49 protein-coding genes and 1 pseudogene (1 of these 50 cut by a window edge) are annotated in these 56,836 nt (G+C 63.8%); 34 read left to right on the forward strand and 16 right to left on the reverse strand.

What is annotated here, in order from left to right; all coding sequences use genetic code 11:
- The first annotated feature begins 82 nt into the window (after positions 1-82).
- Positions 83-355 (forward strand): hypothetical protein, encoded by a 273-nt coding sequence (locus AA0Z93_RS16215; RefSeq protein ID WP_413047912.1) that lies wholly within the window; start codon positions 83-85, stop codon positions 353-355.
- Between the two features lie 132 nt (positions 356-487).
- Here AA0Z93_RS16215 and AA0Z93_RS16220 read toward each other — a convergent pair whose 3' ends face one another.
- From AA0Z93_RS16220 to AA0Z93_RS16230, 3 genes and pseudogenes are all read right to left on the reverse strand, one after another.
- On the reverse strand, positions 488-1,273 hold the full coding sequence (locus AA0Z93_RS16220; RefSeq protein ID WP_413047911.1) for a sulfite exporter TauE/SafE family protein: 786 nt from the start codon (positions 1,271-1,273) through the stop codon (positions 488-490).
- 300 nt (positions 1,274-1,573) lie between these two features.
- Positions 1,574-2,314: a methyl-accepting chemotaxis protein gene (locus AA0Z93_RS16225; protein WP_413048418.1), complete on the reverse strand. Its 741-nt coding sequence runs from the start codon at positions 2,312-2,314 to the stop codon at positions 1,574-1,576.
- A gap of 117 nt (positions 2,315-2,431) precedes the next feature.
- Positions 2,432-3,475: pseudogene (locus AA0Z93_RS16230) on the reverse strand (cache domain-containing protein); the annotation flags it as partial.
- Positions 3,476-3,800: 325 nt separating this feature from the next.
- On the opposite strand from AA0Z93_RS16230, the gene AA0Z93_RS16235 reads away from it, so the two are divergent.
- The 4 genes from AA0Z93_RS16235 to AA0Z93_RS16250 all read left to right on the forward strand — a co-directional run bounded on the left by AA0Z93_RS16235 (position 3,801) and on the right by AA0Z93_RS16250 (position 6,911).
- On the forward strand, positions 3,801-5,264 hold the full coding sequence (locus AA0Z93_RS16235) for a PLP-dependent aminotransferase family protein (RefSeq protein ID WP_313741244.1): 1,464 nt from the start codon (positions 3,801-3,803) through the stop codon (positions 5,262-5,264).
- Positions 5,265-5,347: 83 nt separating this feature from the next.
- Positions 5,348-5,878 carry a hypothetical protein gene (locus AA0Z93_RS16240; protein WP_413048417.1) on the forward strand — a complete coding sequence of 177 codons (531 nt, stop codon included), beginning with the start codon at positions 5,348-5,350 and terminating at the stop codon, positions 5,876-5,878.
- A gap of 139 nt (positions 5,879-6,017) precedes the next feature.
- Positions 6,018-6,272 carry a YkgJ family cysteine cluster protein gene (locus AA0Z93_RS16245; protein WP_413047910.1) on the forward strand — a complete coding sequence of 85 codons (255 nt, stop codon included), beginning with the start codon at positions 6,018-6,020 and terminating at the stop codon, positions 6,270-6,272.
- A 33-nt stretch (positions 6,273-6,305) separates the two neighbouring features.
- Positions 6,306-6,911 carry an START domain-containing protein gene (locus AA0Z93_RS16250; RefSeq protein WP_413048416.1) on the forward strand — a complete coding sequence of 202 codons (606 nt, stop codon included), beginning with the start codon at positions 6,306-6,308 and terminating at the stop codon, positions 6,909-6,911.
- Positions 6,912-7,001: 90 nt separating this feature from the next.
- Here the strand turns inward: AA0Z93_RS16250 and gltA are convergent, their stop codons facing one another.
- On the reverse strand, positions 7,002-8,291 hold the full coding sequence (gene gltA, locus AA0Z93_RS16255) for a citrate synthase (RefSeq protein ID WP_413047909.1): 1,290 nt from the start codon (positions 8,289-8,291) through the stop codon (positions 7,002-7,004).
- Positions 8,292-8,643: 352 nt separating this feature from the next.
- Here gltA and sdhC point away from each other — a divergent pair, with 352 nt between their 5' ends.
- From sdhC to AA0Z93_RS16310, 11 genes are all read left to right on the forward strand, one after another.
- Complete coding sequence (sdhC, locus tag AA0Z93_RS16260) at positions 8,644-9,030, forward strand: succinate dehydrogenase, cytochrome b556 subunit (RefSeq protein WP_296263809.1); 387 nt, start codon at positions 8,644-8,646, stop codon at positions 9,028-9,030.
- Complete coding sequence (sdhD, locus tag AA0Z93_RS16265) at positions 9,024-9,392, forward strand: succinate dehydrogenase, hydrophobic membrane anchor protein (RefSeq protein WP_043863140.1); 369 nt, start codon at positions 9,024-9,026, stop codon at positions 9,390-9,392. Before sdhC ends, sdhD begins: the two co-directional genes overlap by 7 nt.
- Before the next feature lie 3 nt (positions 9,393-9,395).
- Positions 9,396-11,168 carry a succinate dehydrogenase flavoprotein subunit gene (gene sdhA, locus AA0Z93_RS16270; RefSeq protein ID WP_413047908.1) on the forward strand — a complete coding sequence of 591 codons (1,773 nt, stop codon included), beginning with the start codon at positions 9,396-9,398 and terminating at the stop codon, positions 11,166-11,168.
- A 12-nt stretch (positions 11,169-11,180) separates the two neighbouring features.
- A complete protein-coding gene (locus AA0Z93_RS16275) occupies positions 11,181-11,885 on the forward strand; it encodes a succinate dehydrogenase iron-sulfur subunit (RefSeq protein WP_296263814.1) in 705 nt (234 codons plus the stop codon).
- 247 nt (positions 11,886-12,132) lie between these two features.
- The gene (locus tag AA0Z93_RS16280) at positions 12,133-14,964 is read left to right on the forward strand and encodes a 2-oxoglutarate dehydrogenase E1 component (RefSeq protein ID WP_296263816.1); all 2,832 of its coding nucleotides are present in this window, start codon (positions 12,133-12,135) and stop codon (positions 14,962-14,964) included.
- A gap of 40 nt (positions 14,965-15,004) precedes the next feature.
- A complete protein-coding gene (odhB, locus tag AA0Z93_RS16285) occupies positions 15,005-16,258 on the forward strand; it encodes a 2-oxoglutarate dehydrogenase complex dihydrolipoyllysine-residue succinyltransferase (RefSeq protein ID WP_413047907.1) in 1,254 nt (417 codons plus the stop codon).
- A 96-nt stretch (positions 16,259-16,354) separates the two neighbouring features.
- Positions 16,355-17,791 (forward strand): dihydrolipoyl dehydrogenase, encoded by a 1,437-nt coding sequence (lpdA, locus tag AA0Z93_RS16290; protein ID WP_296263820.1) that lies wholly within the window; start codon positions 16,355-16,357, stop codon positions 17,789-17,791.
- 172 nt (positions 17,792-17,963) lie between these two features.
- Positions 17,964-19,130, forward strand: coding sequence for an ADP-forming succinate--CoA ligase subunit beta (gene sucC, locus AA0Z93_RS16295; protein ID WP_296263821.1), 1,167 nt, complete (start codon positions 17,964-17,966; stop codon positions 19,128-19,130).
- Positions 19,130-20,014, forward strand: coding sequence for a succinate--CoA ligase subunit alpha (sucD, locus tag AA0Z93_RS16300; RefSeq protein WP_296263823.1), 885 nt, complete (start codon positions 19,130-19,132; stop codon positions 20,012-20,014). Before sucC ends, sucD begins: the two co-directional genes overlap by 1 nt.
- Positions 20,015-20,374: 360 nt before the next feature.
- Complete coding sequence (gene brnQ, locus AA0Z93_RS16305) at positions 20,375-21,688, forward strand: branched-chain amino acid transport system II carrier protein (protein ID WP_413047906.1); 1,314 nt, start codon at positions 20,375-20,377, stop codon at positions 21,686-21,688.
- A gap of 163 nt (positions 21,689-21,851) precedes the next feature.
- Positions 21,852-22,601, forward strand: a complete 750-nt coding sequence (locus tag AA0Z93_RS16310; protein WP_413047905.1) for a DUF599 domain-containing protein — start codon at positions 21,852-21,854, stop codon at positions 22,599-22,601.
- 67 nt (positions 22,602-22,668) lie between these two features.
- Here the strand turns inward: AA0Z93_RS16310 and AA0Z93_RS16315 are convergent, their stop codons facing one another.
- The gene (locus tag AA0Z93_RS16315; protein WP_313740077.1) at positions 22,669-22,959 is read right to left on the reverse strand and encodes a hypothetical protein; all 291 of its coding nucleotides are present in this window, start codon (positions 22,957-22,959) and stop codon (positions 22,669-22,671) included.
- Positions 22,960-23,311: 352 nt separating this feature from the next.
- Between AA0Z93_RS16315 and htpG the strand changes: the two genes are divergently transcribed.
- From htpG to AA0Z93_RS16330, 3 genes are all read left to right on the forward strand, one after another.
- Positions 23,312-25,219 carry a molecular chaperone HtpG gene (gene htpG, locus AA0Z93_RS16320; RefSeq protein ID WP_413047904.1) on the forward strand — a complete coding sequence of 636 codons (1,908 nt, stop codon included), beginning with the start codon at positions 23,312-23,314 and terminating at the stop codon, positions 25,217-25,219.
- A gap of 98 nt (positions 25,220-25,317) precedes the next feature.
- Entirely contained in the window at positions 25,318-26,043 is a 726-nt protein-coding gene (locus AA0Z93_RS16325; protein WP_413047903.1) for a dienelactone hydrolase family protein, read from the forward strand.
- A 129-nt stretch (positions 26,044-26,172) separates the two neighbouring features.
- Positions 26,173-27,177 (forward strand): amidohydrolase family protein, encoded by a 1,005-nt coding sequence (locus AA0Z93_RS16330; protein WP_413047902.1) that lies wholly within the window; start codon positions 26,173-26,175, stop codon positions 27,175-27,177.
- A gap of 244 nt (positions 27,178-27,421) precedes the next feature.
- On the opposite strand, the gene fabB is transcribed toward AA0Z93_RS16330, so the two are convergent.
- The 4 genes from fabB to AA0Z93_RS16350 form a co-directional block, all read right to left on the reverse strand.
- Positions 27,422-28,642: a beta-ketoacyl-ACP synthase I gene (fabB, locus tag AA0Z93_RS16335; protein ID WP_413047901.1), complete on the reverse strand. Its 1,221-nt coding sequence runs from the start codon at positions 28,640-28,642 to the stop codon at positions 27,422-27,424.
- Positions 28,643-28,653: 11 nt separating this feature from the next.
- The gene (fabA, locus tag AA0Z93_RS16340) at positions 28,654-29,169 is read right to left on the reverse strand and encodes a 3-hydroxyacyl-[acyl-carrier-protein] dehydratase FabA (protein WP_413047900.1); all 516 of its coding nucleotides are present in this window, start codon (positions 29,167-29,169) and stop codon (positions 28,654-28,656) included.
- A 223-nt stretch (positions 29,170-29,392) separates the two neighbouring features.
- Complete coding sequence (locus AA0Z93_RS16345) at positions 29,393-31,315, reverse strand: response regulator (protein WP_413047899.1); 1,923 nt, start codon at positions 31,313-31,315, stop codon at positions 29,393-29,395.
- On the reverse strand, positions 31,312-32,199 hold the full coding sequence (locus AA0Z93_RS16350) for an ABC transporter substrate binding protein (RefSeq protein ID WP_413047898.1): 888 nt from the start codon (positions 32,197-32,199) through the stop codon (positions 31,312-31,314). Before AA0Z93_RS16350 ends, AA0Z93_RS16345 begins: the two co-directional genes overlap by 4 nt.
- A 357-nt stretch (positions 32,200-32,556) precedes the next feature.
- On the opposite strand from AA0Z93_RS16350, the gene AA0Z93_RS16355 reads away from it, so the two are divergent.
- The 14 genes from AA0Z93_RS16355 (at position 32,557) to AA0Z93_RS16420 (ending at position 46,618) form a co-directional block, all read left to right on the forward strand.
- Positions 32,557-33,582, forward strand: coding sequence for an NAD(P)H-dependent glycerol-3-phosphate dehydrogenase (locus AA0Z93_RS16355; RefSeq protein ID WP_413047897.1), 1,026 nt, complete (start codon positions 32,557-32,559; stop codon positions 33,580-33,582).
- Positions 33,583-33,597: 15 nt separating this feature from the next.
- Positions 33,598-33,972 (forward strand): DUF4389 domain-containing protein, encoded by a 375-nt coding sequence (locus AA0Z93_RS16360; protein WP_413047896.1) that lies wholly within the window; start codon positions 33,598-33,600, stop codon positions 33,970-33,972.
- Positions 33,969-34,424, forward strand: a complete 456-nt coding sequence (gene sixA, locus AA0Z93_RS16365) for a phosphohistidine phosphatase SixA (protein WP_413047895.1) — start codon at positions 33,969-33,971, stop codon at positions 34,422-34,424. The genes AA0Z93_RS16360 and sixA overlap by 4 nt, the downstream gene beginning before the upstream one ends.
- A 98-nt stretch (positions 34,425-34,522) precedes the next feature.
- Positions 34,523-34,870 carry a hypothetical protein gene (locus AA0Z93_RS16370; RefSeq protein ID WP_413047893.1) on the forward strand — a complete coding sequence of 116 codons (348 nt, stop codon included), beginning with the start codon at positions 34,523-34,525 and terminating at the stop codon, positions 34,868-34,870.
- Positions 34,871-34,967: 97 nt separating this feature from the next.
- Positions 34,968-35,756: an alpha/beta fold hydrolase gene (locus tag AA0Z93_RS16375; RefSeq protein WP_413047892.1), complete on the forward strand. Its 789-nt coding sequence runs from the start codon at positions 34,968-34,970 to the stop codon at positions 35,754-35,756.
- Positions 35,753-36,607, forward strand: a complete 855-nt coding sequence (locus AA0Z93_RS16380) for an alpha/beta fold hydrolase (RefSeq protein WP_413047891.1) — start codon at positions 35,753-35,755, stop codon at positions 36,605-36,607. Before AA0Z93_RS16375 ends, AA0Z93_RS16380 begins: the two co-directional genes overlap by 4 nt.
- Before the next feature lie 108 nt (positions 36,608-36,715).
- The gene (locus AA0Z93_RS16385) at positions 36,716-37,510 is read left to right on the forward strand and encodes a DUF4892 domain-containing protein (protein WP_413047890.1); all 795 of its coding nucleotides are present in this window, start codon (positions 36,716-36,718) and stop codon (positions 37,508-37,510) included.
- An 11-nt stretch (positions 37,511-37,521) separates the two neighbouring features.
- Positions 37,522-38,586: an AI-2E family transporter gene (locus AA0Z93_RS16390; RefSeq protein ID WP_413047889.1), complete on the forward strand. Its 1,065-nt coding sequence runs from the start codon at positions 37,522-37,524 to the stop codon at positions 38,584-38,586.
- Positions 38,587-38,822: 236 nt separating this feature from the next.
- Complete coding sequence (kdpF, locus tag AA0Z93_RS16395) at positions 38,823-38,912, forward strand: K(+)-transporting ATPase subunit F (protein WP_296263856.1); 90 nt, start codon at positions 38,823-38,825, stop codon at positions 38,910-38,912.
- Between the two features lie 8 nt (positions 38,913-38,920).
- Complete coding sequence (gene kdpA, locus AA0Z93_RS16400; protein ID WP_413047888.1) at positions 38,921-40,615, forward strand: potassium-transporting ATPase subunit KdpA; 1,695 nt, start codon at positions 38,921-38,923, stop codon at positions 40,613-40,615.
- Between the two features lie 8 nt (positions 40,616-40,623).
- Entirely contained in the window at positions 40,624-42,681 is a 2,058-nt protein-coding gene (gene kdpB / locus AA0Z93_RS16405) for a potassium-transporting ATPase subunit KdpB (RefSeq protein WP_413047887.1), read from the forward strand.
- Between the two features lie 11 nt (positions 42,682-42,692).
- Positions 42,693-43,259: a potassium-transporting ATPase subunit KdpC gene (gene kdpC, locus AA0Z93_RS16410; protein ID WP_413047886.1), complete on the forward strand. Its 567-nt coding sequence runs from the start codon at positions 42,693-42,695 to the stop codon at positions 43,257-43,259.
- A gap of 3 nt (positions 43,260-43,262) precedes the next feature.
- Entirely contained in the window at positions 43,263-45,920 is a 2,658-nt protein-coding gene (locus AA0Z93_RS16415) for a DUF4118 domain-containing protein (protein WP_413047885.1), read from the forward strand.
- A complete protein-coding gene (locus AA0Z93_RS16420; protein WP_413047884.1) occupies positions 45,917-46,618 on the forward strand; it encodes a response regulator in 702 nt (233 codons plus the stop codon). Before AA0Z93_RS16415 ends, AA0Z93_RS16420 begins: the two co-directional genes overlap by 4 nt.
- On the opposite strand, the gene AA0Z93_RS16425 is transcribed toward AA0Z93_RS16420, so the two are convergent.
- The 7 genes from AA0Z93_RS16425 to gloB form a co-directional block, all read right to left on the reverse strand.
- Positions 46,615-48,225, reverse strand: a complete 1,611-nt coding sequence (locus AA0Z93_RS16425) for an ABC transporter ATP-binding protein (protein ID WP_413047883.1) — start codon at positions 48,223-48,225, stop codon at positions 46,615-46,617. The genes AA0Z93_RS16420 and AA0Z93_RS16425 overlap by 4 nt on opposite strands.
- Before the next feature lies 1 nt (position 48,226).
- On the reverse strand, positions 48,227-49,246 hold the full coding sequence (locus AA0Z93_RS16430; protein WP_413047882.1) for an ABC transporter permease: 1,020 nt from the start codon (positions 49,244-49,246) through the stop codon (positions 48,227-48,229).
- A gap of 1 nt (position 49,247) precedes the next feature.
- On the reverse strand, positions 49,248-50,321 hold the full coding sequence (locus tag AA0Z93_RS16435) for a microcin C ABC transporter permease YejB (protein ID WP_413047881.1): 1,074 nt from the start codon (positions 50,319-50,321) through the stop codon (positions 49,248-49,250).
- A gap of 1 nt (position 50,322) precedes the next feature.
- On the reverse strand, positions 50,323-52,164 hold the full coding sequence (locus tag AA0Z93_RS16440; RefSeq protein WP_413047880.1) for an extracellular solute-binding protein: 1,842 nt from the start codon (positions 52,162-52,164) through the stop codon (positions 50,323-50,325).
- Positions 52,161-53,990 carry an extracellular solute-binding protein gene (locus AA0Z93_RS16445; RefSeq protein ID WP_413047879.1) on the reverse strand — a complete coding sequence of 610 codons (1,830 nt, stop codon included), beginning with the start codon at positions 53,988-53,990 and terminating at the stop codon, positions 52,161-52,163. The genes AA0Z93_RS16440 and AA0Z93_RS16445 overlap by 4 nt, the downstream gene beginning before the upstream one ends.
- 167 nt (positions 53,991-54,157) lie before the next feature.
- The gene (locus tag AA0Z93_RS16450) at positions 54,158-55,600 is read right to left on the reverse strand and encodes a transglycosylase SLT domain-containing protein (RefSeq protein ID WP_413047878.1); all 1,443 of its coding nucleotides are present in this window, start codon (positions 55,598-55,600) and stop codon (positions 54,158-54,160) included.
- Between the two features lie 99 nt (positions 55,601-55,699).
- The gene (gene gloB / locus AA0Z93_RS16455; RefSeq protein ID WP_413047877.1) at positions 55,700-56,479 is read right to left on the reverse strand and encodes a hydroxyacylglutathione hydrolase; all 780 of its coding nucleotides are present in this window, start codon (positions 56,477-56,479) and stop codon (positions 55,700-55,702) included.
- Positions 56,480-56,581: 102 nt separating this feature from the next.
- On the opposite strand from gloB, the gene AA0Z93_RS16460 reads away from it, so the two are divergent.
- Positions 56,582-56,836, forward strand: the 5' end (the start) of a protein-coding gene (locus AA0Z93_RS16460) for a class I SAM-dependent methyltransferase (RefSeq protein ID WP_413047876.1). It continues 504 nt past the right edge of the window; only the first 255 of its 759 coding nucleotides appear in the window; it begins with the start codon at positions 56,582-56,584; the stop codon falls past the right edge of the window.

Genomic DNA, 56,836 nt, shown 5'->3' on the forward strand with positions numbered 1-56,836 from the left:
CCTGCCCCCCGGACGCTAGCGGCCAGCCCATGCTGCCCATCGCCCGGTCGAACGCGACTGCCCGTCGCGGGATGGCGGCGGCGTGCCGCTGGAGCTGGAGCGCGAAGTCCTGGCGCGGATGCATGCGGGCGAAAGAGAGAGCTATTACGACCTCACCACCCACCGCTACGAGCACAAGTTCGGCGGCTTCCCGTCGTTCTGCCAGGCCGGTGTCGAACCGGAGAAGGGCTTCGAGTTCGTGTTCCAGGTGTCGTCCGACGCCAAGATCAACCTGAACGTGGTCGAGGGTGGCAGCCTGCTGTTCTGCAGGCACCGGGAGTCGGGTGAGTGGGCGTTTTACTACGACTTCTATTGAGGTGCCTCATTCACGGATCGACCTGCGCTGAAGGGAAGCTGACAGCGACCCGGGTCGCCTATCAGCCACGCACGGGGCTCGAGGGGGTGTGCGACTGAAGTGAGTGGGCCGCAATATCGGTCACCCGCTGCCTTAGAACGCCAACTTGCACCCGATCAAAAGCAGCATGCCAGCCAGGCAAGGGCGCAAGACCGCATCGGAAATCCGCCCGGTCAGGTGGCTGCCCAGGTAGATGCCTGGCAAAGAGCCCAGCAGCAGGTAACCCAGCAACGACCAATCCATGTTGCCCATGCTCGCATGGCCCAGGCCCGCCACCAGCGTCAGCGGCACGGCGTGGGCGATCTCGGTGCCTACCAGGCGGCGGGTGACCAGGAAGGGATAGAGCAGGAACAACGCCACCGTACCGAGGGCGCCGGCACCGATGGACGTCAGCGTGACCATGATGCCCAACACCACCCCGGTGACCACCGTGAGGACGTTCAGCGTACGTTCGCTCAAATGGTAGCGGTCGCCGGCATGGCGGCTGGCGAAGGCTTGCAGGCGCGACTTGAGCAGGATGGCCAGCGCGGTGAGGATCAGCACCGCCGCCAGGCCTTGCTTGATCACCGCATTGAGCGCCGAGGTGTCGGCATGCAGGGTGCTGAGGAACCACAGGGTCAGCGCCGCCGCCGGCACGCTGCCGAGGCTGAGCCAGCCTGTGATCTTCCAGTCGATGTTCTTGTTGCGGCCATGTACCCAGACGCCACTGGCTTTGGTGATGGCGGCATAGAGGAGGTCAGTGCCTACGGCGGTTGCCGGGTTGATGCCGAACCAGAGCAGGATCGGCGTCATCAAGGAGCCGCCGCCGACGCCGGTCATGCCGACGATGAAACCTACGATCAAGCCTGCGATGGTGAAACCGAAAGAACCTACATCCATACGTTACTCGACTGCCCAACTATGCCCGTTATCGGATGGCAGCCAGCATATAGATTGTTTTTATAGCGAAATAGACTTCTTGGTTATGAGGTTATAACCGCAGCCCACATCCTTATTCCTGCAACTCAGGTGCATGCGCCCGCTGTACCGTGCGTTTGTAGGGGCACGCCGACGGGTCTGTTGCGTATCGGGGGATTTCCCAGATGGCGCTTGCGGCAACACCCCTGCGCGTCACCTCGGCAAAGAAGACGGCTCGGGGACGCACCCGGCACACCGGGCACGACCCTACGAGGGTGCAGATCAGATGCGGAAACTGCCCACCAGATGCTTGAGCCGCCCAGCCTGCTGGCTCAGGGCATCACAATGACGCAGCGTTTCGTTGAGGTTTTCCACGCCCTGCTGGTTGAGCGCGTTGATCTGCGTGATATCGAGGTTGAGGCTCTCGACCACGGCGGTCTGTTCCTCGGTGGCAGTGGCCACGGACTGGTTCATGCCATCGATTTCGCCGATGCGCGAGGTCACGCTGGCCAGGCGCTCGCCGGCCTCGTTGGCCACCTGCACGGTCTGTTCGCTGGACACCTGGCTGGCATGCATGGTGTGCACCGCTTCGCGCGAGCCCACTTGCAGGCTGGTGATCATGCGGTGGATTTCCTCGGCCGACTCCTGGGTGCGGTGGGCCAGGTTGCGCACTTCGTCGGCGACCACGGCGAAGCCACGGCCGGCCTCACCGGCACGGGCCGCTTCGATGGCGGCGTTGAGCGCCAGCAGGTTGGTCTGTTGCGAGATGCCCTTGATCACGTCGAGGATCTTGCCGATGTCGTCGGTACTCGCGTTGAGCACTTCGATCTGCTGGCACGATTCGCTGATCTTCTGCGACAGGCTGGTCATGGCGCTGATGGCCTCGTCGACCACCTGGCGCCCGCCGTTGGCCTGCTCGCTGGCGCCACTGGCGTGTTGCGAAGCGTCGGCGGCGTTGCGGGCGATCTCCTGGGTGGCGGCGCCCAGCTCGTTGATCGCAGCAGCGACGCTATTGGTGCGCATGCTCTGCTCCTCAGAGCCCGAGATCGAAGCGTTCGAGGAGTTGACCACCTGCTCGGACAGGTCGTGCACTTGGCGCGTCGCCGAGGCCACTTCGCTGATCGAGGTATGGATACGCTCCACGAAACGGTTGAACGATTCGGCCACTTCGCCGAACTCGTCCTGCTGCTGCACCACCAGACGCCGGGTGAGGTCGCCCTCGCCGTCGGCGATGTCGCGCATGGCGCGGCCCATGACGGTCAGGGGGCGCATCAGCACCGGGATCAGCAGGCCCAGCAAGGCGATGATGGCGACGACCGCCACCAGCATGGCGACGATGGCCGAAGTGCGGAATTTGCCGAGGGCTGCGTAGGCTTTTTCCTTGTCGATCGACAGGCCGATGTACCACTGCGCAGAGGGCAGACCGCTGACCGGGGCGAAGGTGATCAGCCGTTCGCTGCCGTTGAGGGAGACGTCCTGCAACCTGTCGTTGAGGGTCAAGGTGCCGGTGTAGATGTCTTTGAGGTTCTTCATCACCAGGCTCTTGTCGGGACTGACGATGACCTGGCCTTCGCGGTCCACCAGGAAGGCATGGCCGATGCCGCCGAAGTCCACCGAGTTGATGATCTCCACCAGGGTGTCGAGGGTCAGATCGCCACCGACCACGCCCAGCAGTTCGTTGCTGGTCTTGCTTTTCACCGGCGTGGCGATGGTCACCACCATGCCGCCCACGGCGCCTTCATATGGCGGCGTCAGCACGGTCTGGCCGGCCTGGGCGGCGGCGCCGTACCAAGGGCGCTTGCGCGGGTCGTAGTCGGCCGGCATGGTCACATCGGGGCGCTGGGTGAATACGCCATTGGCCTGCCCCAGGTAAGTGAAGAGGAAATTGCGGGTATAGGAAGGCTGGTCGACGAGACCGCCCAGGGTGTCACCGGTGCCTTGCTGAGCGATGTCCTGGGCCAGGTTCTCCAGCACCAGGATGCGGCCGCTCATCCAGTTCTGCACGCTGCTGGCAGTCAGGGCGCCAGACTGGCGCATCGAAGTTTCCAGATTCTGCGTGATGGTATTGCGCTGCAAATAATCGTTGTAGAGCGTGAACAATGCGAACGCGAGGACCACGATCGCGCACGCGCTCAGGAGAATCTTGTGGCGAAACTTCAGGTTCATGTTTCGAGACCTTGCCATTAAAAGGGAGGTGCCGCGCTACGGCGCGCGGGCAGTGCCTGTCTGCTCAACTATCGGCCTGCCAGGACATTGTCTGAGCGGCCAGCGCACAAGACTTTATCCTCGGGCGACGAACGGTCAAGCGCTGTTTGGGGGCGGTCGGCGGGGTCGTCCATCGGACGCTTCTGCAAAGGCTGCGAAACACGCTACAAAAGCTGGCCGTCTCCGGCTGTGCAGGTGAATAATCGAGCATCTGTCCCCATACACTTTGCAACTGTTACGGTATCCTGAAGCCGGCGCTGCGCCAGACAAGAACAATGACACTCGTGATCCGAGAATCCGCCCCATGACCAACCTGTTGCTCTACCAGCGAATCGCCCAGCAATTGGCCGAAGACATTCGCCGCGGTGTCTATCAACCGGGCGAGCGCGTGCCCTCGGTGCGCAAGATGAGCGCCCAGCTCAATGTCAGCCATGCGACGGTATTGCAGGCGTATGCCAACCTCGAGGACCAGGGGCTGATCCGGGCTCGCCCGCAGTCGGGCTACTACGTGCACCAGACTCCGGCGTTGACCGCGCCCACACCGGACATCGCCCGGGTCGAACGACCGGGGTTGGTGACGCGGGCGAGCATCATCCAGCAAGTGCTGGCCGAAGCGCGGCGCGATGGGGTGTATGCGTTCGGCGCCGCCGTGCCGCATGTCGACTATCTGCCGGTGCGTGCCTTGCACCAGCAGTTGGCCAAGGTCACGCGCTTCCACAGCCCGCGGGCCTTCAGCTACATGTTCAGCCCCGGCTTCGAACCGCTGCGCCGGCAGATCGCCATTCGCATGCGCGATGCCGGGGTACTGGTCGACCCTCGAGAGGTGGTGGTCACCCATGGTTGCGTGGATGCGCTGCAGATGGCTTTGCGCGTGCTGACCCGCCCCGGCGATCTGATCGCCGCCGAGTCGCCGACCTACTACGGGTTGTTGCAGTTGGCCGACCTGCTGGGTTTGAAAGTCATCGAGATTCCCAGCGACCCATCCACGGGTATCAGCCTCGAAGCCTTGCAACTGGCGGCCAACCAATGGTCGATCAAGGCCCTGGTGCTGACCGCGCGCCTGAGCAATCCGCTGGGCGGCACCATACCCGAAGAGCGGCAGAAGCAATTGTTGCGTCTGGCCTCGGACTTCGACATCCAGATCGTCGAGGACGACATCTACGGCGAACTGATGTTCGAGCAGGGGCGTACCAAGGCTTTGAAGGCGTTCGATCGCCTGGACCGGGTCATCTATTGCTCGAGCTTTTCCAAGACCTTGTCGCCGGGCGTGCGGGTAGGGTGGATGATCCCGGGGCGCTATCAGGACGAGGTGCAGCGCTTGCAGACCTTCACCACTCATTCGGCGTGCAGCGTGACGCAGATGGCCGTGGCGTCCTACCTGGAAAACGGCGGTTACGACCGCCATCTGCGCTACATCCGTCAGGAATACCGCAAGAATCTCAGCGCCTATCAACTGGCCGTGCAACAGCATTTTCCGGAGGGGACGCAGATGACGCGGCCCACCGGGGGCTTCATTCTGTGGGTCAGCCTGCCGGGGCGCGTCAACACGCAAGAGCTGCATGTGCGGGCGCTGGAGCAGGGCATCAGCATCGCGCCTGGCCTGATTTTCAGCAACACCGAGCAATTCAACCACTGCATCCGCCTCAATTGCGGCATTCCATGGAACAACGAGTCCGAGCGTGCAGTCATTACCCTGGGCCTGCTGGCCCAACAGCTGTGCAAGGAGGCCGCCGGCACGCTGTATCGTTCACTGCCCGAAACGTCTTGAGAACAGCTGGGCTGCTTCATGCAGTGCCGTTGGGTTTCGAGGCTTTGTGGATGCGATGCAGGCTTGTCAGGCCGTTGGGTAAGGTGGAGCATGTCCACATCGCTATCACGGTATGGTTGCCGATGGAAATTCTACGTCGTATCGCATGGGTGCTCCTCTTGGCACCGCTTGGGCTGACCGTGCACAGCGTGCAGGCGGCGCAGTCGTCGGCGCAGCCTGCAAGCGGTGCGGTGTCTTCGAGCGCAGCGCCGGCCAAAGCTGCGGCCAAGCCTTCGGTCAAGGCCAAAGCCAAGGCCAGGAAGCCAGTCAGAAAGCATCGCACGGCTGCGAAAGCGGCTGCCAAGGACACCGGTACCCGCGTGCCCGACCGAATCGATTTGAGTTTGCCCAAAGATATGGTCAAGCAACTCAAGCCAGAGGTGGACACCTCGCCGACGGCAAAAACCGTGCAAACGCCCCTGCTGCCCGCCATGTTCCCGGACACGCCCAATGGCAACGACAGCAGCTTCCAGCTCAATGGGCGCCTGATCAGCAACGAAATGCAATTACAATTGCGCAATGACAGCCGCCGCGACCTCGAAGGCGCCGCCATCGAGTTTCAATTCCGTCAATAGGCCTATGGCGCTCAGCATGAACCTGCTGAACTGACTGCTCGGTCACGGCAGGTTATTGCTGATCGGTAATTTCAAACGTCCGTTTGAGCCGCTACTATCCAGGCCACGCTCGCCATTTTTTCCAGGAGTTCGATCGTCCATGAATTGCCGTGAGGGCTGCGGCGCCTGCTGCATCGCCCCGTCCATCAGTTCCGCCATTCCCGGCATGCCCAACGGCAAACCGGCCGGCGTGCGCTGCCTGCACCTTTCCGTGGTCAACCTGTGCGGCCTGTTCGGGCTGCCCGAGCGACCTGCGGTATGCGGTGGTTTCAAGGCCGAGGCTGAGGTGTGCGGCACTGACCGGGAAGACGCGATCAGGATCATCGGCTGGTTGGAGAAAGTCACGGCGGCGTAAGCGAGTGGATCATCGACAATAAGGAACAACATGATGAGATCGATCAAGCGTATTGCTCTGCTGTGTGGCATCGGCGCATTGCTGGCACCCCTGGCCCAGGCGCAAACCTGGCAGGTCGCCAAGGACGAGGAGGGGATCAAGGTGTCTCTGAGCGAAGTGGCCGGCTCCAAGTACAAAGCCTACAAAGGGGAAACGCTCATCAAGGCGCCGTTGGCCAAGGTGCTCGCCGTACAGGAAGACGTCGCCGGCGCCTGCGCCTGGGTGCATGAATGCAAGATGCAGAAACTGCTCAAGCACGAAGGCGACCAGACCTGGACCTACACCCAGTTCAACACGCCCTGGCCGGTGACCCCGCGCGACTCGGTGTTGCGCATCACCACCTCCAAAGGCGCCGATGGCAGCGTGACGCGACAGATCGAGGAGGCGCCCACGTTGCTGCCGGAAGAAAAAGGCTTCGTGCGTGTGGCTCAAGTGGAGGGGTTCTGGAAGATGGTGCCTGAAGGCGGGGGCACCCGCGTCACCTATCAGGTGCATACCGAGCCGGGCGGCAGCGTGCCTTCTTGGCTGGCCAACAAGTTCGTGGTCGATGCGCCGTTCAATACCCTCAAGCACCTGCGTGAGCGCGTCGAGCGGCCCTGAGCGGCCGGGCAATGAAAAAGCCGGAACCCTCATCGGGTTCCGGCTTTTTCGTTTGGCCCGCATCGACGGGCCAGCGATGCCGAAGACAGCTTAGGTGCGGTCGTTCAGCTCGGTGAGGTCGCGTTTTTGCTCGCCGGTGTACAGCTGGCGCGGACGGCCGATCTTGTACGGGCTGGAGAGCATTTCCTTCCAGTGCGAGATCCAGCCGACGGTCCGCGCCAAGGCGAAGATGACGGTGAACATGCTGGTTGGAATGCCGATGGCCTTGAGGATGATCCCCGAGTAGAAGTCGACGTTCGGGTACAGCGAGCGCTCGATGAAGTACGGATCGGTAAGGGCGATCTCTTCCAGGCGCATGGCCAGTTCCAACTGCGGATCATCCTTGATGCCCAGCTCGCGCAGCACTTCGTCGCAGGTCTGCTTCATCACGGTGGCACGCGGGTCGCGGTTCTTGTACACGCGGTGGCCGAAGCCCATCAGCTTGAACGGATCGTTCTTGTCCTTGGCCTTGGCGATGAAGGTGTCGATGTTCGACACATCGCCGATTTCATCGAGCATGGTCAGAACGGCTTCGTTGGCGCCGCCGTGTGCCGGGCCCCACAGCGCGGCGATGCCGGCGGCGATGCAGGCGAACGGGTTGGCTCCGGACGAACCGGCCAGGCGTACGGTGGACGTGGACGCGTTCTGCTCGTGGTCGGCGTGCAGGATGAAGATGCGGTCCATGGCCTTGGCCAGCACCGGGCTGATCGGTTTGATCTCGCACGGGGTGTTGAACATCATGTGCAGGAAGTTTTCGGCGTAGGTCAGGTCATTGCGCGGGTACATCATGGGCTGGCCCATGGAGTACTTGTAGACCATCGCGGCGAGGGTCGGCATCTTCGCGACCAGACGCACGGCGGAAATTTCCCGGTGCTGCGGGTTATTGATGTCGAGCGAGTCATGGTAGAAGGCCGACAGCGCGCCGACCACGCCGCACATCACGGCCATGGGGTGGGCGTCGCGGCGGAAACCGTTGAAGAAGGTTTTCAACTGCTCGTGAACCATGGTGTGGTTCTTGACGTTGCTGACGAACTTGGCTTTCTGCTCGGCATTGGGCAATTCGCCGTTGAGCAGCAGATAGCAGGTTTCCAGGTAATCGGACTTCTCGGCCAGTTGCTCGATGGGATAACCCCGGTGCAACAACACGCCTTTGTCACCGTCGATGTAGGTGATCTTCGACTCGCAGGCGGCGGTTGCCATGAAGCCTGGGTCGAAGGTGAAGTGGCCGGATGCCCCCAACCCGCGGACGTCGATGACATCTGGACCCACGGTGCCGGTTAAAATCGGCAGGTCGACGGGGGCAGTGCCCTCGATGATCAACTGCGCTTTTTTGTCAGCCATGTGGCCTCCTATTAATGCTTGAAATCATCTGACAGACCCCCCACGCAGGGCCCGCACCACTATAGAGGGATAAATTCATATGTCAATTTGCCTAAAGGCTGCTTGAAACCTCGCTCAAGCCTTGTTTTTTCAGGGATTTCCCGCCCGTTTACGCCTTTTGCGGGCAGATGGCAATGCGCTCTTTGGGCGAGTCCCTCACGTTGTCATGAGCAGCCTAACTGTCTATACTCGGCAGCCGACTCCCAAGGGCTTTCCCTGGCCCGCTTCGATGGGTGTCGTGCTCTCTGAATGGTGGGTACCTGACCAGTACACTTACCAACAACTTTGCCCTGCTTGCTAGGGGCTCTTCAGTGTGAAAAAAGCCGTGAAAAGCCAACGACCTGTAAACCTAGACCTAAGGACCATCAAACTCCCCATTACCGGCGTAACGTCATTTCTTCACCGCGTCTCCGGCATCATTCTGTTCCTCGGCCTGGGCATCATGCTTTATGCATTGTCCAACTCGCTCGAGTCGGCAGATGGCTTCGACGAAGTGAAGGCATACATGACCAGCCCGCTGGCCAAGTTCGTGGCGTGGGGCTTGCTGTCTGCCCTGCTGTATCACCTGGTTGCCGGTGTGCGCCACTTGATCATGGACATGGGCGTCGGTGAAACGCTGGAAGGCGGAAAGCTGGGCTCGAAAATCATCATCGCCATTTCCGTGGTGCTGATCGTGCTGGCAGGAGTTTGGATATGGTAACCAACGTCACGAACCTTTCGCGTTCGGGCCTCTATGACTGGATGGCGCAGCGTGTTTCTGCGGTCGTTCTCGCGGCTTATTTCATTTTCCTGATCGGATACCTCGTCGCGCACCCGGGCATCGACTATGCCCAGTGGCACGCGCTGTTCTCCCACAATGCGATGCGTATCTTCAGTCTGCTTGCCCTCGTGGCCCTCGGCGCTCACGCCTGGGTCGGCATGTGGACCATTGCCACCGACTACCTGACGCCGATGGCGCTGGGCAAATCGGCCACGGCGGTACGTTTCCTGTTCCAGGCGGTCTGCGGCGTCGCGATGTTCGCGTACTTCGTCTGGGGTGTACAGATTCTCTGGGGTATCTGATTCATGGCTAGTGTTCCTACTATTTCCTTCGACGCCATCATCATCGGTGGCGGCGGCGCCGGCATGCGCGCAGCGCTGCAGCTGGCCCAGGGCGGTCACAAGACTGCCGTGATCACCAAGGTCTTCCCGACCCGGTCGCACACCGTGTCCGCCCAGGGCGGCATCACCTGTGCCATCGCCTCGGCCGACCCGAACGACGACTGGCGCTGGCACATGTACGACACCGTCAAGGGCTCCGACTACATCGGCGACCAGGACGCGATCGAATACATGTGTCAGGAAGGCCCGGCCGCCGTGTTCGAGCTGGACCACATGGGTCTGCCGTTCTCGCGTACCGAAACCGGCCGCATCTATCAGCGTCCGTTCGGTGGCCAGTCCAAGGACTTCGGCAAGGGCGGCCAAGCGGCCCGTACCTGCGCCGCGTCCGACCGTACCGGTCACGCGCTGCTGCACACCTTGTACCAGGGCAACCTGAAAGCCGGCACCACGTTCCTCAACGAGTACTACGCAGTCGATCTGGTGAAGAACCAGGACGGCGCGTTCGTGGGTGTGATCGCCATCTGCATCGAAACTGGCGAAACCCTGTACATCAAGGCCAAGGCCACCGTACTGGCCACCGGCGGCGCTGGCCGTATCTACGCCTCGACCACCAACGCCCTGATCAACACCGGCGACGGTGTCGGCATGGCGCTGCGTGCAGGCGTGCCGGTGCAGGACATCGAAATGTGGCAGTTCCACCCGACCGGCATCGCCGGCGCCGGTGTGCTGGTCACCGAGGGTTGCCGCGGCGAGGGTGGTTACCTGATCAACGCCCACGGCGAACGCTTCATGGAGCGCTACGCGCCGAACGCCAAAGACCTGGCCGGCCGCGACGTGGTCGCCCGTTCCATGGTCAAGGAAATCATCGCCGGCAACGGCGTGGGCCCGAACAAGGACCACGTACTGCTCAAGCTCGACCACCTCGGCGAGGAAGTGCTGCACAGCCGCCTGCCAGGCATCTGCGAGCTGTCCAAGACCTTCGCCCACGTCGACCCTGTGGTCGCTCCGGTGCCGGTCGTTCCGACCTGCCACTACATGATGGGCGGCGTGGCCACCAACATTCATGGCCAGGCCATCACCATGGACGCCGACGGCGTCGACCACATCATTCCGGGTCTGTTCGCCGTGGGTGAAGTGGCGTGCGTATCGGTCCACGGCGCCAACCGCCTGGGCGGCAACTCGCTGCTCGACCTGGTGGTGTTCGGTCGTGCCGCCGGTCTGCACCTGGAGAAGGCGCTGAGCGAAGGTATCGAATACCGCGATGCCAGCGACACCGACGTCGATGTCGCGCTGAACCGTCTGGCCAAGCTCAACGAGCGCACCACCGGCGAAGACGTGGCTACCCTCAAGCGCGAACTGCAAAGCTGCATGCAGAACTACTTCGGCGTGTTCCGCACCGGCGAATACATGCAGAAGGGTATCGCCCAGCTGCAGGATCTGCGTGAACGAATCGCCAACGTCAAGATCAATGACAAGTCGCAAGCGTTCAACACCGCGCGCATCGAAGCGCTGGAGCTGCAAAACCTGCTGGAAGTTGCCGAAGCGACCGCCATTGCGGCCGAAGCGCGTAAAGAGTCCCGCGGTGCCCATGCCCGTGAAGACTTCGAGGACCGCGACGACGAGAACTGGCTGTGCCACACCCTGTACTACCCGGGTGAGAAGCGCGTAGCCAAGCGCGGCGTCAATTTCGCGCCGAAGACCGTACCGGCCTTCGAGCCTAAAGTCCGGACTTACTAAGAGGTGGCCGACATGTTGAAAGTTGAAGTGTATCGCTACAACCCGGATACCGATTCGGCGCCGAAGACTCAGGTGTTCGACGTCGACACCGGTGGCAAGGACTTGATGGTGCTGGACGTGCTGGCGCTGATCAAAGAACAGGACGAAGGTTTCTCCTACCGCCGTTCCTGCCGCGAAGGGGTCTGTGGCTCCGACGGCATGAACATCAACGGCAAGAACGGCCTGGCCTGCATCACGCCGCTGTCGGCCGTGGTCAAGGGCAACAAGCTGGTGGTTCGCCCACTGCCTGGCCTGCCGGTGATCCGCGACCTGGTCGTGGACATGAGCATCTTCTACAAGCAATACGAGAAGGTGAAGCCGTTCCTGCAGAACGATACGCCGGCGCCTGCCATCGAGCGTCTGCAATCGCCGGAAGAGCGCGAGAAGCTCGACGGGCTGTACGAGTGCATCCTGTGCGCCTGCTGCTCCACTTCGTGCCCGTCGTTCTGGTGGAACCCCGACAAGTTCCTCGGCCCCGCCGCCTTGCTGCAGGCCTACCGTTTCCTGGCCGACAGTCGCGACACCAAGACCCAGGAGCGTCTGGCCTCGCTGGACGATCCGTTCAGCGTGTTCCGCTGCCGCGGCATCATGAACTGCGTGAACGTCTGCCCGAAAGGTCTGAACCCGACCAAGGCGATCGGCCACGTGCGCAACATGCTGCTGCACAGCGGTACCTGATCCAGCAATAGATGCAACCGCAAGACACCGACGTGCGGGTCGCAAGGCCCGCATCGAAGTGAAACTCGGGCAAGAGCTGACAAGGCTCGCGCTCTTACCTATGAAGATATGAGACCAGCAGGGGCTTCCGGGCTGGTACCCGGAAAATCTGCAGGATCTTCGGTAGCGTGGTTCGGCCGCGGTATTGGGCTTTGCCACGAACATCGAGGCGCTTGCCGATCAGTCCCCTAACCGAGGGTGACCAAGCATGCAAGAAAGCGTGATGCAGCGCATGTGGGATAGCGCCCACCTTTCAGGTGGTAACGCTGCATATGTGGAAGAGCTCTACGAACTCTACCTGCACGACCCTAACGCTGTGCCAGAAGAGTGGCGCACCTACTTCCAGAAGTTGCCCGCCGACGGCAGCACCGCTACCGACGTATCGCACTCGACGATCCGCGACCATTTCGTGCTACTGGCAAAGAACCAGCGCCGCGCCCAACCGGTCTCCGCCGGGAGCGTGAGCAGTGAACACGAGAAGAAGCAGGTTGAAGTACTGCGACTGATCCAGGCCTATCGCATGCGCGGTCATCAGGCTGCCAAGCTCGACCCCTTGGGGTTGTGGCAGCGTCCCGTGCCCGTAGACCTGTCGATCAATCACTACGGCTTGACCAGTGCCGATCTCGATACGACCTTCCGTGCCGGCGACCTGTTCATCGGCAAAGAGGAGGCGAGCCTACGCGAAATCCAGGAGGCCTTGGAGAAGACATATTGTCGCACCATCGGCGCCGAGTTCACCCACATCGTCGATTCCGAGCAGCGCAGCTGGTTCCAGCAGCGTCTGGAAAGCGTGCGTGGCCGTCCTGATTTCTCCGCTGACGTGCAGGCCCACCTGCTCGAGCGCGTCACTGCCGGCGAGGGCCTGGAGAAATACCTGGGCACCAAATACCCCGGCACCAAGCGTTTCGGCCTTGAAGGTGGCGAGAGCCTGATCCCGATGCTGGACGAGATGATCCAGCGCTCCGGCTCCTACGGCACCAAGGAAGTGGTCATCGGCATGGCCCACCGTGGCCGCCTCAACGTGCTGGTCAACACCTTCGGCAAGAGCCCGCGCGAGCTGTTCGACGAGTTCGAAGGCAAGAAGATGAACGAGCTGGGCTCGGGTGACGTGAAATACCACCAGGGCTTCTCGTCGAACGTGATGACCAGCGGCGGCGAAGTCCACCTGGCCATGGCGTTCAACCCGTCCCACCTGGAAATCGTCTCGCCCGTGGTCGAGGGTTCGGTGCGCGCCCGTCAGGACCGCCGCAACGACAAGACCGGCGACAAGGTATTGCCGATCTCCATCCATGGCGATGCGGCCTTCGCCGGCCAAGGCGTGGTGCTGGAAACCTTCCAGATGTCGCAGACCCGCGGTTTCAAGACCGGCGGCACCGTGCACATCGTCATCAACAACCAGGTCGGCTTCACCATCAGCAACCCGCTGGACTCGCGTTCCACCGAGTACTGCACCGACGTCGCCAAGATGATCCAGGCGCCGATCCTGCACGTGAACGGCGACGATCCGGAAGCCGTGCTGTTCGTCACCCAACTGGCCATCGACTACCGCATGCAGTTCAAGCGTGACGTGGTCGTCGATCTGGTCTGCTACCGCCGTCGCGGCCACAACGAGGCCGACGAGCCGAGCGGCACCCAGCCGCTGATGTACCAGCAGATCACCAAGCAGCGCACCACACGCGAGCTGTACGCCGAGAAACTGATCCAGGCCGGTCGCATCGATGCCGAGCGCGCCCAGGCCAAGATCGACGAGTACCGCAACGCACTGGACAACGGCCTGCACGTGGTCAAGAGCCTGGTCAAGGAGCCGAACCGCGAACTGTTCGTCGACTGGCGTCCGTACCTGGGCCACGCCTGGACCGCGCGTCACGACACCCGTTTCGACCTCAAGACCTTGCAGGACCTGTCGGCCAAGCTGCTCGAACTGCCGGAAGGCTTCGTCGTGCAGCGCCAGGTGTCGAAGATCTACGAAGACCGCCAGAAGATGCAGGTTGGCGGCTTGTCGATCAACTGGGGCTACGCCGAAACCATGGCCTACGCCACGTTGATTTTCGAAGGCCACCCGATCCGTATCACCGGCCAGGACGTGGGCCGCGGCACCTTCTCGCACCGCCATGCGGCGCTGCACAACCAGAAGGACGCCAGCACCTACCTGCCGTTGCAGAACCTCTATCCGGGCCAGCCGAAGTTCGACCTCTACGACTCCTTGCTGTCGGAAGAAGCCGTCCTGGCGTTCGAATACGGTTACTCGACCACCCAGCCCAATGCGTTGGTGATCTGGGAAGCGCAGTTCGGCGACTTCGCCAACGGCGCGCAAGTGGTGATCGACCAGTTCATCACCAGCGGCGAGCACAAGTGGGGCCGTCTGTGCGGCTTGACCATGCTGCTGCCACATGGCTACGAAGGGCAGGGGCCGGAGCACTCCTCCGCGCGTCTGGAACGTTACCTGCAGTTGTGCGCCGAGCACAACATCCAGGTGTGCGTACCGACCACGCCAGCCCAGATCTACCACCTGCTGCGCCGTCAGGTCATCCGTCCGCTGCGCAAGCCGCTGGTGGTGCTGACGCCCAAGTCGCTGCTGCGCCACAAGCTGGCCATCTCGACCCTGGAAGATCTGGCCGAAGGCTCGTTCCAGACCGTGATCCCGGAAATCGATACCCTGGATCCGTCCAAGGTCGAGCGCATCGTGCTGTGCAGCGGCAAGGTCTACTACGACCTGCTGGAAAAACGCCGTGCCGAAGGCCGTGAAGACATCGCCATCGTGCGTCTGGAGCAGCTGTATCCGTTCCCGGAAGACGATCTGGTCGAGATTCTGGCGCCGTACACCAACCTCAAGGCCGCCGTGTGGTGTCAGGAAGAGCCGATGAACCAAGGCGCCTGGTATAGCAGCCAGCATCACATGCGTCGCATTCTGGGTCGCCACAACCAGGCGCTGACCCTCGAATACGCCGGCCGTGACGCGTCTGCCGCGCCTGCCTGTGGTTACGCTTCCATCCACGCCGAGCAGCAAGAGAAATTGCTGAACGCCGCGTTCACCGTCTAACGCTTCGCGCACTGAAACCGAATTTAAGGAAACACTGCTAATGGCTATCGAGATCAAAGCCCCAACCTTCCCGGAATCGGTCGCCGACGGCACCGTCGCCACCTGGCACAAGCAGCCGGGCGACGCCGTCAAGCGTGACGAGCTGATCGTCGACATCGAAACCGACAAGGTCGTTCTGGAAGTGCTGGCCACCGCCGACGGCGTGCTGGGCGACATCGTCAAAGGCGAGGGCGATACCGTCCTGTCCGACGAAGTGCTGGGTTCTATCGTGGAAGGTGGCGCCGCAGCGCCTGCCCCTGCGGCGGCCGCCGCACCGGGTGCCACCGCACCGGGTGCCGCCGCACCGGGTGCCGCTCCAGCCGCCGCCGGCAGCGATGCCGGTGAAGACGATCCGGTCGCCGCACCTGCCGCGCGCAAGCTGGCCGAAGAAAACGGCATCGATCTGGCTACCGTTTCCGGTACCGGCAAAGGCGGTCGCGTGACCAAGGAAGACATGGTCGCCGCCATCGCCAACAAGAAGTCCGCGCCGGCCGCAGCGCCCGCTGCCAAGCCTGCCGCCGCCGCTGCCCCGGTCGTCACCGCTGCCGGTGATCGCACCGAGAAGCGTGTGCCGATGACCCGCCTGCGCGCCAAGATCGCCGAGCGCCTGGTCGAGGCCCAGTCGAACATGGCCATGCTGACCACCTTCAACGAAGTGGACATGACCGAAGTCATGGCCCTGCGCTCGAAGTACAAGGACCTGTTCGAGAAGACCCACAACGGTGTACGTCTGGGCTTCATGTCGTTCTTCGTCAAGGCTGCCACCGAAGCGCTGAAGCGCTTCCCGGCCGTCAACGCCTCGATCGACGGTAACGACATCGTCTACCACGGCTTCGCCGACGTCGGTGTGGCCGTGTCCAGCGATCGTGGCCTGGTGGTGCCGGTACTGCGCAACGCCGAATCCATGAGCCTGGCCGAAATCGAAAACGGCATCGCCACCTTCGGCAAGAAGGCCCGCGACGGCAAGCTGTCGATCGAAGAGATGACCGGCGGCACCTTCACCATCACCAACGGTGGTACCTTCGGTTCGATGATGTCGACGCCGATCGTCAACCCACCGCAAGCCGCGATTCTCGGCATGCACAACATCATCCAGCGCCCCATGGCGGTCAACGGCCAAGTGGCCATCCGCCCGATGATGTACCTGGCGCTGTCTTACGACCACCGTCTGATCGATGGCAAGGAGGCCGTGACCTTCCTCGTCACCATCAAGAACCTGCTCGAAGATCCGTCTCGCCTGCTGCTGGACATCTAATCCCCGAGCTGCCCGCCGCACACTACAAGCTTCATGTAGAAGCCTGTAGTCTTGCGGCCGGTGGCTCGTAGCTTGAAGCTGATTAAGGAATCTTTTATGACCCAGAAATTCGACGTTGTTGTGATTGGTGCAGGTCCTGGCGGCTACGTGGCCGCCATCAAGGCCGCCCAACTCGGTCTGAAGACTGCCTGCATCGAAAAATACACCGATGGCGAAGGCAAGCTGGCGCTGGGCGGTACCTGCCTGAACGTCGGTTGCATTCCCTCCAAGGCGCTGCTCGACAGTTCCTGGAAGTACAAGGAAGCCAAGGAGAGCTTCAACGTTCACGGCATTTCCACTGGCGAAGTGAAAATGGACGTGCCGGCGATGGTCGGCCGCAAGGCCAACATCGTCAAGAACCTCACCGGCGGCGTTGCGACCCTGTTCAAGGCCAACGGCGTGACCTCGATCCAAGGCCACGGCAAGCTGTTGGCCGGCAAGAAAGTCGAAGTCACCAAGCCCGACGGCAGCACCGAGATCGTCGAAGCCGACAACGTGATCCTGGCTTCCGGCTCGCGCCCGATCGACATTCCACCAGCGCCGGTCGACCAGAAAGTCATCGTCGACTCCACCGGTGCCCTGGAATTCCAGAGCGTGCCCAAACGTCTGGGCGTGATCGGTGCCGGTGTCATCGGCCTGGAGCTGGGTTCGGTCTGGTCGCGCCTTGGCGCCCAGGTCACCGTGCTCGAAGCGCTGGACACCTTCCTGATGGCGGCCGACACCGCAGTCTCCAAGGAAGCCCAGAAAATCCTGACCAAGCAAGGTCTGGACATCAAGATGGGCGCGCGCGTCACTGGCTCCAGCGTCAATGGCGACGAAGTCGAAGTCACCTACACCGATGCCAACGGCGAACAGAAGATCGTCTTCGATCGTCTGATCGTGGCCGTGGGCCGTCGTCCGGTCACCACCGAGCTGCTGGCCTCCGATTCGGGCGTCAACATCGACGAGCGTGGCTACATCTACGTCGACGACCAGTGCGCCACCAGCGTCCCGGGCGTATACGCCATCGGTGACGTGGTGCGCGGCCTGATGCTGGCGCACAAGGCCTCGGAAGAGGGCATCATGGTCGTCGAGCGCATCAAGGGCCACAAGGCCCAGATGAACTACGACCTGATCCCGTCCGTGATCTACACCCACCCGGAAATCGCCTGGGTGGGCAAGACCGAGCAGACCCTCAAGGCCGAAGGCGTTGAAGTGAATGTCGGTACCTTCCCGTTCGCAGCCAGCGGCCGTGCCATGGCGGCCAACGACACCGGCGGTTTCGTCAAGGTCATCGCCGATGCCAAGACCGACCGCGTACTGGGCGTGCACGTGATCGGCCCATCGGCTGCCGAACTGGTACAGCAGGGCGCGATCGCCATGGAATTCGGCACCAGCGCCGAGGACCTGGGCATGATGGTCTTCAGCCATCCGACCCTGTCCGAAGCCTTGCACGAAGCTGCACTGGCCGTGAATGGCGGTGCCATCCACGTCGCCAACCGTAAGAAGCGTTAACTATAAGAAACCACGGCGGGCTGCCCGTCGTGAGTCTTGCGTGCACGACTCACCGCGGAACGTTCGCCGGACCAGGCCACCGGGATCACCCGGGGGCTGAGGGTCACAGGTGGCGCGGCACCGGAAACGGCGCAGCGCCGAAGCGCAGTACCTAACGAAGACGGTAAAAAGCATGAATCTTCACGAGTATCAGGGCAAACAGCTGTTCGCTGAGTATGGCCTGCCAGTATCCAAGGGTTTCGCAGTCGATACCCCTGAGGCTGCAGCAGAAGCCTGCGACAAGATCGGTGGTTCGGAGTGGGTCGTCAAAGCCCAGGTCCACGCCGGCGGTCGCGGTAAAGCGGGCGGCGTCAAGCTGGTTCGCAGCAAGGAAGACGCCAAGGCGTTCGCCGCACAATGGTTGGGCAAGAACCTGGTGACCTACCAGACCGACGCGAACGGCCAGCCCGTTTCCAAGATTCTGGTCGAATCCTGCACCGACATCGCCAAAGAGCTGTACCTGGGCGCTGTGGTAGACCGTTCGAGCCGTCGCATCGTGTTCATGGCTTCCACCGAAGGTGGCGTGGACATCGAGAAAGTCGCGCACGAAACCCCCGAGAAGATCATCAAGGCGACCATCGATCCGCTGGTCGGCGCACAGCCGTTCCAGGGCCGCGAGCTGGCTTTCCAGCTGGGCCTGGAAGGCAAGCAAGTCACCCAGTTCGCGAAAATCTTCGTCGGTCTGGCCAAGCTGTTCCAGGACCATGACCTGGCCCTGCTGGAAGTCAACCCGCTGGTCATCAAGGCCGACGGCGACCTGCACTGCCTCGATGCCAAGCTGAACATCGACGCCAACGCCATGTACCGTCAGCCCAAGCTGAAGACCTTCCACGACCCGTCGCAAGACGACGCCCGTGAAGCCCACGCTGCCAAGTTCGAACTGAACTACGTCGCGCTGGAAGGCAACATCGGCTGCATGGTCAACGGTGCCGGCCTGGCCATGGGTACCATGGACATCGTCAACCTGCACGGCGGCAAGCCAGCCAACTTCCTCGACGTAGGTGGCGGCGCAACCAAAGAGCGCGTAACCGAAGCCTTCAAGATCATTCTGTCCGACAGCAATGTCGCGGCCGTTCTGGTCAACATCTTCGGCGGTATCGTTCGTTGCGACATGATTGCCGAAGGCATCATCGGCGCGGTGAAGGAAGTCGGCGTGAAAGTACCGGTTGTCGTCCGTCTGGAAGGCAACAACGCTGAACTCGGCGCCAAAGTACTGGCAGAAAGCGGTTTGAACATCATTGCTGCAACCAGCCTGACCGACGCTGCTCAACAAGTTGTCAAAGCTGCGGAGGGCAAGTAATGAGCGTCCTGATCAATAAAGACACCAAAGTCATCTGCCAGGGCTTCACCGGCTCGCAGGGCACCTTCCACTCCGAGCAAGCCATCGCCTACGGCACCAAGATGGTCGGCGGCGTGACCCCAGGCAAAGGTGGCACCACCCACCTGGGCCTGCCGGTGTTCAACACCGTCAAGGAAGCCGTCGAAACCACCGGCGCCGACGCTTCGGTCATCTACGTTCCGGCACCGTTCTGCAAGGACTCGATCCTGGAAGCGGCCTTCGCTGGCATCAAGCTGATCGTCTGCATCACCGAAGGCATCCCGACCCTCGACATGCTGGACGCCAAGGTCAAGTGCGACGAACTGGGCGTGACCCTGATCGGCCCTAACTGCCCAGGCGTCATCACCCCGGGCGAGTGCAAGATCGGCATCATGCCCGGCCACATCCACTTGCCAGGCAAGGTCGGTATCGTATCGCGTTCCGGCACCCTGACCTACGAAGCGGTCAAGCAGACCACCGACGCCGGTTTCGGCCAGTCGACCTGCGTGGGCATCGGCGGCGACCCGATCCCAGGCTCGAACTTCATCGACATTCTCAAGCTGTTCCAGGAAGACCCGCAGACCGAAGCGATCGTCATGATCGGCGAGATCGGCGGTTCGGCTGAAGAAGAGGCGGCTGCCTACATCAAGGCCAACGTCACCAAACCAGTCGTTTCCTACATCGCCGGCGTTACCGCGCCTGCGGGCAAGCGCATGGGCCACGCTGGCGCCATCATCTCCGGCGGCAAAGGCACTGCGGACGAAAAATTCGCCGCTCTGCAAGACGCCGGTGTGAAAACCGTGCGTTCCCTGGCCGACATCGGCAAGGCCTTGGCCGAGCTGACCGGTTGGGAAGTGAAGCGCTAATACGCTGACGCCCCCACGCGGCACAGAAACCACCTTCGGGTGGTTTTTGTGTTTTTGCAGGTCATACACCTGGCCGATCGACAGCATAGGAATTTTCGTACAGACGTTGGACCATTAGGCGGGTAACTTTCCTACACGTCTGGTCGTTTAGACGACAAGAACAGTCGCCTATCGGACAGGGTGGCGGGGCGCCGTGTGTTTTCCCGGCAAATTGGTTAACCTACGCGCCATTTTGTGCCCGATCCCCAAAAGGGACCGACACGCTAAACGGGTCTGGCTCATCACGCCGGGCAGCATTTCCCTCATCCCTAGGGCAATCCCTTCTCGACTCCCGATTTCAGCAGTGTGGTACTTCCCTAAATGAAAGTGTTAAAAGGCCAGGACATCCTGGCGCTTGGCTTCATGACGTTCGCCCTGTTCGTAGGCGCGGGCAACATCATCTTCCCGCCCATCGTCGGTCTGCAAGCTGGCCCCAACGTGTGGATGGCCGCTTTGGGCTTCCTGGTCACGGCCGTGGGCCTGCCGGTCATCACCGTGGTCGCGCTGGCCAAGGTCGGTGGCGGCATGGACGCGCTGAGCAGCCCGATCGGCAAGTTCTTCGGCGGCTTGCTGGCAGCGGTGTGCTACCTGTCGGTAGGCCCGCTGTTCGCCACTCCGCGCACCGCCACCGTCTCGTTCGAGGTGGGTGTGGCGCCGCTGACGGGTGAAAGCCCGCTGGCGTTGTTCATCTACAGCCTGGTCTACTTCCTGATCGTGCTGGCCGTGTCGATGTATCCCGGCAAGCTGCTCGATACCGTGGGCCGCTTCCTGGCGCCACTGAAGATCGTCGCCCTGGCCGCGCTCGGCATCGCCGCCTTCGCATTGCCGGCAGGCGACATCGGTGATGCGCAGCAGGCCTACGTGGCTTCGCCGTTCTCCCAGGGCTTCATCAGCGGATACCTGACCATGGATACCCTGGGCGCGCTGGTGTTCGGCATCGTCATCGTCAACGCCATCCGCTCGCGTGGCGTCGAGTCGCCCAAGCTGATCACTCGCTACGCCATCATCGCCGGCCTGATCGCCGGGGTGGGCCTGGCGCTGGTGTACATCAGCCTGTTCCGCCTGGGTGCGGGGAGTCACGACATCGCCATGGGGGCCAGCAATGGCGCCGCGGTATTGCACGCTTACGTGCAGCACACCTTCGGCTCGCTGGGCAGCGGCTTCCTGGCAGTGCTGATCGCCTTGGCCTGCCTGGTCACGGCCGTCGGCCTGACCTGCGCGTGCGCCGAGTACTTCAGTCAGATTCTGCCGGTGTCCTACCGTGCGCTGGTGGTGATTCTGGCCGGCTTCTCGTTGCTGGTGTCGAATCTGGGTCTGACCAAGCTGATCATGTTCTCCATTCCGGTGCTAACGGCGATCTACCCGCCTTGCATCGTGATGGTGGCCTTGAGCTTCGTCAAAGGCCTGTTCAATTCGCCAGCGCGCGTGCTCGGCCCGGTGATGCTGGTATCGCTGGTATTCGGCATCATCGACGCCATCAAAGGCAGCAGCCTGGCGCATTACCTGCCGGACTTCGCCGCCAACCTGCCGCTGAGCGAGCAGGGCCTGGCCTGGCTGGTGCCTTCGCTGGCCGCCCTGGTGGTGTGTTTCGCGGTGGATCGCATGCTCGGTCAGTCGCAAGAAGCCTTGGCCTGAAGCCCCTTGGCAAGCCGGGATTCATGACCGCTTGCTCGATGTGAAGAAACCCCGCAGTGTGCTGCGGGGTTTTTTATCTGCGCGCAAAAGCGTGCCTTTTTGCCACAGCGAACGTCGAACAGCGGTCTATAACTGTGCATCGTTCATCGTTCGAGGCCGCCCCATGACGTTCATCGAAAACAACCTCAGCCACGTGCTGGCCGTCTGCTGGTTCGCCCTGGCCTGGGGCGGCTATACCCGTTATGCCCTCTGGAAAGCGCGGGACACTGCGTGTCTGGCCAGTGTGCTGCACCTGTACCGGGAAGACTGGATGCGGCGTATGCTGCTGCGCGACAACCGTATCGCCGATGCCAGCGTGATAGGCAACCTGGAGCGCAACGCCTCGTTCTTCGCTTCCAGCACGCTGATCATCCTGGCCGGCATCCTCACCGTGCTCGGTGCCACTGATCGAGCCCTGTCGCTGTTGGCCGACCTGCCTTTGGTGCAGCCGGCCTCACAAGGTATCTCGGAGCTCAAGTTGCTGTGTCTGGCCATGGTCTTCGTGTATGCCTTCTTCACCTTCAGCTGGTGCATGCGCCAATACAATTTCGCGGCGGTAGTGGTGGGTTCGGCGCCGATGATCGGCGAGCGGCAGGTCAGCGAGCAGCAGCGCAACGCTTATGCGGCAAGGGCAGCACGTGTGTTGTCGTTGGCGGCCAACCAGTTCAACTTGGGACTGCGGGCTTATTACTTCGCAATGGCGCTGTTGACCTGGTTCATCAGCCCCTGGATGTTCATGCTGACCACCGTCGGTGTAGTGCTGATTCTGTATCGGCGCGAATTCCATTCCGATGTGCTCGAAGTGATGGTGTTCACGGCCACCGAAAGTGTGCCGAACGACACGGCCAAAGACGCGGCAGTAGGGCAGTCGTAAACACAATCGGTTTAAATCGGCGCATAAAAAAACCCGGCATCGCCGGGTTTTTATTACCGCCAGGCAATTACTGCTTGGCAGGCTCTGCAGGAACGGTGGTGTTCGGTGCAGTGGTAGCAGGCGTAGCGTCGTCGCGCGCTTCTTCAGCGGCTTTCTGCTGGGCTTCGGCCTGGTCGGCAGCAGCTTTGGCCTTCTCTTCGTTCGCGTCGTTGACCTTGTCCTGAGCGTCGTTCATTTTTTCCTGAGCGTTCTGGGAATGCTCCTGTGCGTCCTGGGCTTTGTCTTCGCTGGCTTTATCGCAAGCGGCCAGGCCCAGGGTAGCGGCCAACATCAGAGCAAAAGCAAAAGGTTTACGCATGATTGTGTATCTCCGTGGGTGAATAAGTGACTTGTTGCTTCGAGTTGTGCCCTGTGAAAGAAGTTCCAAGGGTATTTCAGATAAACAGCCTGTTGTCGTGAAGGCACAGCTGCAGGTCTTGTTGAATAACGCACAGGGGCGGATGTCCGTTTTATTGCGACCTTGTTGGCACCTCACGCTGGCTCAGGGCGCGCGCCCCAAGCGCACGTACGCTTCGATGGATTCTAACGCGGTTGTAAAAAGCCGCCCCTTGAAATGCCCGACCCAGCCCCCATCTGTTGGACATCCCGCCCTGAAAGCAGGCCTTGGCCGTCACGGCGACTTGCCCCAACCAATTGGAGTTTTGAAGACCATGAGTGTGGATACTCAAAAGGAAACCCTGGGCTTCCAGACCGAAGTGAAGCAGCTGCTGCACCTGATGATTCACTCCTTGTATTCGAACAAGGAAATCTTCCTGCGTGAGCTGATCTCCAACGCCTCCGACGCGGCCGACAAACTGCGCTTCGAAGCCCTGGCCAAGCCCGAGCTGCTCGAAGGTGATTCGGAGCTCAAGATCCGCGTGAGCTTCGACAAAGCGGCCAATACCGTGACCTTGGAAGACAACGGCATCGGCATGAGCCGCCAGGACGTCATCACCCACCTGGGCACCATCGCCAAGTCCGGCACCGCCGACTTCATGAAGAACCTCACCGGCGACCAGAAGAAGGACTCGCACCTGATCGGCCAGTTCGGCGTGGGCTTCTACTCGGCCTTCATCGTCGCCGACAAGGTCGACGTGTTCAGCCGTCGCGCCGGCCAGCCGGCCGCCGAGGGTGTGCACTGGTCTTCCAAAGGCGAGGGCGACTTCGAAGTCGAGACCGTCGACAAGCCCGCGCGCGGTACCCGCATCGTGCTGCACCTCAAGGCCGGTGAAGACGAGTTCGCCGATGGCTGGCGCCTGCGCAACGTGATCAAGAAGTACTCCGACCACATCGCCTTGCCGATCGAGCTGCCCAAGGAGCAGGCCGAAGCCGCCGAGGGCGAAGAGGCACCGGCGCAGGAGTGGGAAACCGTCAACCGCGCCAGTGCCCTGTGGACGCGTTCGCGTTCCGAGGTCAAGGACGAGGAATACCAGGAGTTCTACAAGCACATCGGCCACGACTTCGAAAACCCGCTGACCTGGAGCCACAACAAGGTCGAAGGCAAGCTGGAGTACAACTCGTTGCTGTACGTGCCGGCCCGCGCGCCGTTCGACCTGTACCAGCGCGAAGCGCCACGCGGCTTGAAACTGTACGTGCAACGCGTGTTCATCATGGATCAGGCCGAGTCGTTCCTGCCGCTGTACCTGCGCTTCATCAAAGGCGTGGTCGACTCCAACGACCTGTCGCTGAACGTGTCGCGGGAAATCCTGCAAAAAGACCCGATCATCGATTCCATGAAAACCGCGCTGACCAAGCGCGTGCTGGACATGCTGGAGAAGTTGGCCAAGAACGAGCCTGAGCAATACAAAGGCTTCTGGAAAAACTTCGGCCAGGTGCTCAAAGAAGGCCCGGCCGAAGACTTCGCCAACAAGGAAAAGATCGCCGGCCTGCTGCGCTTCGCTTCTACCCAGGGCGACAACGGCGAGCAGGATGTGTCGCTGGCCGATTACCTGGCACGCGCCAAGGAAGGTCAGGACAAGGTCTACTACCTCACCGGCGAGTCCTACGCGCAGGTCAAGAACAGCCCGCACCTGGAAGTCTTCCGCAAGAAAGGCATCGAAGTGCTGCTGCTGACCGATCGCATCGACGAGTGGCTGATGAGCTACCTCACCGAGTTCGATGGCAAGCAGTTCGTCGACGTCGCGCGCGGCGATCTGGACTTGGGCGCCCTGGATTCCGAGGAAGACAAGAAGGCGCAGGAGGAAGTCGCCAAGGATAAGGAAGGCCTGGTGGAGCGCCTGAAAACCGCTCTGGGCGACAGTGTCGCCGAAGTGCGTGTGTCGCACCGCTTGACCGATTCGCCGGCGATCCTGGCCATCGGCGAGCAGGACCTGGGACTGCAAATGCGCCAGATTCTCGAGGCGAGCGGGCAGAAGGTACCGGACTCCAAGCCGATCTTCGAATTCAACCCGAGCCATCCGTTGATCGAGAAGCTCGACCATGAGCAGAGCGAAGACCGCTTCGCCGAGCTGTCGCACATCCTCTTCGACCAGGCTGCCCTGGCTGCGGGCGACAGCTTGAAAGACCCGGCGGCCTACGTGCGCCGTCTGAACAAGCTGCTGGTCGAGCTGTCTGCTTGAGTTGATGCGTCTGTACGAAAGCCCGCTTCGGCGGGCTTTTTTCATGGGGCCGGCACACGCTGTGGGGCGGCCGCGACGTGAATACACAGGAGAAGTACATGAGCAAGGTCATCACCGAATCACTGACCTACCGTTGTTCCGGGCAGACCTTCGAAAGCCGTCTGGTCTATGCCCAGGACGGCCTGCCGCGGCCCGCGCTGATCATGGCGCCGAACTGGATGGGTGTCACCCCGGGGGCCGAACGCATTGCCCAGGAAGTCGCCAGCCGCGGCTACGTGGTGTTGCTGGTCGACCTGTATGGGCAGACGCTGCGCCCGAGCAACGCCGACGAAGCGCTGGCAGCCATGATGCCCCTCAAGGACGACCGCAATGAGCTGCGCAAGCGCATGAACGAAGCGCTGGCGCAGTTGCTGGGGCAATCCCGGGTGGTGCTGGCGCCGGGCAAGGTGGCGGCCTTCGGTTTCTGTTTCGGCGGCTGCTGTGCGCTGGAACAGGCGCGTAGCGGAGCGGACCTGAAGGCGGCGATCTCTTTCCATGGCACGCTCGATACCCCGGACGAGGACGACGCCAAGCACATCAAAGGTGCCGTACTCGTGCTGCACGGTGCCCAGGACCCCTTGGTGCCCAAAGAGCAATTGCCAGCTTTCGAGGCGGAAATGTCGGCTGCCGATGTGGACTGGCAGTTGACCAGCTACGGTGGCGCGGTGCATTCGTTCACCGATCCCGATGCCAACGTGCCGGGCAAGAACCAGTACAACCGCAAGGTGTCAGAGCGGGCGTTCGCAGCCATGTACAACCTGCTGGACGAGGTGTTCGCACGCTGATCGTTCAAGCGTTCGTCCCCAGGCGCCGGCCCATTACCACCGGGCCGGCGCGTAGGGCGGGGTAGGGCTGAACCCTGAGCGTCAGGCACGGGTCTATCGGGCTTCAATTCGATGAAGGAAGCCCCCGCCATGATCGCCAGAGCGCTCGCCGCCGTGATCTGTACCGGCCTGCTGTCGCAACCCTGCCTGGCGCGCGAGTACCGTTATACCGACGCCCACCTGCACTACGTCGACTTCTTCCAGGAAACCGAAGGCATGCCCGCGTTGCTCAAGGCCATGGACGAGGCGGGTGTCGATCAGTCGATGATCTCCGGTATTCCAGTCGCCAAGAAATGGCATGAAGACGAGCCCAAGCGGCCGCGTTACTACGCAGGCGATGACGCTAGCGCCTACTGGTACAGCGCCACTGATGTATACGTCGCTGCCGCCCTGCAGGCCTTGAGTCCGGAGCAGCGTCAGCGTTTCCATCCGTTTCTCAGCGGCTTCAACCCGGTCGACAAGAACTCGGCCAAGCACATCGAACGCATGCTCGACCTGTACCCAGGGCTGTGGCAAGGCATCGGCGAAGTCTTTACCCGGCACGATGACCTTACGGCGCTGACCAGTGGAGACACACCCAGGGCCAACAACGAGGCGATGAACCTGATCTACACCCTGGCCGGCAAACGCGACCTGCCGGTCTTGGTGCACTCCAACATCACCTCCAAGCGCGAGCGCAACGCGCTGTACCTCGAGGAAATCGAGCAACCGCTGCGCGACCATCCGACCACGCGCTTCATCTGGGCCCATGCCGGCAGCAGCATGGAGATCCATCGCCATCAGACGCAGATGAAATTCCTGCTGCCGACCCTGACGCGGCTGCTCGAAACCTACCCGAACCTGTATGTCGACTTGTCTTGGAGCGTGCTCGAACCCTATCTGCTGGATAAGCAGGGCAAGCCACGGCAGGGCTGGATCGATCTGGTCCAGCGTTTTCCGGACCGGTTCATGCTCGGCTCCGACGTGGTGGGACGTTTCGACAGCATCGGCGAGCAGATGAAGGGCTTCGATCTCTTCCTCGATGCCTTGCCCGAGGCGGTGGCCAACAAGGTTGCGCGTGAAAACTTCATCGCTTTGTTGCCCAAGGGTCGTTGACGCACAGCCGCCAGGCTAACCGCAGAAACGAGAACGCCCCGAACCGATTGGTAATATTGTTCAGTTGAGCTTTGTCGCATCACTGGGGCAGCTCTGCGGCCCATCGCGGCTGAAGCCGCTCCTACAGGTTACTCATTTCCCTGTAGGAGCGGCTTCAGCCGCGATGGGCTGCGGAGCTGCCCTAATCGCTCAAATGAACAGCATTACTAACCAGCCGGGGCGTTTCTAGGAGCTGCCTACAGTATCACTTGCCCTGCCAGCGCTTGAGCACCAGGGTGGCGTTGGTGCCACCGAAGCCGAAGCTGTTGCTCATCACGGTGTCGATCTTGGCGTTTTCGACCGTGGTGCGCTGGATCGGCAGGTCGGCGACCGCAGGGTCCAGTTCGTCGATGTTGGCCGAACCTGCGATGAAGTTGTTTTCCATCATCAGCAGGCAGTAGATCGCCTCGTGCACGCCTGCGGCGCCCAGCGAGTGACCGGACAGGCTCTTGGTCGAGCTGATGGCCGGTGCCTTGTCGCCGAACACTTCACGTACGCCCTTCATCTCGGCGACATCGCCGACTGGGGTGGAAGTGCCGTGGGTGTTGAGGTAATCGATCGGGGTATCGACCGTGGACAGCGCCTGCTGCATGCAGCGGATGGCGCCTTCGCCGCTTGGCGCGACCATGTCGTAGCCGTCGGAGGTGGCGCCGTAGCCGACGATTTCGGCGTAGATCTTGGCGCCACGGGCCAGGGCGTGCTCGAGTTCCTCGACCACGACCATGCCGCCGCCACCGGCGATGACGAAGCCGTCACGGTCGGCGTCGTAAGCGCGCGAAGCCAGTTCCGGCGTGTCGTTGCGCTTGGTCGACAATGCGCCCATCGCGTCGAACAGGAACGATTGGCTCCAGTGCTCTTCTTCGCCGCCACCGGCGAAGACGATGTCCTGCTTGCCCCATTGGATCTGCTCCAGCGCGGTGCCGATGCAGTGTGCGCTGGTGGCGCACGCCGAAGAGATCGAATAGTTGATGCCCTTGATCTTGAACGGCGTGGCCAGGCAAGCCGAAACGGTGCTGCCCATGGTGCGGGTGACGCGATAGGGGCCGACGCGCTTGACGCCTTTTTCGCGCAGGGTGTCCAGCGCTTCCATCTGGTTCAGCGTGGACGCACCACCGGAACCGGCGACCAGGCCGGTACGCGGGTTGGAGACCTGCTCTTCGCTCAGGCCGGCATCCTTGATGGCGTCCTGCATGGCCAGGTAGGCATAGGCGGCGGCATGGCCGACGAAGCGGAACACCTTGCGGTCGATCAGTTCTTCGAGGTTGAGGTCGATGGAGCCGGACACCTGACTACGCAGCCCTTGTTCCTTGTATTCCGGGTTGTAACGGATACCTGGACGGCTGTTGCGCAGGCTTTCGGTGACAGTAGCTTTGTCATTGCCCAGGCACGAAACGATGCCCAGACCAGTGATAACGACGCGGCGCATGCGAATGACCCTTAGAAGTTGTCTGTGGAGGTGAACACGCCGACCCGCAGGCTTTCAGCGGTGTAGATCTCTTTACCGTCGACGCTGACCGTGCCGTCGGCAATGGCCATGTTCAGCTTGCCTTTGAGAACACGTTTGATGTGGATGTTGTAAGTGACCTTCTTCGCGGTCGGCAGGACCTGCCCGAAGAACTTCACTTCACCCGAACCCAGTGCCCGGCCACGGCCCGGCAACCCTTGCCAGCCCAGGTAGAAGCCGACCAGCTGCCACATGGCGTCGAGGCCCAGGCAGCCCGGCATGACGGGGTCGCCTTCGAAATGGCAGGCGAAGAACCACAGGTCAGGCGTGATATCCAGCTCGGCGACCAATTCACCTTTGCCGTACTTGCCACCCTCGGCGCTGATATGGGCGATACGGTCCACCATCAGCATGTTCGGGGCGGGCAGTTGCGCATTACCTGGGCCGAACAGCTCACCGCGACTGCAGCGCAGCAGGTCTTCCCGAGTAAAGGCGTTTTGTTTGGTCATGCGAGCTCCTCAATAACCCCCTGTGGCAGGGGATGAATCTTCCCGGCCAACCCCCGAACGCCTTGCGTCAGTGGGGCGGCAGCCTACAGGTAGACTATTGCGTTGTAGTGAAAGTCACAGTGCGTCCGGTAAACAAGTACAGGTGTTCACTGAAACGTGCATTTTCAGGTTATGTGGCGGTCCTGTCCAGTGCCGGGCAGAACATTAAGACTGCCGCAATTCTTCATCGATCGCCACCCGACACGTCGTGATCGGGCAGCCAGCGTTGCAGAGCGGCCAGCAATTCGGTGCGTTTGAGCGGTTTGCTCAGGTAGTCGTTCATCCCGGCTGCCAGGCAGCGCTCGCGGTCGCCCTGCAAGGCGCTGGCGGTCAGGGCGATGATCGGCAGGTCACGCCCCTCGGCCAGTGCCCGGATCCGTCGCGTCGCCTCGTAGCCGTCCATCAACGGCAGACGGCAGTCCATCAATACCGCCGCGAAGGGTCGTTGCTGGATCTGCTCCAAGGCCTGCTGACCGTCACCTGCTACGCAGGTCTGGAACCCCAGGCTGCGCAGCATGGCTTCGATCACACTGCGGTTGACCGGATTGTCCTCCACCAGCAGCACCGGCCGTTCCTCTCGGGGGGCACTGGACACGGCCGGCGCACGCGGCGCCAAGGTCGTCAGTTGCGACAATGCCAGCGGCATTTCCAACGTGAAGGTCGAGCCCAGGCCCTCGCGGCTCTGGGCATACAGCACGCCGCCCATGCGCTCGGCCAGGGTCCGCGCGATCGACAGGCCCAGGCCGGTACCGCCATAACGGCGCGAGATCGAGCTGTCGGCCTGCTGGAAGGCGACGAACATCGTCTCCAGACGCTGGTCGTCGATGCCAATGCCGGTATCGCGTACTGCGCAGACGAAGCGGATCTGCTCGTCTTCGATCAGCCGCCAGCCAGCTTCGACGACCACCTCGCCACGCTCGGTGAATTTCAAGGCGTTGCCGATCAGGTTGAGCAGGATCTGACGAATCCGCGTCGGATCGCCTTTCACCTGCAGGGCTTCGAGGCTTTCCCGCGCTTGCAGGCGCAGGGTCAAGCCGCGCTGATCGGCGCTGTGCTGGAAGGAGTGCACGCAATTGGCGATCAGCTCCCCGAGGTTGAAATCGATCGACTCCAGTTGCAGCGTGGTGCGCTCGATGCGCGAGAAGTCGAGGATGTCGTTGATGACCTTGAGCAGGTGCCCGGTCGATTCGCTGGCCACGCTGGTGTACTCGGCCTGCTCGGCCGTCAGCTCCGTGGTGTCGAGCAATTGCAGCATGCCCAGCACGCCGTTCATCGGCGTGCGCAGCTCGTGGCTCATCATCGCCAGGAAGTCGGATTTGGCGCGGTTCGCCTGCTCGGCTTCTTCACGGGCCTGGACCACCTGTGCCATGGCCTGGCGCTGCTCGTCGCTGGCCTGTTCCAGAGCGAACGCCAGGTTGTTGATGTGCGCCGCCAGGTGGCCGAGTTCGCTGTCGTCCATCACCGGCACCTGGGTGGTGAAGTCGCCTTGCTGGATCGCCCGTACCGCCTCGCCCATGGCGCTGATCGGAGTCGACAGCCGGGTCGCCAGGCGCCGGGCGAGAAAAAAGGTGAACAATAGGGCGCACAAGGCCAGGATGCCGGCCTTGATCACCATTTCCTGCTGGCGCTCGCTGAAGGCGTCGTCCGACATGCCGACGATCACCCGGCCCAGATAGTCGTCGCCGACGTTGGGCGCGACGGTGCCCGGCTGCAGGAAGTCATCGTCCAGGCGAATCTGCTGCAAACGGATGGCCGCCTGGAACACCTCGACCCGTTGGGCGCGATTGAGACTTTCGTCCGCCTGCTCGACGTAGACCAAAATGTGGTTGCGGCTGTCCTGTACCTCGAGAAAACGCACGTGGGGAATGCTCAAGGTGGCTCGCATGAGGCTTTCGAGCATGTCGTTGTTGCCCGAAATCACGCCGTATTCCGAGCCCGGCGCCAGCTGGTTGGCGATCAACTGGCCGGTGTGGTTGAGTTCCTGGCGCAGGTCCTGCAAACGGACGAAGGTGAAGAAGCCGATCAGCAGCAGGGTCAACAGCAGGGCAGGGCCGAGGCTGATCATCTGGGTGCGGGTGTGGATGTCCCAACTCAGGCGCTTGCTCATGGGCTTGGCGCTCCTTCGATCGCCAGGGCGGCAGCGGTGGAGTCGATCGGCTCGAGCCCCAGCGTATGCGCCACGCGCTGGTTGCCGCTGACGCCGAACTGACTCGGATAGAGGCTGCGCGGCCACTGCGCGGCGGGCTGGTCGAGCAGACGGTCGAGCACGGCCAGCCAATCGGTCTGGTCGCTGAAGGTGCTGGCCAGAGCGCCGGCACGCACGAAACCTGCGGTGGGGCCGATCAACGGGAGCTGGCGGCTGTAACTGCTGAGCAACAGATTTTTCGCGGTAAGGGCGTTGTACAGCTCGGGGTCGTCGAGGCCCAGAAGTACGTCGCTCTCGGCCAGTACCTGTTGCAGCGCGCGGCTGTCGCGCGGGCCGCTCCAGGCTTGCGGCACGATCTCCAGGCCCAGGCGACGGGCGACGGGGCGTAGCTCGTCGAGCAGAAACTGGCTGCGTTCGCTGTACAGCACACCGACCCGGCGAGCCTTTGGCAGCAGATAGTGGATCAGGCGTAGTTGCCGTCCCGGTAGCGGGTCGCTCCACAGCAAGGTCAGGAAGGCCGGACGCTGATGCGGCCAGCGCTGCTGGGCCTGTACCCGGTTGATGCGCAGCACCAGCGCTGTCGGGCCTGCGCTTTGGCTCAGGCGCCAGTCCAGCGCCGCATCGTCGAGCAGGATCAGACGCACGTCGGGTTCGAGGGTGGCCGGTGCGGGCATTTGTGCGACGCTGCGAAACTGCACGACGTCATCGGTACGGCGCGCTTGCAAGCCGGCGCTGAAGCTACGATAGCTGGGCTGCGCCTCGGCACCGATCAGCAGCACGTCGGCGGCGAACGATCCGGTCAAGGGCAACAGCCACATCGCCATGATGCGTAATGCCCGCCACATCAGCGCCTCGCTCCGGCAAGGGCACTACGCGGTGGTGTGTGGGTCCGGGTGAAGCCCATGAATCCTTTGCGCGCCGCCATGGTCACACCGTTACGCGCCAGCCCGACGGGCAATGGCAGGCGAACGCCTACGGCAAAGCCGCCGTATGGGCCGCAGCGAGGTAGGCAAGGGGCTATTGACGCGCCAGGGGACACGGGACGGCCTTGGGTCAGGGGCAAGCCGGCTATGGTAAACCACCGCACGGCTTTTACCAGTGTGCTCGGCGCGAGCGGCAGCTTGCCTGCCGGCGCTGGCGATGCGCAGGCACACCCGTATAATGCGCCGGCGCACTCAATTCAATGGTTCGATGGACGACATATGACTCAACAGCAACCCGTCGCGGTGCTTGGAGGCGGCAGCTTCGGCACCGCCGTGGCCAACCTGCTGGCCGAGAACGGCGTGCCGGTACGCCAATGGATGCGCGACCCGCAGCAAGCCGAAACGATGCGGGTCAAACGCGAGAATCCACGTTATCTCAAGGGGATCCGCGTACACGACGGCGTCGAACCGGTCAGTGACCTGCTCGCCACCCTGCAAGGCTGCGACCTGATGTTCGTGGCCCTGCCTTCCAGCGCCTTGCGCAGCGTGTTGTCGCCCCATGCCGCATTGCTCGGCGGCAAGGGCCTGATCAGCCTGACCAAGGGCATCGAGGCGCAGAGCTTCAAGTTGATGAGCCAGATCCTCGAGGAAATCGCTCCGCAGGCGCGTATCGGCGTGTTGTCGGGCCCCAACCTGGCGCGCGAAATCGCCGAGCATGCCCTGACCGCCACCGTGGTGGCCAGCGAAGACCAGGCCCTGTGCCAACAGGTGCAGGCCGTGCTGCACGGTCGCACTTTCCGCGTCTATGCCAGCACCGACCGTTTCGGCGTGGAGTTGGGCGGTGCCTTGAAGAACGTCTATGCCATCATCGCCGGCCTGGCCGCAGCCTTGGGCATGGGTGAGAACACCAAGAGCATGCTGATCACCCGCGCCCTGGCGGAGATGACGCGCTTTGCCGTCAGCCAGGGCGCCAACCCCATGACGTTTCTGGGCCTGGCCGGGGTCGGCGATCTGATCGTCACCTGTTCTTCGCCAAAGAGCCGCAACTACCAGGTGGGCCACGCGCTGGGCGAGGGCTTGTCGTTGGCCGAGGCGGTCGAACGCCTTGGCGAAGTCGCCGAAGGCGTCAACACGATCAAGGTGCTGATGGCCAAGGCCCAGCAGGCACAGGTGTACATGCCCCTGGTCGCCGGGCTGCACGCCATCCTCTTCGAAGGGCGTACGCTGGACCAGGTGATCGAACACCTGATGCGCGCCGAACCCAAGACCGACGTCGATTTCATTTCGATCGACGGTTTCAACTGAGCCAAGGAGTGACACATGAACCCGACCCCGGAACGCGGCGAACACGAATCGATTCTGCTGCGTGTGCTGTGGATGCTGGTCTTTCTGCTGGTCTGGCAACTGGCCGAGGTGCTGCTTGGCGCGCTGGTGCTGGTGCAACTGGTCTACCGCCTGGTCTATGGCGCCCCGAGCGCCAGCGTGATGAACTTGGGCGACAGCCTGAGCCAGTACCTGGCGCAGATCGGTCGCTTCGGCACTTTCCATACCGATCAGAAGCCTTGGCCGTTCAGCGACTGGCCCACTCCACGGCCGCCGCAGGGTGAAGCCGCGCACGTGGTCGAGCCGGCCGTGCAGCCGGCCCCACCCGTACAGCCGGCGGCGCCCGCCGAAGACGAGTCGCCCAAACCATGAAGCTGTGGGTATTGCGCCACGGCGAGGCCGAACTGCGCGCCAACAGCGATCCCGAACGACGCCTTACCGCCCAGGGACGCGACCAGGTGCTGCGCAGCGCCCTGCACCTGCAGGATCAGCCGCTCCAGGCGGTATTCGCCAGTCCTTATGTGCGGGCCCAGCAAACCGCCGCGCTGGTGCAGGGCGCGTCGAGCCTGGCGCCGTCGGTGACCACGGTCGGTTGGCTGACGCCTGACAGCGATGCCGAGCAGGTCATCGCTAAGCTCGAACAGCTGGGGCTGGAGCACGTACTGCTGGTCAGTCACCAACCTTTGGTCGGCATTCTGGTGGCCTTGCTCGAGCAGGGCCAGCGCCAACAGCCCGCACCGCTGGGCACAGCCAGTCTGGCCGAACTGGAAGGCGACTGGCCGTTGCCCGGTCTGATGACCCTCAAGGCGCTTCATCATTCCTGAAGGCGACGCAACTGACATTTTTGTCAGTTGCCGATCGCCGCAGACCCTTGCTAGTTTTTCGCTATCACGCATGGGCAGAGCCCAGGGAAGTCGTCTTGATGAGCACTCGGTATCTTGAGTTGGTAGGGTCGGCGGATTTACGCGCGACCGTGTTGAAAGTGGAGAGCGACCAGTCGCTCGATTTCGCCGAGTACCGCCTGCTTCAGGACAGCGCCAACGCCAAGCTCGACCAGTTGATTCGCAAGCTCGGCCATCCCGACGACCTCGAAGAGCTGCGCATGCTCAGTGCGCGCATGGCGCACCTCTTGCAGAGCAGCTGCCTGGCACTGCGCCGACGCAAGCTGCCGCGCCAGGACCAGACCTTGGCGCGGCAGGCGCTGGAAGCGCAAATCGCGTACATGCAAGCTTGCCTGCGCCGCTCGCTGCTCAGTTTCGACCAGCCCTGACTGACCTGATCGCCGTGGGCAATGACCGTTCTGGGCATTGCCGGCCCATCGGGCCGAACAGACAATGGACGCTCACTTCGTCTCCGGACCCGGCGCCATGTCGCAGCCCATCTTCTTCGCCCACGCCAACGGTTTCCCCTCGGCCACCTACGGCAAACTGTTCGCCGCCCTGACGCCGGATTACACCGTCACCCATCTCGACCGGCATGGCCATGACCCGCGCTTTCCGGTCGATGACAACTGGCTGCAACTGGTCCAGGAGCTGCTGCACCACCTGGCTCGCGAGGCGGCGCCGGTGTGGGGGGTAGGGCATTCGCTCGGTGGGTTGCTGCACTTGCACGCCGCGCTGCTCGCGCCGCAGTTCTACCGCGGCATCGTCATGCTCGACTCGCCGCTGCTGACCCGTGTCGATCGCTGGATGATCCACCTGGCCAAACGCCTGGGATTCATCGATCGCATCACCCCGGCAGGACGCACCTTGGGCCGTCGGGAGTCCTTCGTCGACCGCGACAGCGCACGGGCCTATTTCACGGGCAAGACCCTGTTCCGTCACTTCGACCCCGAATGCCTGGACGCTTACCTCGAACACGGTCTGCAGTACGCTGAGCAAGGCCTGCGCCTGCGCTTCGACCCGGCTACGGAAATCAGCATCTACCGTACCCTGCCGCATCGCCTGCCCAAGCCCGCCCGGCACCTGCAACTGCCCGTGGCGATGGTGCGTGGGGCGCAGAGCGCCGTGGTGCGGCCACACCATGGCAGGGCCGTGCGTGGCCTGCCGCTTGGCGAGTACCATTGCCTGCCGGGCGGACACATGTTTCCGCTGGAGCGACCAGGCGATACCGCCAGCCTGCTCAAAGCGCTGTTCGCGCGTTGGGGGCGGGTATGAGCAGTCCAGTCGAAGACGTACGGCTGGACCTGGGGCACATCGAATTGGCCGCGCACCTGTTCGGGCCGGCCGACGGCCTGCCGGTGATCGCCTTGCACGGCTGGCTGGACAACGCCAACAGCTTCGCCCGCTTGGCACCCAAGCTCGAAGGCCTGCGCATCGTGGCCCTGGACCTGGCCGGGCACGGCCATTCCGCGCACCGTCCGGCAGGCGCGGGCTACGGCCTGGCCGACTATGCCTTCGACGTACTGCGCGTCGCCGAGCGACTGGGCTGGCAGCGTTTCGGTCTGCTCGGCCATTCCCTGGGTGCGGTGATCGCCGTGCAACTGGCCGGTGCCCTGCCCGAGCGGGTCAGCCACCTGGCGTTGATCGATGGCGCGTTGCCGCCCACCGGCGACGAACAGAGCGCTGCCGAGCGGTTGGGAATGGCCTTGAATGCCCAGCTTCGCCGCGAGGCCCGGGCCAAGACGGTCTATCCCACCCTGGACCAAGGCGTAGGTGCGCGCATGAAGGGCATGGTGGCGGTCAGTCGCGAGGCGGCCGAGCTTCTGGCCCAGCGCGGACTGATGGCGGTGCCTGGGGGCTATAGCTGGCGCAGCGACAGCCGCCTGACCCTGCCGTCGCCGGCCCGCTTGAGCCAGGCGCAGGCGTTGGCCTTCGCCCAGCGGGTCAGTTGTGCGACCTGCCTGGTGGTTGCGGCCGATGGGCTGCTGGCGCCTCACGCGCGACTGCTGGAACAGCTACCCTTCGAACAGGCGGTGCTGCCAGGCGGCCATCACCTGCACCTGAACGACGAACCCGGCGCGAGCCTTGTTGCAGACTGTTTCAATCGCTTTTTTGGCTTTCCTTGACTTGCACCCGGCAAGTGCCGAGGCTTGCCGGGCCGACTAGGGAGAACGTCATTCCATGCCAACCATCCAAACACCTCATACCCATCTGGCCCCGCACGAGGGTGGCCGATGAGCGCCCTGGTTTTCCTGCGCAGCGCATTCGCTGCCGGCCTGGCGCTGTCCAGCCCCTGCTTGCTGGCAGGTAACCTGCCGGTCCCGCAGGATGCCAAGGTGGTCGACCAACGCCCTGCCACCGAACAGGAACGCGTCTATCCGCTCAGCCCGCTGCGCAAGATCAGCGGCCGTCTGCGTCTGGACGACAAGGTCGAAGCCCGCGGGCAAGTCAGCTCGCTGACCTATGAATTGCCGGTCGAGCGCAGCGCCCGTGAAGCCTTCACCCAGGCACGCGAGGCCTTGCAGGCCGAAGGCGGTTATCCGCTGTTCTGGTGCCAGGGCCGCGACTGCGGCGAAGCCAGCCTGTGGGCCAACGATGTGTTCGCCAACGCCCGGCTCAACGGCGGTGACGAGCGCCAGGCGTTCATCCTGCTGCGCCGCTCCGCCGAGCAGGCCGATACCCTGGTGGCGTTGTACAGCGTGACCCGCGGCAATCGCCGCGCCTATCTGCACGTCGAAGAGTTCGTTGCCGCCGCGCCTCTGGGTGAGCTGCTGCCCACGCCGGCCACCGTGCTGCGCGAGATGCGCGATACCGGCAAGCTCGATTACCCCGACCTGGTCGCGCCACAAGCGGCCTGGGTCACGCTGCTCGGGCGCAGCCTCAATCTCGACAGCACCTTGCGCGCCAGCCTCAGTGGTGCTCAGGCCGAAGCGTGGCGTCAGCAACTGATCAAGGCCGGTGTGCGTAGCGCCCGCTTGGAGGTGGGCGACGCCGCCACCGACGGTTTGCACCTGGAATTGATCCGCTGAGTGGCCCGGTGATGCCCAATAACGACCGTTTGTTCGTCCAGATTCTGCTGCTGGCGCTGTTGGGCGCCGCCTTGTGGGTCATGGCACCGTTCATTTCCGCGCTGCTCTGGGGCGCGATCCTGGCGTTCGCCAGTTGGCCGCTGATGCGCCTGCTGACGCGCCTGTTGCACGGGCGCGAAACGCTTGCGGCAGGCATCCTCACCAGTGCCTGGATCGTGGTGGTAGTGCTGCCGCTGGTGTGGCTGGGGTTCAATTTGGCCGACCATATCCGCGATGCCACGGCCTTCGTGCGCGATGCCCGGGTCGACGGCCTGCCGCCGGCACCGACTTGGCTCGGGGCGTTGCCGCTGGTGGGCGAGCGGCTGGTAGGCATGTGGGACACGGTCGACCAGCAAGGCCCTGCGCTGCTGGCGTCGGTCAAGCCGTACCTGGGGCAGACCGGCAACTGGCTGCTGGCGCGCAGTGCGCAGATCGGCAGCGGGGTCCTCGAGCTCAGCCTGAGCCTGATTTTCGTGTTCTTCTTCTACCGCGACGGGCCGCGCCTGGCGGCCTTCGTGCTGCGCTTGTTGCAGCGCTTGATGGGCGCACGGGCCGGTTACTACCTGGACCTGGTGGCCGGAACCGTGCAGCGGGTGGTCAATGGGGTGATCGGCACGGCGGCCGCACAGGCGCTACTGGCCTTGGTCGGCTTTCTCATCGCCGGCGTGCCCGGAGCCATCGTACTGGGCCTGGTCACCTTCATGCTCAGTCTGATTCCCATGGGGCCGCCGCTGGCCTGGTTGCCGGCCACGGCTTGGCTGGCGTGGAAGGGTGAATACGGCATGGCGGTGTTCCTCGGCATCTGGGGCACGTTCGTCATCAGTGGCGTGGACAACGTGCTCAAGCCCTACCTGATCAGTCGCGGCGGCGACCTGCCGTTGGTGATCGTGCTGCTGGGGGTGTTCGGCGGCTTGATCGCGTTCGGTTTCATCGGTCTGTTCATCGGCCCCACGCTGCTGGCAGTGGGCTACAGCCTACTGCTCGACTGGAGCCGCAATGCCGGGGTGGCGGATGACCCCAACGCACGCGACGCCTGATGGAGCGGCCGCGGTTGCCTCCACCGCAACCGCAGGGTGATCCGCGCCGCTGAAGTGACGCTTGCCTAAGGGCTGCTGTCCCACGCCCAGGCCACCGAACCTGGGCGGCAGGCCGAAAGCCCAGCGTTTTTTACGCATTCTTTACGCCTTCCCCGGTAATCGCCCTCGCGCCTTTACGGCGCACCCTCGGACAATTTCCCCACGGCGCCGGTCGCCATCACCTGGGGAATGCATCGATGACCATCCTTGACACCGTCTCACTGCTGCTGGCCGTCGCGCTGGCGGCCTACCTGTTGCACGCGCTGCTGCGCAGCGACCGGAGCTAGGGGCGGCCATGCACAGCTACGACTACGCCTTGCTGCTCGGTTTCTTCCTCTTGGTCCTGCTGCCGGCACCCTGGCTGGGACGCTTCTACCACCGCGTGATGGAAGGTCGGCGCACCTGGCTCAGCCCGGTACTCAGCCCTGTGGAGCGCGGCTGTTATCGCCTTGCCGGGGTCGATACGGGCCGCGAGCACACGTGGCAGCAATACGCCCTGGCCTTGCTGGCTTTCAACCTGGCGGGCCTGGCCTTGCTGTTCGGCGTGCTGAGCCTGCAACGGTACCTGCCGTTCAACCCCCAGCAACTACCTGGCCAATCCTGGTCGCTGGCGCTCAACACCGCAGTGAGCTTCGTCACCAACACCAACTGGCAAGCCTACAGCGGCGAGACCTCGCTGAGCCCGTTCAGCCAGATGTTCGGCCTCACCGTGCAGAACTTCCTCAGCGCCGCCACGGGCCTGGCCGTGCTGGTCGCGCTGTGTCGCGGTATCGCACGGCGCTCGGCGAGCAGCCTCGGCAATTTCTGGGTCGACCTGACCCGCGCCACGCTCTACGGCCTGTTGCCGCTCAGCCTGCTGCTGGCGCTGGCGCTGATCTGGCAGGGTGTGCCGCAGACCTTTCTCGACCAGGTGCAGGCCATCACCCTGCAAGGCAACGGCCAAGCCTTGCCCCTGGGGCCGGTCGCCAGCCAGATAGCGATCAAACAGTTGGGCACCAACGGCGGCGGCTTCTTCGGCGTCAACTCGGCGCATCCGTTCGAAAACCCCAGCGCCTGGAGCAACCTGTTCGAATTGGTCGGCATCGTGCTGATTCCGGTGGCGCTGGTGTTCACCTTCGGCCACTACGTCAAGGACTTGCGCCAGAGCCGAGCGATCCTGGGCTGCATGCTGGCGCTGTTCGTGCTCGGCGGCGCCACCGCGTTGTGGGCCGAGCATCAGCCCAATCCGGCCCTGGCGAGCCCGCTGGTGGAGCAGGGCGCACCGCTCGAAGGCAAGGAAGCGCGTTTCGGCGCCACCGCCTCGGTGCTGTGGGCGGTGACTACCACGGCCGCTTCCAACGGCTCGGTGAACGCCATGCACGACAGCCTCAACCCGCTGACCGGCCTGGTCACGCTGGCCAACATGATGGTCGGCGAAGTGATTTTCGGCGGGGTCGGGGCCGGGCTGTACGGCATGTTGCTGTTCGTGCTGATCGCGGTGTTCCTGGCCGGTTTGATGATCGGCCGTACGCCGCAGTACCTGGGCAAGTCGTTGCAGGCACGGGAGGTCAAGCTGCTGGTGGCGACCCTGTTGGTGATGCCCTGCGGCGCGCTGGTGCTCGGCGCGCTGGCCAGCAGCCTGCCCGGCGCCGAGGGCGCGTTGAGCAACCCTGGGCCGCACGGTTTCAGCCAACTGCTGTATGCCTTCACCTCCAGCGCCGCCAACAACGGCTCGGCCTTCGCCGGCTGGGCCGCCAACACCCCGGCGCACAACCTGTTGCTGGCGCTGGCCATGCTGATCGGCCGCTTCGGCTACATCCTGCCGGTGCTGGCGTTGGCCGGCAGCCTGGCGGCCAAGCGCGGCAGCGCAGTGGGCGTGGACAGCTTCCCTACCCACGGGCTGCTGTTCACCAGCCTGCTGTTGATGACCGTGCTGCTGGTAGGTGGGCTGACCTTCCTGCCGACGCTGGCCCTGGGGCCGCTCGCCGAACACCTGAGCTTGGGTTTCTGAGGAATCGAATGATGAACCTACCCGTTGCCGATCTCGGCATCCCTGCCGACCCGAACCCGGCCACGCGCTTGCGTGCGTTATGGCGGCCGGCCCTGTTGCAAGCCTTCGTCAAGCTCGACCCGCGCCAGCTCAAGCGCTCGCCGGTGATGCTGGTGGTGCTGCTTACCGCTGCGTTGACCACGGTCCTGTGCCTGGCGCCAGACAGTGGCGTCGAGACGGGCGTTGCGCTGCAGATCACCTTATGGCTGTGGTTCACGGTGTTGTTCGCCAACTTCGCCGAGGCCTTGGCCGAAGGCCGTGGCAAGGCCCGCGCCGACAGCCTGCGCGCCGGTAGCCAAGGCCTCAACGCACGCCGTCGGAACGCCGATGGCCGCTTCGAGCAAGTCCCTGCCAGCAGCCTGGTCAAGGGCGATGTGGTCCAAGTGCTGGCCGGTGAGCTGATCCCCGCCGACGGCGAAGTGCTGGAAGGCATCGCCGCCGTCAATGAAGCGGCCATCACCGGCGAATCGGCGCCGGTGATCCGCGAGTCCGGCGGCGACCGCTCGGCAGTGACCGGCAACACGCGGCTGGTCTCGGACCGTCTGCTGGTGCGCGTCACCAGCAACCCCGGCGAATCCACCTTGGACCGCATGGTGGCGCTGGTGGAAGGCGCCAAGCGGCAGAAGACGCCGAACGAGGTGGCGCTCGACCTGCTGCTGATCGGCCTGACCCTGGTGTTTCTCATCGTCGTGGTGACCTTGCAGCCGTTCGCGCGCTTTTCCGGCGCCGGCCTGCCGCTGATCTTCCTCGCCGCCCTGCTGGTGACGTTGATCCCCACCACCATCGGCGGTCTGCTTTCGGCCATCGGCATCGCCGGCATGGACCGCCTGGTGCGGCTCAACGTCATCGCCCGCTCGGGCCGTGCGGTGGAGGCGGCCGGCGACGTACAGACGCTGTTGCTCGACAAGACCGGCACCATCACCTTCGGCAACCGTCGCTGCACGGCCCTGCACAGCGCGCCGGGGGTCGGTGCCGAGGTGCTGGCCGAGGCGGCGCTGTTCGCTTCCCTGGCCGACGATACGGCCGAAGGCAAGTCAGTGGCCGAGTTCGTACGCGTCCGACACGCTCTGGTCGAGCCTGCGGTCAGCCAGTACCAGGCCATCGCCTTCACCGCGCAGACTCGCCTGTCGGGTATCGATGTGCGCGGCCAGCGCTACCGCAAAGGCGCCGTGGATGCGGTGCTGGAGTTCGTCGGCTTGGCCCCCGGGGCGCTGCCAGCGACCTTGCGCGTCGAAGTGGAGCGCATCGCCCAGAGCGGGGGTACACCGTTGCTGGTCTGCGTCGACGAGCGCCTGCTCGGCGCGGTCCATCTCAAGGACGTGGTCAAGCCCGGCATCCGCCAGCGTTTCGCCGAACTGCGCGCCATGGGCATCCGCACGGTGATGATCACCGGTGACAACCCGCTGACCGCCGCCGCCATCGCCGCCGAGGCCGGGGTCGACGACGTGCTGGCCCAGGCCACGCCGGAGAAGAAGCTGGCGCGCATTCGCCAGGAGCAGCAGGAAGGGCGCTTGGTCGCCATGTGCGGCGACGGCGCCAACGACGCCCCGGCGCTGGCCCAGGCCGACGTCGGCATGGCCATGAACGAAGGCACCCAGGCGGCGCGCGAGGCGGCCAACATGGTCGACCTGGACAGCGACCCGACCAAGCTGCTGCATGTGGTGCAGGTTGGCAAGGCGTTGCTGGTGACCCGCGGTGCGCTGACCACCTTTTCCATCGCCAACGACGTGGCCAAGTATTTCGCCATCCTGCCGGCCTTGTTCGCTGCCATCTATCCGCAACTGGGCGCGCTCAATCTGATGCAACTGCACAGCCCGCAGAGCGCCATTCTATCGGCCATCGTCTTCAACGCGCTGATCATCGTCGCGCTGATTCCGCTGGCGCTGCGAGGCGTTGCGGTGAAGGCGGCCAATGCTGCTCAGCTGCTGCGGCGCAACGTGCTGATCTATGGCCTGGGCGGGCTGTTGGTGCCGTTCGCCGGGATCAAGCTGATCGACCTGTTGCTCACCGCCCTCAACCTGGTCTGAAGGAGACTGCGATGAACGCTTACCTGCGTCCGGCCCTGTGCCTGTTGCTGTTGATGACGTTGTTCACCGGGGGGCTGTACCCGTTGCTGGTCACAGGTATCGGCCAGTGGCTGTTCCCGGCCCAGGCCAATGGCAGCTTGCTGCATGACGAAACAGGGCAGGTACGCGGTTCTGCCCTGATCGCCCAGCCGCTGGCTGGGGCCGGTTGGTTCCACTCGCGACCTTCGGCGGCCGACTATGCCACCCTGCCCAGCGGTGCCAGCAACCTGGCACCGAGCAACCCGGCGTTGGCCGAACGGGTATGGGCCGATGCGCAGCGTTGGCAAGGCGCAAGTCAGGGCGCCGTACCCTTGGCGCTGCTGACCACCTCCGCCAGCGGCCTCGACCCGCACCTACCACTCTCGGCCGTGGCCTGGCAGATGCCCGGTGTGGCGGCCGCGCGCGGTCTGTCGCTGGCGGACTTGCAAGGCCTGGTCGATGGGGCCACGCTGCGGCCTTTGCTCGGCCCCCCGGTGGTCAATGTGCTGTTGCTCAATCGGGCGCTGGCGCGCAGGGCGCCGATGGCCAGAGAAGGATGATCCATGACTGACTCGCAACGCGCCGATGCGCTGCTCGGTGCACTGCCGCGCCAGGGCCGCGGCCGGCTGAAAGTGTTTCTCGGCGCCGCGCCCGGCGTCGGCAAGACCTTCGCCATGCTCCAGGCCGCCCACAGCGACCGGCGCCAGGGCGTGGAAGTGCTGGCGGCGCTGGTGCAGAGCCATGGCCGCAGCGAGACCGAGGCGTTGCTGCTCGACCTGCCGCAGTTGCCTCTGCTGCGCTGCGAATACCGCGGCGCGCAGTGGCAGGAAATGGACCTCGACGGGCTGCTCGCCGCCGCCCCGCAGCTGGCCCTGGTGGACGAGTTGGCGCACAGCAACGTGCCCGGCAGCCGCCACGCCAAGCGCTGGCAGGACGTGCAGGAACTGCTGTCGGCCGGTATCGACGTGTACACCACGGTCAACGTCCAGCACCTGGAAAGCCTGAACGACAAGGTACTCGGTATCACTGGCGTGCAGGTGCGCGAAACCGTGCCCGACTGGGTGGTGCAGGAAGCCTTCGAACTGGTGCTGATCGACCTGCCGCCACGCCAGCTCCTGGAGCGCTTGCGCCAAGGCAAGGTGTATGTGCCCGAGCAGGCGCGGGCGGCCATCGACGCGTTCTTTTCCCCGACCAACCTCAGCGCCCTGCGCGAGCTGGCTTTACAGACCGCGGCAGCCCAGGTCGATGCCGACCTGGCCCAGGGTTACCGCCAGCGCGGCGAGCAGGCGCCGGCCGTGCAAGGGCGTCTGCTGGTCGGCGTCGACGGCGATGCCCAGGCCGAACGTCTGGTGCGCCATGCCAGCCGCATCGCGCAGCGCCGCCATCTGCCCTGGAGCCTGGTACACATCGAGCGTGACCGACCCCGCGACGAGGCCAGCCGGCTGCGCTTGCAAGCCGCCCAGCAACTGGCCGAGCGGTTGGGTGGCGAGGTGGTGGTGCTGCGGGCCGCCGAAGTGGCGCGCAGCCTGGTCCAGCATGCCCGCGAGCGCCGTGCCAGCGTATTGTTGGTCGGGCAGAGCCGGCGGCGTTGGTATCGCCCATGGCTGGGGGCCGGGGTTGGGCAGCGTCTGCTGCGCCAGCACCACGGCCTAGAAATCACGGTGCTGGACTACGAGGCGGACGGCGCCGCGCCCGACACCGCGCCGCGTCGGCTCCTGGGACCGCCGCGGCATTACCTACAAGCCGTGCTGGCCACCGTATTGGCAGCGGGCTTGGCCTGGTCGGTCGCCAGCGTGCTGGAGCTGCCGAACATCTCTCTGGTGTTCCTCGCGGCGGTCTTGCTGGTGGCGGTGCGCAGCAGCCTGGGTCCGGCCCTGACCTGCGCGGTGCTGTCGTTCCTGAGCTACGACTTCTTGTTCATCGCGCCGAGCTTTTCCCTGAGCATCCAGCGCGAAGAGGACGTGCTGACCCTGCTGTTCTTCCTGTTGATGGCGGCCCTGACCGGCAACCTGGCGGCGCGCCAGCGTCGTCAGTTGCAGGTGTTGCGCCAGACCCAGGACGAAACCCGACAACTGCTCGAACTGTCCCAACGCCTGGCCCGCGCCACCGACCGCGAGGCGGTGTTCGCCGCCGCCGCGCAGCACCTGGCCGTTGGAGCGCAGCTGCAGGTGTGCCTGGTGCGGCGCGATGCCGAGGCAGGCCTGAGCGCGACCGCAGGCGAGCCGCAGACGTTCGCGGTCAACGAGCGCGCTGCCGCAGAATGGGCCTGGCAGCACGGGCAGGCGGCCGGCGCTGGCACCGACACCTTGCCCGAGGGCCGCTGGTGGTGGTGGCCACTGCGCGACGGTGAACAGCCGCTGGCCTTACTCGCGGCGCGCTCCACCAATGGCCGGCCGTTGGCGCGGCAAGCGTTGGGGCGGTTGCGTGCGCTGGCCCAGCCCCTGGCCTTGGCCCTGACCCGTGTGAACCTATCCGAGCAACTGGCTGCGGCACGCCTGCAAGGGGAGACCGAGCAGTTGCGCAGTGCCTTGCTGGCCTCGGTGTCCCACGATTTGCGCACACCGTTGACGGCCATGCGCGGCAGCATCGACAGCCTTCTGGCCTTGGGCGAAATGATTGCGGCCTGCGATCGCCGCGAGCTGCTCGAAGGCACCCGCGACGAGGCCGAGCGGCTGGACCGCTACATCCAGAACCTGCTCGACATGACCCGCCTGGGCCACGGTTCTCTGGCCCTAGCGCGCGACTGGGTGGCGCCGGCCGACATCGTCGGCAGCGCCTTGCAGCGTCTGCGCGGTGTACTGGCACCGCTGCGGGTCGAGCTCGACCTGCCCGACGACCTGCCGCTGCTGTTCGCCCACGCTGCGCTGATCGAGCAGGCGCTGGTCAATGTGCTGGAGAACGCCGCGCGCTTCTCGCCCGTCGATGGCCGCCTACGGCTAGAGGTCAGCACCCACGGACGGCTGCTGCGTCTGGCGGTCAGCGACCAGGGACCGGGCATCCCCGAGGCCGAGCGCAGCCGGATCTTCGACATGTTCTACACCGCCGCCCGTGGCGATCGCGGCGGGCAGGGCACGGGCCTGGGCCTGGCCATCTGCCAAGGCATGGTAGGCGCCCACGGCGGGCAGATCGAGGTCGCGGACGGGATCGATGGCCACGGCACCTGCATCACCCTATGCTTGCCACTGCCCGAGCCACCCGACCCCGACCCCGAGGCGCCATGAATCCTTCCGCGACCGTGCTGGTCATCGACGACGAACCGCAGATTCGCAAGTTCCTGCGCATCAGCCTGGCTTCCCAAGGCTATCGCGTGGTCGAGGCCGCCACGGGCCAGGAAGGGTTGGCCCAGGCGGCGCTGGCTCAGCCGGATCTGGTGGTGCTCGATTTGGGATTGCCCGATCTGGACGGTCAGGACGTACTGCGCGGCGTGCGCGAATGGAGCGATGTGCCGGTGATGGTGCTGTCGGTGCGCGCCAGCGAGGTGCAGAAAGTCGATGCCCTGGACGGCGGTGCCAACGACTACGTCACCAAGCCCTTCGGCATCCAGGAGTTCCTGGCGCGGGTGCGCGCGCTGCTGCGTCAGCCACGGGCCGGCAGCTTGCTGGCCGGGGTCGGTGAGCCGACGGTCAGTGTCGGCGCTTTGAGCATCGATCTGGCCGAGCGCCGCGTCACCCTGGAGGGCGCCGCCATCGAGCTGACGCGCAAGGAGTACAGCCTGCTGGCGCAACTGGCCCGCCACCCCGGCCGGGTGATCACCCAGCAGCAGTTGCTCAAGGACATCTGGGGCCCGAGCCACGTCCACGACACCCATTACCTGCGCATCGTGGTCGGCCATCTACGGCAAAAGCTCGGCGACGACCCCACTGCACCACGGCTGATCCACACCGAGGTCGGCGTTGGCTATCGCCTGCTGACGTCCTAGACGGCTTTACCCGGCGCGAGGAAGGCCGCCTCCAGCAACTGCCGGGTGTAGACATGCTGCGGATCGCGGAATATCGCCTGCGCCTCGCCTTGCTCGACCACCTGTCCCTGCTTGATCACCATCAGCTGATGGCTCAGCGCTTTGACCACCGCCAGGTCGTGGCTGATGAACAGGTAGGTGAGGTTGTACTTGCTCTGCAACGAGCGCAGTAGCTCCACCACCTGCCGCTGCACGGTGCGGTCCAGGGCCGAGGTGGGTTCGTCGAGCAGGATCAGCGCCGGCTTCAACACCAGCGCCCGGGCGATGGCGATGCGCTGCCGCTGGCCACCGGAGAACTCATGGGGGTAGCGATGGCGGGTGGCCGGGTCCAGGCCTACCTCCTGCAACGCGGCGACGATCGCCGCTTCGCGTTCCTGGGCATTGCCGATGCCATGGATCTGCAACCCCTCACCGACGATGTCGGCCACACTCATGCGCGGGCTGAGGCTACCGAACGGGTCCTGGAACACCACCTGCATCTGCCGGCGCAGGGGCCTGACCTGCTTGGCGTCGAGGTTTTCCAGCGCCTGGCCGTCGAAGCGGATATGCCCCTGGCTGGCGATCAGACGCAGGATCGCCAGGCCCAGGGTCGACTTGCCCGAGCCGCTTTCGCCGACGATACCCAGGGTCTGACCTCTAGGCAGGCTGAAGTGGATGCCGTCCACCGCCTTGACATGATCGACCGTGCGCCGCAGCAGGCCTTTCTTGATCGGGAACCAGACCTTGAGCGCGTCCACTTCCAGCAACGGTGGGGCGACGGGATTGACGGCCGGCTCGCCGGTCGGTTCGGCGTTGATCAGCATCTGCGTGTAGGGGTGTTGCGGTGCGTCGAACAGCGCGGCGCAATCGGCCTGTTCGACGATCTTGCCCTGCTGCATCACGCACACCCGGTGGGCGATGCGCCGCACCAGGTTGAGGTCGTGGCTGATCAGCAACAACGCCATGCCCAAGCGCGCCTGCAGGGACTTGAGCAATTCGAGGATCTTCAACTGCACGGTGACGTCCAACGCCGTGGTCGGCTCGTCGGCGATCAGCAGCTCCGGCTCGTTGGCCAGGGCCATGGCGATCATCACCCGTTGCCGCTGCCCGCCGGACAGCTCGTGGGGCAGGGCCTTGAGGCGCTTGTGCGGTTCGGGAATGCCCACCAGCTCCAGCAGTTCCAAGGTCCGCGCGGTGGCCTGCGGCCCGGTCAGGCCTTTGTGCAGCAGGAGGATTTCGTTGATCTGCTTTTCGATGTTGTGCAGCGGGTTGAGCGAGGTCATCGGCTCCTGGAAGATCATCGCGATGCGGTTGCCACGAATGCGCTGCATGGGCTTTTCGCCCAGTTGCAGCAGGTCCTGGCCTTGGTAGCCGATGCTGCCGCTGGGGTGGCGGGCGATGGGGTAGGGCAGCAGGCGCAGGATCGAGTGCGCGGTGACCGACTTGCCCGAACCGCTTTCGCCGACCAGGGCCAGGGTCTCGCCCCGGCGGATGTCGAAGCCGATGCCATCGACCACGCGGTTGATCTGGGCGCCGCTGGTGAACTCGACGGCCAGGTCGCGCACTTCGATCAGGTTATCTGGGTGCATGTCATTTCCTCGGATCGAAGGCATCGCGGGCGGATTCGCCGATGAACACCAGTAAGCTCAACATCACCGCCAGCACGGCGAAGGCGCTGATGCCGAGCCACGGTGCCTGCAGGTTGGATTTGCCCTGGGCGACCAGCTCGCCGAGCGACGGCGCACCGGCCGGCAGGCCGAAGCCGAGAAAGTCCAGGGCGGTCAAGGTGCCGATGGCGCCGGTGAGGATGAACGGCATGAAGGTCATGGTCGAAATCATCGCGTTGGGCAGAATGTGCCGGTACATGATCGCCCCGTCGCGCATGCCCAGCGCGCGGGCGGCGCGTACATATTCCAGGTTGCGCCCGCGCAGGAACTCGGCGCGCACCACATCGACCAGGCTCATCCACGAGAACAGCAGCATGATGCCCAGCAGCCACCAGAAATTGGGCTGTACGAAGCTCGCCAGAATGATCAGCAGGTAGAGCACCGGCAGCCCCGACCAGATTTCCAGGAAGCGTTGCCCGGCCAGGTCCACCCAGCCGCCGTAGTAGCCCTGCAAGGCACCGGCGATCACGCCGATGATGGAGCTGGCCACGGTCAGGGTCAGGGCGAACAGCACCGAGATACGGAAGCCATAGATGACCCGCGCCAGCACGTCGCGGCCCTGGTCGTCGGTGCCCAGCCAGTTCTGTGCCGAGGGCGGCGCGGGGGCCGGCACCTTGAGGTCGTAGTTGATGCTCTGGTAGCTGAACGGGATCGGTGCCCACAGCACCCAGGCCTTCTGTTGGGCCAGCAGTTGGCGGATGTACGGGCTCTTGTAGTTGGCCTCCAGCGGGAATTCGCCGCCGAAGGTGGTTTCCGGATAGCGCTTGAAGGCCGGGAAATACCATTGCTCGTCGTAGTGCACGGCGATGGGCTTGTCGTTGGCGATCAGCTCGGCACCCAGGCTCAGGCCGAAGAGGATGAGGAATAGCCACAGCGACCACCAGCCGCGGCGGTTGGCCTTGAACCGCTCGAAGCGTCGACGGTTGAGGGGGGATAGGGCCATGTCAGTGCTTCCTGCTGGCGAAATCGATGCGTGGATCGACCAGGGTGTAGGTCAGGTCGCCGATCAGCTTCACCACCAGCCCCAGCAGGGTGAAGATGAACAAGGTGCCGAAGACCACCGGGTAATCGCGGTTGATCGCCGCCTCGAAGCTCATCAGGCCCAGGCCGTCGAGGGAAAAGATCACCTCGATCAGCAAGGAGCCGGTGAAGAAGATGCCGATGAACGCCGAAGGAAAACCGGCGATCACCAGCAGCATGGCGTTGCGGAACACATGCCCGTACAGCACCCGCGAACGGCTCAGACCCTTGGCCTTGGCGGTCACCACGTACTGCTTGTTGATCTCGTCGAGGAAGCTGTTCTTGGTCAGCAGGGTCATGGTGGCGAAGTTGCCGATCACCAGCGCGGTGATCGGCAGCACCAGGTGCCAGAAATAGTCGAGCACCTTGCCCGTGGTGGAGAGCGCCTCGAAGTTGTTCGACGTCAGCCCGCGCAGGGGGAACCAATCGAAGTAACTGCCGCCGGCGAACAGCACGATCAGCAGAATGGCGAACAGGAAGGCAGGGATGGCGTAGCCGACGATGATCGCCGAGCTGGTCCACACGTCGAAGTGGCTGCCGTGGCGCACGGCCTTGGCGATGCCCAGGGGGATCGACACCAGGTACATGATCAGCGTGCTCCACAGCCCGAGCGAGATCGACACCGGCATCTTTTCGGCGATCAGGTCGATGACCTTGGCGTCGCGGAAGAAGCTGTCGCCGAAATCCAGATGGGCGTAGTTCTTGATCATGATCCACAACCGTTCGGGCGCCGGCTTGTCGAAGCCGTACATGTGCTCGATCTCGGCGATCAGGGCCGGGTCCAGGCCTTGTGCGCCGCGGTAGTTGGAACCGGCGACCGAGACTTCCGCGCCACCGCCGGCAATGCGGCTGGTGGCGCCTTCGAAACCTTCGAGCTTGGCGATCATCTGCTCCACCGGCCCGCCGGGCGCGGCCTGGACGATGAGGAAGTTGATGACCAGGATGCCCAGCAGGGTGGGGATGATCAGCAGCAGGCGGCGCAGGATATAGGCCAGCATGTCAGTGCGCCTCGTCGGCAGAGGCGGCAGGCTTGGGCACGGGCGGCGCCACGTCCGGCTTGATCCACCAGGTGTTGATGCCGATCTCGGACTTGGGCGAGGCCGGGGGGTGGCCGATGTGGTTGGCGTACACCACCCGCCAGGTCTTGATGTGCCAGTTTGGGATCACGTAGAAGCCCCACAGCAGCACGCGGTCCAGGGCGCGGGTATGCTCGACCAGCGATTGACGCGAATCGGCGCCGATCAGGGCTTCGACCAGTTGGTCGATGGCTGGGTCGCGCAGCCCTATGTAGTTGCGGCTGCCTGGGTTGTCGGCGGCGATACTGGACCAGTACTCGCGCTGCTCGTTGCCCGGTGAACTCGATTGCGCAAAGCCGCCGACCATCATGTCGAAGTCCCGCGAACGCACACGGCTCATGTACTGCGAGACGTCGACCCGACGGATGTTCAATTCGATGCCCAGGTCGGCGAGGTTGCGCTTGAACGGCAACAGCACACGTTCGAACTCGGGCTGTACCAGCAGGAACTCGATGGACACCGGCTTGCCTTGGGTATCGACCATCTTGTCGTCGACGACTTTCCAACCGGCGGCCTGTAGCAGGCCATAGGCTTTGCGCTGTTGCTCGCGGATCATGCCGCTGGCGTCGGTGACGGGGTTGTGGAACGCCTCGGTCAACGCGCGCGCCGGGATCTTGCCGCGCAAGGGTTCGAGGATGGCCAGTTCGTCCGGCCCCGGCGTGCCCCGGGCGGCCATGTCGGAGTTTTCGAAGTAGCTAGCGGTGCGCGTGTAGGCGCCGAAGAACAACTGCTTGTTGGTCCATTCGAAGTCGAACAACTGGCTCAGGGCTTCACGCACGCGCACGTCCTGGAACAACGGCCGACGCAGGTTGAAGATGAAGCCTTGCATGCCACTGGGCGTGCCGTTCGGCAGTTCTTCACGCAGCAGGCGGCCCTCGCGCACCGCCGGCACGTTGTAGGCGGTGGCCCAGTTCTTGGCGATGCGCTCTTCCCAGAAGTCGAACTCGCCGGCCATCAGGGCTTGCAGAGCGACCACGTTGTCACGGTAGGAGTCGAAGGTCATGGCATCGAAGTTGTACTGGCCGCGGTTGATCGGCAGATCCTTGGCCCAGTAGTCCTTGACCCGCTCGTAGCGGATCGAGCGTCCCGGTTTGACCTCGGCGACCTTGTACGGGCCGCTGCCCAGCGGAATGTCCAGGCTGCCGCGGTCGAACTCGCGGTCGGCATACCAGTGTTTGGGCAGCACGGGCAATTGACCGATGATCAGCGGCAGCTCGCGGTTGCTGGCGTTCTTGAAGTCGAAACGCACCTGCAATGGATTTTCCACCACCACCTTGGCGACATCGCCATAGTACTGGCGGTACAGCGGGGCGCCCTTGCTGACCAAGGCGTCGAAGGTGAAGGCTACGTCTTCGGCGCGCATCGGGTGGCCGTCGTGGAAACGCGCCTCGGGACGCAGGTAGAAACGGACCCAGCGATTGGCCGGGTCCTTTTCGATCCTGCTGGCGACCAACCCATATTCGGTGAACGGCTCGTCCAGGCTTTTACGGGTCAGGGTGTCATAGATCATCTCGACGTCTTCGGCGGCCACGCCCTTGGTGATGTAGGGGTTGAGGCTGTCGAAACCGCCGAAGCTGGACTGGCGGAACGTGCCGCCCTTGGGCGCGTCCGGGTTGACGTAGTCGAAGTGGCGGAAGTCGGCCGGGTACTTGGGCGGTTCGTCGTACAGGGTCACGGCGTGCTGCGGGGCGGCCGTGGCGCTCAGGCCCAGGCAGGCGAGCAGCAGGCCAGCGGCCAGTGCGCACAGGCGCGGCATTGGCGTCATGGGTGGGTCTCCGGGTGTTTGAGCCACCAGCTGTTCAGCCCCAATGTGTAGGGCGGCGTGGTGACGAAGGCGAACCGGTTGCGGTAGGCCAGGCGGTGGTTGTCGAGGTACCAGTTGGGAATCATGTAGTAGTGCCAGGACAGCACACGGTCCAGGGCCTTGGCAGCGGCGATCTGGTCGTCGCGGTTCTGCGCGGCGAGCAACGTGTCAAGCAGGTGGTCGACCACCGGGTCGTTGATCCCGGCGTAGTTCTTGCTGCCCTTGATCGAGGCCTGGCTGGAGTGGAAGTACTGCCACTGCTCCAGTCCTGGGCTGAGGGTCTGGCCGAGGGTCATGAGGATCATGTCGAAATCGAACTGGTCCAGGCGCTGTTTGTACTGCGCACGGTCGACGGTACGCAGGCCGGCAGCGATGCCGATACGCCTGAGGTTTTCCACGTAGGGCTGGAAGATCCGCTCCAGGTTGGGATTGACCAGCAGGATCTCCAGGCGCAGCGGCTCGCCCTTGGCATCGACCAGACGCTGCCCGTCGAGGGTATAGCCGGCCTTGGCGAACAGCGTCAGCGCCTGGCGCAGGGTCTGCCGCTCGATGCCGTGGCCGTGGGTATGGCTGACCTGATAAGGCTCGGTGAACAGTTTGGCAGGCAGTTGCTCACGGAACGGCTTGAGCAGCAGCCATTCCTTGCCTACCGGCAGGCCACTGGCGGCGAATTCGCTGTTGGGGTAGTAGCTGGTCGAGCGCTTGTAGGCGTCGCTGAACAGGGCGCGGTTGCTCCATTCGAAATCCAGCATCAGGCCAAGCGCCTGGCGCACGTGCACATCGTCGAACGGCGCACGGCGGCTGTTCATGAACAGACCTTGGGTCTGGGTGGGGATGCGGTGGGGGATTTGCGCCTTGATCACCTCGCCACGGCGCACGGCCGGGAAGTTGTAGCCGTTGGCCCAGTTTTTCGCCTGGTGCTCGATGTACAGGTCGAACTCCCCGGCCTTGAAAGCTTCGAACGCCACCGTGGCGTCGCGGTAGAACTCGAATTCCACCCGGTCGAAGTTGTATTTGCCGCGGTTGACGGGCAAGTCCTTGCCCCAGTAGTCCCTGACTCGCTCGAACACCAGGCGCCGGCCCGGACGCACCTCGCTGATGCGGTAGGGGCCGCTGCCCAGCGGCGGTTCGAAGGTGGTGGCCTGGAAGTCGCGCTTTTCCCAATAGTGTTTGGGCAGCACTGGCATTTCACCCAGGCGCAGGATCAGCAGCGGGTTACCGGCGCGTTTGAACACGAAGCGGATGCGCAGGGGGCTGAGGACATCGACCCGCTGCACCTCTTGCAGGCTGGTGCGGTACTGCGGATGGCCTTCCTTGAGCAAGGTGCGGTAGCTGAAGGCGACATCGGCGGCGGTGATCGGCTTGCCATCGTGAAAACGCGCCTCGGGCCGCAGATTGAACACCACCCAGCTGCGGTCTTCGCTGTACTCGACCGAGCGAGCGATCAGGCCATAGCTGGAGGTGGGTTCGTCACCTGAAGGGTCGTACTGGCCCGTACCGACCATCAACGTCTCGTTCAGCTCGCTGACGCCGTACTGCTGGAAGTTCGGCGTGCTGACCGGGCTCGAGCCTTTGAAGGTATAGGGGTTGAGGGTATCGAACGTGCCAAAGGCCATGGCCCGCAACGTGCCGCCCTTGGGCGCTCGCGGATTGACCCAGTCGAAGTGGGTGAAGCTGGCAGGATATTTGAGCGTGCCGAACTGCGCGTAACCATGGCTTTCGCTCACGGCGGCGCTCGCGCAAAAGCTCAAGGCCAGACTGATTGACAGCAGGAGGGGACGTATCAAGTCGGCATCCGATCCACAGGCATTGGGCTTGGGTCGGGCTACAGTAACAGCTTGTCCGGATTGGAAAAAGATGCCTGTGCATGGCGCTGGACGATGCGTTCGAAAGCTGCGTCGACGCCTCGTAGCCGAAGGCGTCGATCATACGGGGGAGGGCGTTGCCGAAGGGCTCAGCGACCTACGTATACGGTCAAGGTCTGACCGGGTTTGAGGGCTTTGCCGCTGCGGGGATTCCAGCGTTTGAGGTGTTGCATTTCGACGTTGAAGCGTTTGGCTACCAGGTATAGGGAATCGCCTTTACGCACCTTGTATTGAGTCGAGCGCTTCTGCGCGGCGGCCACCCGGTTGGCGGCGGCGCTAGGTGCGCTGGAGGCCTTGCCGCCGCGCAGCGCCAACACCTGACCGGCCTTCAGGCTGCTGCCCGACATGCGGTTCCAGCGTTGCAGGTCGCGCACCGAGACGCGGTTGGCGCGGGCGATGGCGGCGAGGTTGTCGCCACGCTTGACCCGATAGCTGCGCGTGGTCGCTGCCGGGGCCTTGGCTTCGGCAAGGGCTGCCTGGAACACGGCCTTGTTCGGCTGCAAGCTGACCAGTTGTTCGGGCTTGAGGTTGGACAGGCTGGCGGCCAGCAATTGGGCCTTGGCGGTGGGCACCAGCAATTGCTGCGGGCCATCGACGGTCATGCGTTTCTTGAATGCAGGGTTGAGCTGGATCAGTTCGTCTTCGTCGATGTCGGCGAAGGCCGCGACCCGCGACAGGTCGAGGCGCTCGTTGATGGCGACGGCTTCGAAGTAGGGTTCGTTGGCGATGGGGCTGAGGGTGATGCCATAGGCTTCCGGGGCGTTCACCACCTGCGACAGGGCCAGCAGCTTGGGTACGTAGTCACGGGTTTCCTGGGGCAGCGGCAGGTTCCAGTAGTCGGTGGGCAGGCCCAGTCGCTCGTTGCGCTCGATCGCCCGGCTGACCGTACCTTCGCCCGCGTTGTAGGCGGCCAGGGCCAGCAGCCAGTCGCCGTTGAACATGTCGTGCAGGCGGCTCAGGTAGTCCAGCGCGGCGTTGGTCGACGCGGTGATGTCGCGTCGGCCGTCGTAGAAACTGGTCTGGCGCAGGTTGAAGTGCTTGCCCGTGGAGGGGATGAACTGCCAGAGACCGACGGCGTGGGCACGCGAATAGGCCATGGGGTTGTAGGCGCTTTCGATGGCGGGCAGCAGGGCCAGTTCGAGCGGCATGTCGCGCTCTTCGAGACGCTCGACGATGTAGTGCATGTACAGGCTGCCGCGCTCGCCGGTGATCTCCACCGAACGCGGGTTGCTGGCGAACCACAGGCGCTGCTGCTCGATACGCGGATTGGCGTCGATGCCTTGCAGGGCGAAGCCCTGGCGCATGCGCACCCAGACGTCCAGGGGCGGTTGCGGGGCGACGGGCGCGATCACCCGTACGACGGGCTTGTGCTTGATCCGAGCCTGGTAGTTGGGCGCGCGAACGCTATCCGATTCGTCGACCTTGGGTGTGCTCTGGCAACCCACCAAGGTGGCTGCCAGGGCCAGGGCGCTGGCTTGGGCCAAGCGCCTGAGGGCGATGGAATGAGAGGGTCTGCGGCTACGGAGTGACATCGGCAGGCACGTTTATCCGGGCAAAAAAGTTGGGCGATTCTAGGAACCGCTTCCCGGATGGTCAACCTTGGGGCCGTGCTGAGATATATCTTGGGGTTATCAGAACGCGTTCTTCCAAGCGCGCAAGGCAGCAAAAACCTCGATGGAACTGGGGTTTACCTTGTTTGTCCGCTCGTCTGCTTTTTGTTTAACAGATGTTTCAGCGGTGCGCAGGAAAGGATTGGTTCGAAGCTCCAGACCCAAGGTGGAGGGTAGGGTGATGCGTTGCTGGGCACGCAGTTCCTCCACCTCGCTCAGGCGCTGACGCACCTGCGCATTGTCGGGCTCGACGGCGGCGGCGAAGCGCAGGTTGCTCAAGGTGTACTCGTGGGCGCAATACACCTCGGTGCTGGGCGGCAGGGCTGCCAGTCGGCTCAGCGAGGCATGCATCTGCTCGGGCGTACCCTCGAACAGGCGCCCGCAGCCACCGGCGAACAGCGTGTCGCCGCTGAACAGCAGTGGGGTCCGGGGTTGCGCACTGTAGAAGGCGATGTGTCCAAGGGTGTGCCCCGGCACGTCGATGACCTCGAAAGTCAGGCCCAGCACCGCCACCTGATCGCCGTCGCGCAATGCCACGTCGCGGCCGGGAATACGCTCGCTGGCCGGGCCGTGCACGCGCGCGCCGGTCCTGGCCTTGAGCGCCTCGACGCCGCCGACGTGGTCCTGGTGGTGGTGGGTGATGAGGATGTCGGTCAAGCGCCACTGCGGGTGGGCGTCCAGCCAAGCGGCCACAGGTTGGTCGTCCCCTGGGTCGACCACCACGCAGCGCTGTGTGGCAGTATCTTGCAACAACCAGATGTAGTTGTCGGAGAAAGCAGGCAGTGCATCGATCTGTATCATGGCGCGGATCCGAATCTCTAGGTGGGACATACAGGCATCTTAGCGTTTCAGACCAGCTCTGACGCTCGAGGTGCGGCCAGAGAACTAGCCGAGGAACATGCAATGAGCGACCAAGTGTTTGCCCAGGCCGATGCCGAGTGGGTCGAACTGATCGGGCAGGCCCGGGATTGGTTCGACAGCCCTATCGGGCAATTGATGCTGAATGAAGAGCAAGCGCTGCTCGAGGAAGAGCTGGCGCGTTTTTTCGGCGGCTTTCTGGTGCATTACGGACCCTGCGCCGAAGCCCCGCCCAGCGCGCCGCAGGTGCAGCGCAACGTGCGCCTGGGCGCGCCGTTTCCGGGGGTCGAGATCGTGTGC

The sequence above is a fragment of the Pseudomonas phoenicis genome (genome assembly GCF_047302395.1).
Classification (GTDB): Bacteria; Pseudomonadota; Gammaproteobacteria; order Pseudomonadales; family Pseudomonadaceae; genus Aquipseudomonas.

What these genes read in the sequence shown, in the direction of transcription:
- AA0Z93_RS16220 (WP_413047911.1), bottom strand. Translation starts at nt 1,273, where the DNA reads ATGGATGTAGGTTCTTTCGGTTTCACCATCGCAGGCTTGATCGTAGGT.
- AA0Z93_RS16225 (WP_413048418.1), bottom strand. Translation starts at nt 2,314, where the DNA reads ATGCGCACCAATAGCGTCGCTGCTGCGATCAACGAGCTGGGCGCCGCC.
- AA0Z93_RS16235 (WP_313741244.1), top strand. Translation starts at nt 3,801, where the DNA reads ATGACCAACCTGTTGCTCTACCAGCGAATCGCCCAGCAATTGGCCGAA.
- AA0Z93_RS16245 (WP_413047910.1), top strand. Translation starts at nt 6,018, where the DNA reads ATGAATTGCCGTGAGGGCTGCGGCGCCTGCTGCATCGCCCCGTCCATC.
- AA0Z93_RS16250 (WP_413048416.1), top strand. Translation starts at nt 6,306, where the DNA reads ATGAGATCGATCAAGCGTATTGCTCTGCTGTGTGGCATCGGCGCATTG.
- gltA (WP_413047909.1), bottom strand. Translation starts at nt 8,291, where the DNA reads ATGGCTGACAAAAAAGCGCAGTTGATCATCGAGGGCACTGCCCCCGTC.
- sdhD (WP_043863140.1), top strand. Translation starts at nt 9,024, where the DNA reads ATGGTAACCAACGTCACGAACCTTTCGCGTTCGGGCCTCTATGACTGG.
- sdhA (WP_413047908.1), top strand. Translation starts at nt 9,396, where the DNA reads ATGGCTAGTGTTCCTACTATTTCCTTCGACGCCATCATCATCGGTGGC.
- AA0Z93_RS16275 (WP_296263814.1), top strand. Translation starts at nt 11,181, where the DNA reads ATGTTGAAAGTTGAAGTGTATCGCTACAACCCGGATACCGATTCGGCG.
- AA0Z93_RS16280 (WP_296263816.1), top strand. Translation starts at nt 12,133, where the DNA reads ATGCAAGAAAGCGTGATGCAGCGCATGTGGGATAGCGCCCACCTTTCA.
- odhB (WP_413047907.1), top strand. Translation starts at nt 15,005, where the DNA reads ATGGCTATCGAGATCAAAGCCCCAACCTTCCCGGAATCGGTCGCCGAC.
- lpdA (WP_296263820.1), top strand. Translation starts at nt 16,355, where the DNA reads ATGACCCAGAAATTCGACGTTGTTGTGATTGGTGCAGGTCCTGGCGGC.
- sucC (WP_296263821.1), top strand. Translation starts at nt 17,964, where the DNA reads ATGAATCTTCACGAGTATCAGGGCAAACAGCTGTTCGCTGAGTATGGC.
- sucD (WP_296263823.1), top strand. Translation starts at nt 19,130, where the DNA reads ATGAGCGTCCTGATCAATAAAGACACCAAAGTCATCTGCCAGGGCTTC.
- brnQ (WP_413047906.1), top strand. Translation starts at nt 20,375, where the DNA reads ATGAAAGTGTTAAAAGGCCAGGACATCCTGGCGCTTGGCTTCATGACG.
- AA0Z93_RS16310 (WP_413047905.1), top strand. Translation starts at nt 21,852, where the DNA reads ATGACGTTCATCGAAAACAACCTCAGCCACGTGCTGGCCGTCTGCTGG.
- AA0Z93_RS16315 (WP_313740077.1), bottom strand. Translation starts at nt 22,959, where the DNA reads ATGCGTAAACCTTTTGCTTTTGCTCTGATGTTGGCCGCTACCCTGGGC.
- htpG (WP_413047904.1), top strand. Translation starts at nt 23,312, where the DNA reads ATGAGTGTGGATACTCAAAAGGAAACCCTGGGCTTCCAGACCGAAGTG.
- AA0Z93_RS16325 (WP_413047903.1), top strand. Translation starts at nt 25,318, where the DNA reads ATGAGCAAGGTCATCACCGAATCACTGACCTACCGTTGTTCCGGGCAG.
- AA0Z93_RS16330 (WP_413047902.1), top strand. Translation starts at nt 26,173, where the DNA reads ATGATCGCCAGAGCGCTCGCCGCCGTGATCTGTACCGGCCTGCTGTCG.
- fabB (WP_413047901.1), bottom strand. Translation starts at nt 28,642, where the DNA reads ATGCGCCGCGTCGTTATCACTGGTCTGGGCATCGTTTCGTGCCTGGGC.
- fabA (WP_413047900.1), bottom strand. Translation starts at nt 29,169, where the DNA reads ATGACCAAACAAAACGCCTTTACTCGGGAAGACCTGCTGCGCTGCAGT.
- AA0Z93_RS16345 (WP_413047899.1), bottom strand. Translation starts at nt 31,315, where the DNA reads ATGAGCAAGCGCCTGAGTTGGGACATCCACACCCGCACCCAGATGATC.
- AA0Z93_RS16350 (WP_413047898.1), bottom strand. Translation starts at nt 32,199, where the DNA reads ATGTGGCGGGCATTACGCATCATGGCGATGTGGCTGTTGCCCTTGACC.
- AA0Z93_RS16355 (WP_413047897.1), top strand. Translation starts at nt 32,557, where the DNA reads ATGACTCAACAGCAACCCGTCGCGGTGCTTGGAGGCGGCAGCTTCGGC.
- AA0Z93_RS16360 (WP_413047896.1), top strand. Translation starts at nt 33,598, where the DNA reads ATGAACCCGACCCCGGAACGCGGCGAACACGAATCGATTCTGCTGCGT.
- sixA (WP_413047895.1), top strand. Translation starts at nt 33,969, where the DNA reads ATGAAGCTGTGGGTATTGCGCCACGGCGAGGCCGAACTGCGCGCCAAC.
- AA0Z93_RS16370 (WP_413047893.1), top strand. Translation starts at nt 34,523, where the DNA reads ATGAGCACTCGGTATCTTGAGTTGGTAGGGTCGGCGGATTTACGCGCG.
- AA0Z93_RS16375 (WP_413047892.1), top strand. Translation starts at nt 34,968, where the DNA reads ATGTCGCAGCCCATCTTCTTCGCCCACGCCAACGGTTTCCCCTCGGCC.
- AA0Z93_RS16380 (WP_413047891.1), top strand. Translation starts at nt 35,753, where the DNA reads ATGAGCAGTCCAGTCGAAGACGTACGGCTGGACCTGGGGCACATCGAA.
- AA0Z93_RS16385 (WP_413047890.1), top strand. Translation starts at nt 36,716, where the DNA reads ATGAGCGCCCTGGTTTTCCTGCGCAGCGCATTCGCTGCCGGCCTGGCG.
- AA0Z93_RS16390 (WP_413047889.1), top strand. Translation starts at nt 37,522, where the DNA reads ATGCCCAATAACGACCGTTTGTTCGTCCAGATTCTGCTGCTGGCGCTG.
- kdpF (WP_296263856.1), top strand. Translation starts at nt 38,823, where the DNA reads ATGACCATCCTTGACACCGTCTCACTGCTGCTGGCCGTCGCGCTGGCG.
- kdpA (WP_413047888.1), top strand. Translation starts at nt 38,921, where the DNA reads ATGCACAGCTACGACTACGCCTTGCTGCTCGGTTTCTTCCTCTTGGTC.
- kdpB (WP_413047887.1), top strand. Translation starts at nt 40,624, where the DNA reads ATGATGAACCTACCCGTTGCCGATCTCGGCATCCCTGCCGACCCGAAC.
- kdpC (WP_413047886.1), top strand. Translation starts at nt 42,693, where the DNA reads ATGAACGCTTACCTGCGTCCGGCCCTGTGCCTGTTGCTGTTGATGACG.
- AA0Z93_RS16415 (WP_413047885.1), top strand. Translation starts at nt 43,263, where the DNA reads ATGACTGACTCGCAACGCGCCGATGCGCTGCTCGGTGCACTGCCGCGC.
- AA0Z93_RS16420 (WP_413047884.1), top strand. Translation starts at nt 45,917, where the DNA reads ATGAATCCTTCCGCGACCGTGCTGGTCATCGACGACGAACCGCAGATT.
- AA0Z93_RS16425 (WP_413047883.1), bottom strand. Translation starts at nt 48,225, where the DNA reads ATGCACCCAGATAACCTGATCGAAGTGCGCGACCTGGCCGTCGAGTTC.
- AA0Z93_RS16430 (WP_413047882.1), bottom strand. Translation starts at nt 49,246, where the DNA reads ATGGCCCTATCCCCCCTCAACCGTCGACGCTTCGAGCGGTTCAAGGCC.
- AA0Z93_RS16435 (WP_413047881.1), bottom strand. Translation starts at nt 50,321, where the DNA reads ATGCTGGCCTATATCCTGCGCCGCCTGCTGCTGATCATCCCCACCCTG.
- AA0Z93_RS16440 (WP_413047880.1), bottom strand. Translation starts at nt 52,164, where the DNA reads ATGACGCCAATGCCGCGCCTGTGCGCACTGGCCGCTGGCCTGCTGCTC.
- AA0Z93_RS16450 (WP_413047878.1), bottom strand. Translation starts at nt 55,600, where the DNA reads ATGTCACTCCGTAGCCGCAGACCCTCTCATTCCATCGCCCTCAGGCGC.
- gloB (WP_413047877.1), bottom strand. Translation starts at nt 56,479, where the DNA reads ATGATACAGATCGATGCACTGCCTGCTTTCTCCGACAACTACATCTGG.